Here is a 57,671-nt window from a genome sequence, read left to right as displayed (position 1 = left end):
GGTTGCCGTGGACGGTGACTCCCACTGGCCGCGTATGCGGTACGGGCATGGGAATGGAATGAATCCACGTGACCAGGTTGACGTCGAGCTTCTCCACGATTCCGACGACGGCACGGGAGAACCGCTCCCACTGCAAGTCGGGTTCGAAACCGGCGAGCAGGAGGAACGGTTGGCCCAGCCCGTCCGTGAGCTTGTAGAGCGCCAGCTTGGGTGCCTGATAGTCCTGCAAATGGTCTTCGACGAAGCTGATGTGGGGACGCCGCGAGCGGTAGTCGATGAGCTGGTCGGCGTCGAACATGGCTACCACTTCAGCGTCGAGCTGGTCCAGGAGTTCCGCGTTGATCTGCCTGACCACATGACCGGCATCGGCAAAGCCCGTGAAACCCATGACCATATTCAGCCCCCGCAGTTCCGGCCTGTGGAATATCTCGATGTTGCTCGCGTAGAGCGCCTCGGGGTCCAGGAGGGAGCCGGATATCCGTTCAAACACGGCATGTTCCTTTCGCAGTGGCAAAGTTCGGTGCCCCCATGCGCCACTGGTCATGGCGTCGCTGACTCCATGAATGTGGTGTGGGGACTCTGTGTCTCTTTGTACAACGCTGCACCTCCAGTAGGCATTCCTGCCCTTGGTGTGCCGCAGCTCTCATTTAATTGCTGTCAGCAGCCTGCGAGAGACTACGATCGAAACGGGCCGACGTCCTTTGCGACGCTGGACCTGAAGACCAAGGCCGCCGTCGGTACAGGACGTCGGGCGCGTACCGGGGCAGGCCCGCCAAACATGCGGCCCCGCCATGCAATGCAGAGAGAAGTGAGGAAACATCCTCGTGGTCAAGACTAATGACATCATCCTCGGCGTCATCGCCAAGGACCTGAAAAAGTCACCCAGCGACGCACTTGTGATCGGAGTTGCCCAGGGCTCGGACGGGCCAGTGCTGCTGGAGAACCCGCTGAGTGCCAAGGCCGCCGAATCCGTGCAGGGATCACTGAAACTCCTTGGAGTTTCGGGTGCCCCCGACCAATCGCACCGCCTTCCGGGTCTGCCGGAAACGGGCTCGGGGATCCTGGTCCTGGCAGGGGTGGGCAAACTGTCAGAGGACGGCACTATCCCGGAAGAAGCGCTGCGCCGGGCGGCAGGGTCCGCGGTCAGGCAACTTGCCGGAGTCCCCTCAGCTACCTTGGCGTTTCCGACGGCGTCCGTCACGGACGTCGCTGCAGTCGCCGAAGGTGCGGCCATGGGCGCCTATTCCTACACCGAACACCGTTCCAGCAAGGACGGGCTCAAGGACCCGGTCGCCAAGGTTCTGATCTTCACCGGCGTTGACGCCAAAGCTGCCCAACCTGCACTTGACCGGGCATCAGTACTGGGCAGGGCCGTCAACGCAACGCGTACGCTCGTGAACCAGCCGCCCAGCCATCTGTACCCCGAGTCGTTCGCCGAATCTGCCAAGGAACTCGCAAAGGGTCTTCCCGTAAAGGTGACCGTCTGGGACGAAAAGCGCCTGGAAAAGGAAGGCTTCGGCGGCATCCTCGGCGTTGGAAAGGGTTCAACCCGCCAGCCACGCCTGGTCAAGGTCGAATATGCTCCGGCGAAGGCCACCCGGAAGATCGCGCTCGTTGGCAAGGGCATTACCTTCGACACCGGCGGTATCTCCATTAAGCCCGCCCTCGGCATGGGTGACATGAAGAGCGATATGGCGGGCGCCGCCGTCGTTCTTAATACGGTCCTTGCGATCGCCTCGCTCGGCCTGCCCATCAAGGCGACCGCGTGGCTTTGCATTGCGGAGAACATGCCCTCCGGCGCTGCCCAGCGGCCCGCCGATGTCCTCACCGTTTATGGCGGAAAGACAGTCGAAGTCCTGAACACCGATGCCGAGGGCCGCTTGGTCATGGCCGATGGCCTGGTGGCCGCGAGCCTGGAAATGCCGGACGCAATCATCGACGTCGCAACACTCACAGGTGCCCAGCTCATCGCGCTCGGATTGCGCACGGCAGGAGTGATGGGTTCCGATTCCGTGACATCAGCGTTGAAGTCCGCCGCTGACAGGGCAGGCGAGCTTGTCTGGCCGATGCCGCTGCCCGAGGAACTGCGCCCCAGCCTGGACTCCCAGGTCGCGGACCTTGCCAACATCGGCGAGCGTAACGGCGGAATGATGACGGCCGCCGTCTTCCTGCGTGAATTCGTGGGTAAGAACGGCGACGGCCAGCAGATCCCCTGGGCCCACGTCGATATTGCCGGCCCGTCGTTCAACAACGGCAGCCCCTACGGGTACACCCCGAAGCAAGGAACCGGATGCACAGTCCGTACCTTGGTGGCCTACGCAGAGGATCTGTTGGCAGCCTCCGCGTAAGCAACCCACTCCACTGCGGTTAAGACGGGCAGTGCGGGTGGGGCGGATCGGTCCGCGCAACCCGCACAACCCCGGAATTATGCGGTGTGTAGCGCTGTGTCACAAGTGAACGTGAGTCTGGACACAAGCGCTCCACAAACGCCCGTGGAGGGTGGAGCATGGGTAGGTGGTTCGCTAAGGTGAACACGATAGTCACAAATGCAAGAGAACTTAGGTGCTGGCATAATCACGGCAGAACAAGTTCCAAAGACCCGATGACACGCAGTCCCGTGTCATCATTCACGCGAGGGAGCGTTTTAGTGGCCGATCAGGCAACTGCGCAAGAATTCGACATCCTGGTACTCGGTGGCGGCAGCGGCGGCTACGCCACGGCTTTGCGGGCCGTACAGCTTGGGTTCACCGTTGGCCTTGTGGAAAAGGCAAAACTCGGCGGAACCTGCCTGCACAACGGCTGTATCCCCACCAAGGCACTCCTGCACTCGGCTGAACTGGCCGATCACGCACGCGATTCCGCCAAGTATGGCGTGAACGTCACGCTCGACGGCATCGACATGTCGGCCGTGAACGCGTACAAGGACGGCATTATTGCCGGCAAGTTCAAGGGCCTCCAGGGACTCATCAAGTCCAAGGGCATCACCGTCATCGAGGGTGAAGGCAAGCTCCAGGGCAACAACACCATCGTCGTGAACGGCACCGCGTACACGGGCAAGAACATTGTCCTGGCAACCGGTTCGTACTCACGCTCCCTCCCGGGCCTGGAAATCGGCGGCAGGGTCATTACGTCTGACCAGGCCCTCACCATGGACTACATCCCCAAGAGTGCGATCGTCCTGGGCGGCGGAGTAATCGGCGTCGAATTCGCTTCCGTTTGGAAGTCCTTCGGCGTGGACGTCACCATCATCGAAGGCCTGCCCTCCCTGGTTCCCAACGAGGACGCCTCGATCGTCAAGAACCTCGAACGCGCCTTCAAGAAGCGCGGCATCAAGTTCACCACCGGCATCTTCTTCCAGGGCGTGGAACAGAACGACGACGGCGTCAAGGTCACCCTTGTGGACGGCCAGACGTTCGAAGCCGAACTCCTGCTCGTTGCAGTCGGCCGTGGTCCCGTCACCGCGAACCTTGGTTATGAAGAAGCAGGTCTGACCATCGACCGCGGCTTTGTCATTACCAACGAGCGCCTCCACACAGGCGTAGGCAACATCTATGCAGTCGGCGACATCGTACCCGGCGTCCAGCTCGCACACCGCGGCTACCAGCAGGGCATCTTCGTTGCAGAGGAAATCGCCGGCCTGAACCCCGCGATCGTCGAAGACATCAACATCCCCAAGGTCACCTACTGCGAGCCTGAAATCGCAACGGTCGGCTACACCGAAAAGGGCGCCAAGGAAAAGTTCGGGGACGACCAAGTGGAGACGCAGGAATACAACCTGGCCGGCAACGGCAAGAGCTCCATCCTCGGTACCGGTGGCATCGTCAAGCTCGTCCGCCAGAAGGATGGCCCCGTCGTCGGCATCCACATGATCGGTTCCCGCATGGGTGAGCAGATCGGTGAAGCCCAGCTCATCGTGAACTGGGAAGCCTACCCGGAGGACGTGGCCCAGCTGGTTCACGCCCACCCCACCCAGAACGAAAGCCTGGGCGAAGCCCACCTCGCCCTCGCGGGCAAGCCGCTCCACGGCTAAGTCTTTACCCAAGACAAACGGATAGGGTGCATGCGGCGGAATCTGCCGCATGCACCCTGCCCGGACCAGCAGAATTCATCCGCACAAAAGATCAATAAGGAGAACGGGGACGACATGTCTGAATCCGTTAACTTGCCCGCCCTCGGTGAGAGTGTCACCGAAGGAACCGTCACCCGCTGGCTCAAGCAGGTTGGTGACCGGGTAGAGATCGACGAGCCGTTGCTCGAGGTTTCCACCGACAAAGTAGACACCGAAATCCCTTCTCCGATCGCAGGCGTCATCGAAGAAATCCTCGTCGCTGAAGACGAGACTGCAGAGGTTGGTGCCCCACTGGTACGCATCGGCGACGGCTCCGGCTCCGCCGCACCGGCTGCTGGGGAAGCACCCGCCGCTCAGGAAGCACCCGCTGCTGCCGAGCAGGCTGCCCCCGCCGAAGAGGCTCCGGCTGCGCCGGCTGCTGAGGAGGCCCCTGCTGAAGCTCCTGCCGCCTCCGGTGGCGAAGGCCACGAAGTAACCCTCCCTGCCCTGGGCGAGAGCGTTACCGAAGGCACCGTCACGCGCTGGCTCAAGGCTGTTGGCGACACCGTGGAGGTGGATGAGCCGCTTCTTGAGGTTTCCACTGACAAGGTCGATACCGAGATTCCTTCCCCGGTTGCAGGCACCCTGCAGGAGATCCGCGTCAACGAAGACGAAACCGCCGAAGTGGGATCGGTTCTGGCAGTTATCGGTTCCGGCGCGGCAGCCCCCGCTGCGGCTCCGGCTCCTGCCGCTGAAGCTCCGGCCGCACCTGCCGCCGCACCGGCACCTGCCGCTGCACCCGCTCCGGCTGCTGCACCCGCTCCGGCTGCTGCCCCGGCACCAGCTGCCGCACCCGCTCCCGCCGCCGCACCGGCACCTGCTGCTGCACCGGCAGAAGCAGGCTCGTCCTCCGAGTCCGGTTACGTCACTCCCCTGGTGCGCAAGCTGGCAAACCAGCAGGGCGTGGACATCGCGTCCGTGTCCGGCACCGGCGTCGGTGGCCGCATCCGCAAGCAGGATGTCCTGGCCGCTGCCGAAGCCAAGCAGGCCGCCGCAGCAGCGCCGGCCGCGGCTCCTGCCGCAGCTCCTGCCGCCAAGTCCGCTGCACCCGTTGTTGCTTCCTCCCTGCGAGGCACCACCGAAAAGGCTCCGCGTATCCGTCAGGTCATCGCACGCCGCATGCGCGAGTCGCTGGAAGTCTCCACCCAGCTGACCCAGGTGCACGAGGTCGACATGACCAAGATCGCCAAGCTCCGCCTCAAGGCCAAGAACTCGTTCCAGGCCCAGAACGGCGTGAAGCTGACGTTCCTGCCGTTCATCGCCAAGGCTGTGGCTGAAGCACTGAAGCAGCACCCCAAGCTGAACGCTGCCTACGACGAGTCCAAGCAGGAAATCACCTACCACAACGCCGAACACCTGGCCATTGCGGTAGACACCGACAAGGGCCTGCTGGTTCCGGTCATCTCCGACGCCGGCAACCTCAACCTCGCAGGCCTCGCCGGTAAGATCGCCGACGTCGCAGGACGCACCCGCGACGGCAAGATCGGCCCGGATGAGCTGTCCGGCGGTACGTTCAGCATCACCAACATCGGTTCTGTTGGCGCACTGTTCGACACCCCGATCATCAACCAGCCGCAGGTAGGCATCCTGGGTACGGGCGCAATCGTCAAGCGCGCAGTAGTGGTGGCCGATGAAAACGGCGACGACTCGATTGCCATCCGCTCCATGATGTACCTGTCCCTCACGTACGACCACCGCCTGGTGGACGGCGCGGACGCCGGCCGTTTCCTGCAGACGCTCAAGGCCCGCCTTGAGGAAGGTGCCTTCGAAGCCGATCTTGGCCTCTAGGCCAAAGCGTTAGCAGGCGCCCTCCGTACGGAGGGCGCCCCATCAACCAAGCGGGGCAGGCTCCGGGGAAACCCGGCGGCCTGCCCCGCTTCGTTGTCCGTTGTGTCAGTCGCGCTGTTTGCCCACCTAAGCGTGGCTTTGCTACGGGACGTAGAACCAACTGGATAAGCTGGGGCCATGAGTATTCTCTTCAGCATCCTGGTGTTCCTGCACATCGTCGGCGCAGCCATGATTGTGGGCTACTGGATCGCCACCATCAAGACACCTACCGTCCACCCCCGCCAGCGGGATGGCGCATTCCTTCAGCTGCTCACAGGCATTGCCATGATGGGCCTCCTGCCACTGATGCCGGATGCGGATCCCAACTACTTCAAGCTCGGCATCAAGTTCGCCATCGGCGTGGCTGTTGCTGTTCTTGCCGTGATCGGCTCCCGCAAGGTCAAGAACGGCGAACCCGTCTCCACCGGCTTGGCTCACGGTGTTGGCGGACTGGCCCTGGTGAACATCGCCATCGCAACGCTCTGGAACTGAACCTACGCAGAAGCAGCCTCCCCCCTTTGTCGGGCGGGTAGGCTGCTTTCTTCAAGGCAAGCCAGGGGTCACAATCCACTCTCAGCGGAATGACAGTGCAGCGCAGCCGGCAAATCCATAGGATTGATCCCGGTGGCACCCGGCGATGGCTGGTTGCCGACGCACAAACGACCCCAAGGAGTGGACATGGCAGCAACACGCACCGCACACACGGTTTGGAACGGCAACCTGATCGAGGGTGCTGGAAACACGACGCTGGATAGCTCAGGCCTGGGCACGTTCGATGTCACCTGGAAGGCACGTACCGAGCAGTCCGGCGGCAAGACCAGCCCGGAAGAACTGATCGCTGCAGCGCACTCCGCGTGCTTCTCCATGGCCTTCAGCAACGAGCTTGCACAGGCGGGCTTTACCCCTGAGGAAATCCAGACCAAGGCCGACGTGACTTTCGTCCCCGGCACCGGTATCACCGGCAGCCACCTGACGATGACCGCCAGGATCCCCGGCATTTCCGAAGAGGATTTCCGCCGTATCTCCGAAGCGGCAAAGACCGGTTGCCCGGTTTCCGGTGCGCTGGCCAGCATCGACATCACGCTGGACGCAACGCTCGAAGCATAGCCTCGGGCTTCGCTTCACGGCACAGAGACCCCATTACAAGCAAAGGCCCCGCGGCCTCCCTTCAGGGAAGGCTGCGAGGCCTTTGCTGTTGCCGGCCTGGTGCAAAGCCAACCGGATGTAGCGGCGCGCTGCTAGCCCTCCTGCGGACGGGCGGGCAACGGCGCGGGCCGCACCTGACGATAGCCTTCACGCAGCGGCGGGCGGTCAGTAGGCAGCTCCTGGATCATCTCCTTAAGGGCGCCAATGCCATACTCGAGTTGCGGATCGCTGCCTGCGGCATAGGCGTGCGGCGGGAAGAGCACCTCGATGTCCGGCTCCACACCGCGGTTTTCAACATCCCAGCCGATCCCACCGCCAAACCACGTAGCGTAGCGGGGCTGCGTCACCCCGGTGCCGTCGGCCAGCGCAAAACGGTTGTCAATGCCCACCACGCCACCCCATGTCCGTACCCCAATGACGGGACCGATGCCCCTCAGTTTGGACACTTGGGTGATGATGTCGCCATCTGATCCGGCAAATTCGTCTGCCAGGATAATCACTGGACCCCGCGGAGCATGGTGGGGATAAGTCCGTGGCTTCTCGCCACGCGGCATACTCCACCCAGTGACCTTCCGGCCAATGAGCTCAGCCACGAGCTGCGAGGTGTGGCCCCCACGGTTACGCCGTACGTCGACGATCAACCCGTCCAAGGCCGTTTCGGTGTCGAGGTCACGATGCAACTGTGCCCAACCATTGGCCATCATGTCCGGGATATGCAGGTAGCCGAACTTGTCGCCGGATGCCTCACGCACCGTGCGCCGGTTGGCCCGGACCCAGTCCTGGTAGCGCAACCGCTCCTCGTCCGGGATGGGGATAACGGCAACGCGGCGCTGGGCACCCGCAGCTCCGCCATGTCCTGGCCCATTCAAGAGTGTCAATTCAACAGTTCGCCCTGCTGCCCCCACCAATTGCATGGCAGGCGTCAGCGCCGCGGAAAGCTCGACGCCGTCAATCGCCAGGAGGACGTCGCCCACCTTCGCATCCGCGCCGGGACGCGTCAAGGGCGAGGTTGCGAGGGGATCGGAAGACTCTCCAGCCAGGATCCGGGTTATCTCCCAGCCTTTGCTGCCGAGCTGCAACTCAGCGCCCAGCCTGCCTTGACCATTGCGGCCAGGTTCAGTCACAGCGGCGGGCCGCACATAAGCATGCGAGGTTCCCAGTTCGCCGTGGATCTCCCACAACAGGTCCACGAGGTCGTCGTGGGAACCCAGGCGGTCCACGATCGGACGGTAGCGTTTGTAGACGGAATCCCAATCCTGGCCAGCCATGTCCGGAGCCCAGAAAAAGTCCCGCTGCAGGCGCCATGCTTCATCAAAGGCCTGGCCCCAGGCAGCCACGGGATCCAGGATCACGCGGATCCTGTTCAGGTCCACTTTGACCAGTTCCCCGGATTCCTCGTCCACCTTGCTGTCTGAGGGAACTGACATGATTTGCTTATCAAGGACGTAGACAACCCTCTTGCGATCACCCGACAAGCGGTAGCTGTCCACAGCAGGGACGAGGGTGGTCTCCTTGCGCTTGGCAAGGTCAAAACGCACCAGCGACGGGGCTGTCTTCTTATCCTGCAGACTGCCCTTTCCTTCACCGGTGACACCGGATAGCTCAGTATCAAGCCACAGCAACGCTCCGTCGGCGGCAGCGAGCCCGGAGTAGTTTCCCTGCGGCACTGGAACCGTAATGACCCGGTGTGCAAGGCCTTCCGCGTCGACCCGCACAACTGGCGCGTCGTCGCCGTCGTGCTTTGCTGTTGTAGCCTGCGCGTCCTCAAGGGTGTCCACGGACGGCCCGAAAGGAGACGGTGTATCAGCGGCCAGAGCCAGCAGGTACGGCTTGATCGGGCTCGGGAAGGAAAGGTCGAACGAATGGCCGTCATAGACGGGGTCGAAGCTCCTGTTGGACAGGAACGCAAGGAACTTCCCGTCGGGGGTGAACCGGGGTGATTCATCGCAGAAGCGCCCGTCGGTGGCATCGATGATTCCGGCGTCGGATGCCGAGGGCCTTGCCAGGCGAAGTTTGCTGCGGGAACCGAAGGACGTCACAGGCTCAGACCAGGCAAGCCACTGCGAATCAGCAGACCACGAGAATTGATCGACGCTTCCTTCGCCAATACTGACCAAACGAGTCAATGCCCCGGAAGCGGTGTCGGCTACGAAAACGTCGCCGAAAGCCGTGCCGATGGCCAGCCAACGGCCATCGGGGCTGGCCTCCAGTGCGCTCGTCCTTGTAGGTGCGGGGAAGTCCAGCCGGAGATCGCCCGCTTGATCATCTCCGCCCGGTGCGCCAGCTACCGCCGTTCCCCCCACAGTGTCGGGTGAGGGATCTGCGTGGGCGGCTTCGTCGGAGGGTCCGGCCGCCTTGCCCGTTTCAACGGATTGGGTGGCTGGCTGGTTTGCCGGGGAACTTTCCCCCACGACGTTGGATGCAGAGACCGGCTTGGGGAGTCCGTCGGCTTCACCGGAAACAACAGCGGGTTCGGTGGCCTTCGGCACTTCCACAACTCCGGACAAGCGTGCGGCGATGCGCTTGACGTACAGAGCCTCCACTCCCCCATGGTCGGCCACATAGGCGATCCGGCCATCCGTCAAAGGACGCGGAAGGCGGGCCCGGACGCCCGGCGTCGCTTCGACCACCCGCGATGGCCCGTCCTTATGCCGGAGCCAATGGATAGTGCCGTGTGACTCCACGGCGCTGGCTGTTCCTGCAACGTTCGGAAATACATCGCCCAAATGCGCGGATGCTTTCAGCGGGGCGGGACGCCGCGCCGGTGATGCGGAGCCGAGCGTGATCTCCAGCTTCACCGCTTCAGCATCGGCATCAAGCGAGGGCAGAATCCAGAGTTCACCGGCGGATTCGAAGATTATCCGCTGTCCGTCCGTGCTGGCGTGCCGAACATAGAAATCCTCATGGTCCGTGTGGCGGCGCAGTCCTGACCCGTCAGGAAGAACGGAGTAGAGGTTTCCGTAGCCTTCGTGGTCTGAAAGGAAGGCGATGCGCCCCTGGATCCACAACGGGTCCGTCAGGTTGCCCTCAATGTCGGGAATCAAGCGCTCGAACTCACCGTTGCCGTCTGAGTCGATCCACAACTTGCCGCCAGTGCCACCCCGGTAACGCTTCCACCAAGCCGGCTCCCGGGAAAGGACGCTCGCCAGGACGACGGGCTTCTCATCACCGATTTCGGGTCCAAAGGCAACGCCCTCCACCGGTCCGAAGGGAAGTTCGACGGCGGCACCTCCCTCCAGGGGGAGGCTATAGGCGTACGTGTGGCGGCTCTCGGACTGCTGGAACGCGCTGGTCACCAGGACGTTCCCGGCAGGCGTGAAACCCTTGACCCGGGTTGTGGCGTGTCCAAAGTAGCTCAGCTGCTTGTACCCGCCACCGTCGACGTCCGCGGTGACAACCTCCGGTGAGGTACCAACAACAGCAGTCCACACCAGCCGCTTGCCATCAGGAGTGAAGCGGGGGTTCCTTGCCGGCATTTGCTGGGACGAGACACGCCAGGCGCGGCCACCTGAGACGGGGGCGATCCAGATGTCGTCTTCGGCCACGAACGTGACCAATTCGCCATGCACATGCGGGAAACGGAGGTAGCTGGAGGAGGTCATTGTTCGATCATAGTCAAGAGGCGCCGTGGCAAGAGGCACCCGCCCCGCGCTTCGCACGCCGTTTCTGCCTCATGCTTGGGTCGTGATGAGATGAGTCATGCGAATCGTAATGTCCGGAGCCTCGGGGATGATCGGGACGGCAGTGTCCGAGCATCTGAAAAGTACAGGTGACGACGTCATCCGGCTGGTGCGCCGGCCTGCAAAGACTGAGGACGAAAGGACATGGGATCCAGCCACGGGAGACTTGGACGAGGCCGTCCTGGAAGGCGCGGATGCTGTGATCAACTTGTCGGGCGCCGGAATAGGGGACCGACCCTGGACCAGGCACCGGATTGCTGTCATTCGTGACTCGCGCCTTCAGGCCACCCGGACACTGACGGCGGCCATGCGTCGCCTTGGCCAGCCGGAGTTGTCCTTCGTCAGCCAGTCAGCGTCCGGCTACTACGGCGCCTCCCGGCAAGGCCTGCTCCGTGAGGACTCGGGTCCAGGTCAAGGAGTGCTGGGCGCGCTATGTGTCGAATGGGAGCAAACCGCCAGAACCGCTCCCTCCAGCGTGAGGGTAGTGACACCCCGGACCGGAGTGGTGTTGAGCACTTCCGGCGGCGCGCTCGGACCGATGCTTCCCCTGCTCAGGCTTGGGCTTGGTGGACCCTTCGGAAATGGGCGACAATTCTGGCCGTGGATCACCCTTGCCGACGAAGCCGCTGCACTGGCCTTCCTCCTCAAGTCCGATCTGGAAAGTGCGGTTAATGTGTGCGCCCCGGAAAGCGCAGACGTCAACACCATCGTCGGGCGGCTTGCGAAAGCCTTCCACCGCCCGGCCTTCGTGCGCGTCCCCCGGCCCGCCCTCCGGCTCGTCCTTGGCCGGCTTGCTGACGAACTCGTCCTGGCGAACCAAAGAATGGAGCCGGCAAAGCTTGCCGCCGCCGGTTTTCACTGGAAACACCCCGGGCTCGATGAAGCCATGGAGTGGCTGACGGGTAACCCTTCCAGCTAAACCATTCCGAACCCAGGACGGCAACACCCACGTCAACGAACATCCTTGGCAATGCCGCTAAGCAGGACCGAGAATCTCCGAGATGCTCCACTGCCCAGCCAATCTGACAAGGACCAGGCGTAACTGCTGGGGCTCCCTGGCGGGCCGGGACTTCACCAGGCGATCCGACCGGTCGCGCTCCTCGTAGCCGGAGGTCGTGGCGGTCAGGGCAACGACGGCGCGATCAACCTCCTGTGGGCCCAGCACCGATACATTGCTCAAGCTGGTGGTGAGTCCGGCAAAGTGGATACCGTCAGCCCTTAGCTGCTCCCCCAACGTCTCATCTGCCGCTTGGGCAGGTGAGCCTGCTGCGTTAACGCTTGCGAGCAATTCAAGACGATCCAGTCCCAGCGCCATGTCGCGCACGGCCGATAACGCGTGCACGGCGATTGTCGGATCCTCGGAGCGGAGCGCATCCAAACGCGCTGCCGGAATGGGCTGGTTGGTTTGGGTGGTTTGCGTGGCCTGGGTCGTTGTCCCTGGATTTACCAAGGACGTCGAACCCGACGCGGGCTCCTGGATCCCCAGCCAGAAGGCCCACCCCACCGCACCAACCGACACCACGCCAGCCACCAGCAAGCCGACCCGGATAGTTAAACGTGGCCCTCGCTGCGGTTGCCTTCTCCGCTGCGGTTGCCCTTTTCGCTTTCGGCGTTCAGGGCGCGGTGTCATTGCTGTCCGCACGGGCCAAAGCCGCGACACAGCGTCCGTCTGTGGAATCCTGCCCAGTGAAATCCTGCTCAGTGGATTCCTCCGCTGGGGTCGGCCCCCGGCCTGCCGCCGCGTGAGCAGCTCCGGAATCACGGAGGAATGGACGGAACCAGCCAGGTCCACGGGCTGCGCCGCAGCGCTGCGATATATAGCTGTTCCCAGTTCCCGGGCGGTGGGACGCGCCCGGGGATCGGGGTCCAGTCCCGCTTCAAGGGCAGCGGCGAGCCCTTTGGGGACCTCGGGGACCAAGAGAGGCAGTGGTGGGCGGTGCTTGGCGATTTCCGGCGCCCTGCCGGTCAAGCAATACCACCCAAGTGCCGCCAGCGAATACACATCCCGTTCCGGCTGCAAGGCTTCTCTGGCACCATTACCAGGGGCGCCCCGGGCGCTGACAGACGTATCAACGAAGCCGTCCGTGCCGACGTCGAGGCTTTGATTTTCCTCACCCACGACGCCGGCCACGCCAAGGTCTGCCACAAGGGGCTTCCCTTGTGCCGTAAACAGCACGTTGCCAGGGGAAATATCCCCGTGGGCCGTTCCCTGGGCATGCAGGTAAGCCAGGACCTGGGCAACAGGGGTCAGAATCGTCACCACTTCTCCGAGCTCAAGCTTGCGCCGGCCGCCCACCAGATTCGCAAGGGAACCTCCTGCCGCAAAGTCCATGACCAGGCCAACGCTGCCCGTACCCACGCCGGGCAGCTTCACGACGTCGTGAAGGCGGATAAGGTGCTCATGCTGGAGCTTGGACAGGATCCGGCCCTCACGGAAGCCATGTTCGGAATCTGGTCCCGTCGAACCACCGGAACCCTTGCCGGGACCGCCAGTGACGCATTTGATGGCGAATCGAGCGCCGTCCTTGTCCCTGCTGGCAAGCCAGACTGTCGAAGAGCAACCGCTGCCCAGTGGGCGTAATGGCGTGTATCCCGGTATGTGCGGGATCAAGGGGGCGGGAACATCCGTAGTTTCCATATCCAAGGTCTACCGGATGATCCGATTTCCCGCAGAAGTTATCCACAGGCAGGTCCAGGTTCCGGGGCAAAGGGCTACGCCGACGGATGCGACTGAGAGGTTCACCACAAAATCATGGTGAGTGACTTGCTGGGTCTAAGCTTGAACCCATGACTCTTGAGTTTTCACAACTGGGTCTTGCCCCGGATTTCGTTGATTACGTGCAGGGCTGGGACCTACAGCGCGAGATCCACAACAAAGTTGTTGCCGGCGAGAAAAACAGCACCGTCCTGCTCCTTGAGCACTCCGCCGTCTACACGGCGGGCAAGCTCACTGAAGACCATGAACGCCCCTTTGACGGCACCCCCGTGGTCCCCGTGGATCGTGGTGGCAAGTTAACGTGGCACGGGCCGGGCCAACTTATCGCCTATCCGATCCTCAAACTCAAGAACCGCGCGGGAATCCGGGACTATGTCGAGCGGCTCGAAGCCACCATGATCGCCGTCATGACGGACTACGGAATCCCGGCAGTCACCGTGAAGGGCCGGGCGGGCGTATGGATCCTCGCGGATGACAAGGGCCCGGACCGCAAGATTGCCGCGATCGGCATCCGCGTCCTTGACGGCGTCACCATGCATGGTGTCGCCATCAACTGCAGCAACGACCTCGCGCCGTATGCGCAGATTATCGCGTGCGGAATCACCGACGCCAGCGTCACCACCATGTCGCTGGAGACTGGCCGGACCATCAACCCGGCAGACATCGTTGACCGCTTCGTGGAAGAGTTCCGCAAGCATGAAGAAGCACTCGTTTCCACCCCAGAAGGAGCACTCCAGTGACCCTGGCACCTGAAGGCCGTAAGTTGCTGCGCGTTGAGCAGCGCAATTCGGCTGTCCCGGTTGAACGCAAGCCCGAGTGGATCAAGGCCAAGGTCCAGATGGGGCCCGAGTTCGTCGGTCTGAAGAACCTGGTGAAGAAGGAAGGCCTGCACACCGTGTGTGAGGAGGCCGGCTGCCCGAACATTTTCGAGTGCTGGGAAGACAAGGAAGCGACGTTCCTGATCGGCGGGTCCGAATGCACCCGGCGCTGTGATTTCTGCCAGATCGATACCGGCAAACCCTCCCCGGTGGATATGTTCGAACCCACCAAGGTGGCCCGGTCCGTGCAGGCCATGCAGCTGCGCTACGCCACCGTCACCGGGGTGGCCCGTGACGACCTCGCCGACGAAGGCGTCTGGCTGTACGCCGAAACGGTCCGCAAGATCCACGAACTGAACCCCGGCACCGGGGTGGAGCTGCTCATCCCGGACTTCTCCGGCAAACCCGAACACATCAAGGCGATCTGCGATTCCAAGCCCGAGGTGTTCGCGCACAACGTCGAAACCGTGCCCCGGATCTTCAAGCGGATCCGCCCGGCGTTCCGGTACGAACGCTCCCTGGATGTCATCACCCAGGGCCGGGACCTTGGCATGGTGACCAAGTCCAACCTGATCCTGGGCATGGGCGAAACCCGCGAGGAAATCTCCGAAGCGCTCCGGGACCTGCACGCCGCCGGGTGTGACCTGATCACGATCACCCAGTACCTGCGCCCGTCCGAACGGCACCTGCCCGTGGACCGCTGGGTCAAGCCGCAGGAGTTCGTGGACCTCCAGCACGAGGCCGAGGAAATCGGGTTCCTCGGTGTCATGTCCGGGCCGCTGGTCCGCTCCTCCTACCGGGCCGGGCGTTTGTGGGCCACCGCGATGCGCAAGAAGGGCTGGGAAATCCCCGCCGCCCTGGCCCACATCGAGTCCTCCGGCACCACCCGCCAGGAAGCCTCCACCATCCTCGCCGCCCACGCCTAAGCCCGGGTCGGCAAACACTTCACCAGCAACACCATGAAGCAGTATCGAAGGGCCGGATGCCAAGCGTAATGGCGTCCGGTCCTTCGACGTCCATCACGTAGAATTAAGGCACTATGGCGAATTCCTCTGATTCCAGCAAATCGACCCCCTCGGCCGACGCCCCCAAGCGTGGGCTGTTCCAGCGCAAGCCCAAGGAAGCCAAGGCCAAGAAGCCGAGCCAGCTGAAGCAGATCGCTGAAGTCTTCAAGATGACGCGGCGCAATGATCCCCAAGTCGTGTGGATCATGCTGCTGGCATTCCTGGCGGTAGTTGCCGTGGCCTTCCTCATCGGCTACCTCCTGGAAAACTGGGTTACCGGTCTCATCATCGGTATTCCGTTGGGTCTCCTGGCCGCCGTTTTCATCCTCTCCCGTCGCGCAGAGAAGGCTGCCTTCGCGCAGATCGAGAACCAGCCCGGTGCGTCCGGAGCGGCCTTGGGTACTCTACGTCGCGGCTGGGTCACCCAGGACCAGCCTGTCGCGGTTAACCCCCGCACTCAGGACGCCGTGTTCATGGCAATTGGTCGTCCCGGCGTCGTTTTGGTTACCGAAGGACCCACGCATCGCGTCAAGCCGTTGGTGGAAGCGGAGCGCAAGCGCCTCACGCGCATCCTGCCCAACGTCACCATCCACGTGCTGGAATCCGGTCGCGGCGAGGGCCAGGTGCCTCTGAACAAACTCGCCAAGACCATGGGCAAGATGAAGAACGAACTCACCAAGGTTGAGGTCAACGCTGTGTCCAAGCGCATCAACTCCCTTGGTACCCGCCTGCCGATCCCCAAGGGCATCGATCCCTACAAGGCCCGCCCGGACCGCAAGGCTGCACGCGGACGCTGATTGTCCGTAGGTGCTTGTTTGGCCCTATAAAAACCGCCCCTGTCTCAAAGGAGACAGGGGCGGTTTTTATTGGTGCTTGCTTGCTCTGGACTTGGTTCCAACCGGTGAGGACTGAAGACGCTACATCCGAATGAGGATGGTGTTCATGGCTTTATCGTGAAGTCCACGCTGGTCCGGATCAAAGATGACTGCCGGGATAACCAGGCATAGGAGCAAGGTGCGCACAACAGCGGCCAGAGGGCCTGCGGGACCTCCCCCTAAGCGGACCACATGAATGCCCGCTATCCTGTGGCCGATGCTGTAGCCGAGGGTGCCGATCAGGAGAATCTGCTCAGCCGCAAAAACTGCGAGCGTTGCCCACTGGTTGCCCCCAAATGCGAAGTTGCTAATGACGAGTGCAATCGTCCAGTCGATCACGATGCCCAGAATTCGTCGCCCGGCCCGTGCCATGGAGCCTGGTCCGGATTCAGGAAGTCCGAGTCTCTCGCCCGGATATTTGGAAATGCCGGAGGTGTCCGGCCCGCTCAACCAGGAGCCTATGTCTTTTCGATCAACCACTCTCCAAGCCTAACGGCTGGCGGACTGACAGTCCGACGACGACGGCCGCCTTTCGTGCCCGCCTGTGCGCCTGTATGGCGCCAAAGTGTTCGCCCACTGGACCCGCATGGACCTGACACCGGAAAGCCGACTACCGTTTACACAACAGATCATTCTGTAACCTGCCCGAAACAATACTGACACTCCCGGGAAATCCCATCTCCCTATGGTGGTATGAGTTGCCAGCCACCGCGGCAAGGGGAATTTTTTGTGTCTCCGGGCCTCCGGCATGGGCTGGCTCACGCGGCCTTCCGGGCCTGTTACTTGATATGCATAAGGAGCATAGATGTTCAAGACTGCGGACGAAGTCCTCAAGTTCATCAAAGACGAAGACGTCAAATTCGTCGATATCCGCTTCACCGACCTTCCGGGCGTCCAGCAGCACTTCAACGTGCCGGCGAAGAGCGTAGACCTCGACTTCTTCGTGAACGGTCAGCTCTTCGACGGATCTTCCATCCGCGGCTTCCAGGGCATCGCTGAGTCCGACATGCAGCTCATCCCGGATGTGACCTCGGCTTTCATCGACACATTCCGCATTGAGAAGACGCTTGCGCTGAACTTCTCCATCGTGAACCCCCGCACTGGCGACCCCTACCACCGCGACCCCCGTGGCGTAGCTGAGAAGGCTGAAGCGTACCTGGCCTCCACCGGTATCGCGGACACGGCATTCTTTGCTCCCGAGGCCGAGTTCTTCGTCTTCGACAACATCCAGTACCAGTCCTCCCCGCAGGGCAGCTTCTACAAGATCGACTCCGAAGAAGCCCACTGGAACACCGGCCGCAAGGAAGAAGGCGGAAACCTCGGCTACAAGACCCCCGTCAAGGGCGGTTACTTCCCGGTTTCCCCCACCGACAAGCAGGCTGACCTCCGCGACGCCATGTGCGTTGAACTGGACAAGGCCGGCCTCGAGGTCGAGCGCTCCCACCACGAAGTTGGCTCCGCCGGCCAGGCAGAGATCAACTACAAGTTCACCACGCTGACTGCAGCTGCTGACGACCTCCAGAAGTTCAAGTACGTCATCAAGAACACTGCAGACGCATGGGGCAAGTCCGTAACCTTCATGCCGAAGCCTGTCTTCGGTGACAACGGCTCGGGCATGCACTGCCACCAGTCGCTGTGGAGCAACGGCGACCCGCTGTTCTACGACGAAAAGGGCTACGCTGGCCTCTCCGACACCGCCCGCTGGTACATCGGCGGCCTGCTGAAGCACTCTTCGGCAGTGCTCGCATTCACCAACCCGACGGTCAACTCGTACCGCCGCCTGGTCAAGGGCTTCGAAGCTCCGGTCAACATGGTCTACTCGCAGGGCAACCGCTCTGCTGGTATCCGCATCCCCATCACTGGCTCCAACCCGAAGGCCAAGCGCATCGAATTCCGCGCTCCGGACCCTTCGTCCAACCCGTACCTGGCCTTCGCTGCCCAGCTGATGGCCGGCATTGACGGCATCCGCAACCGCATCGAGCCCCCGGCTCCCATCGACAAGGACCTCTACGAGCTCCCGGCCGAGGAAGCCAAGGACATCCCCAAGGCTCCGGGTTCCCTGGAAGAAGCCCTCGAGGCCCTGCGCGAGGACAACGAGTTCCTGCAGGCCGGCGGTGTCTTCACCCAGGACCTGATCGATACTTGGATCGAATACAAGTACGAGAATGAGATTCGCCCGCTGTCGCTGCGCCCGAACCCGTACGAGTTCGAGCTCTACTACGGCGTCTAGCAACACCGGCGGCTAAACCACGTTTAGTCCGCACGGAACCCATCGAGGTTCCCGGTTAAGAAAGGCCGGCAACAGGTTTGTACCTGTTGCCGGCCTTCTTTTTGCTCCCGCTGCCGCCCGGGTCGGCAAGATCCCCAGGCTCTGGCGAACTGGGCCCTATTCGGATTCCTTGCCCTGATCACGGTCCCGGATGTTTTTCCCGAACTCGTCCAGCTTCTCCCTGACAGCCTTCGCGGCATCCGCAAGACCCTTTTCCGCAGTGCTCAGGGGATCGAGTTGAAGGTAGACGTGCTGATCGATCGGGAGGTCGTACTCGTCCTTCAGATGCGTGCCGCCGGAAACGCCATCGAGCGACAAATATACGAGCGCCTCAGTTCTTGCGATGCCAGCGATCGTCCCGAAGACAACCGTGAAATCATTGGGCTGAAAGCTAATGGATTGACCCACGTGGCGGCGATCCAACTCTCCGGCGGGAATAGCCTTCTCAAACGAACTTCCGTTGTATTCCATGTACTTCTCCTAAGCATCGAGAGTAGTTACGGAACCGAGTCTATAAGGCTCTTCAACGGATGAACCAGCATCTCGCCTTTGGTCTAGTGCCTGGTTTTCGGGACTTCCCCAGGTTGCTGCGGGGCTGCGCAGTGCGCACAAAACACCCGATCAGTTTCCTCACCGCAGCACTGACAGCGGTGAATCAATGCCGCTTGTTCAATCACATAGGTTGTCATAGCAGATATGGTGCCTACCGGCCGCAAGTCAGCGCACGAGTAGTGTGTACTCGTTTTTTACCCTTCCGGCACAGCAAACTACTTGGTTTCGAAAACGCCCAGCACCTCCGGGGCAGCGACCTCCCCGGCGGCAGAGCCAGAAGCAGGGGCGCCAGCAGACATGAGTGAAAGGCCCTGCGCTCCCCCGTCATCCTGCCGCCATTCGGCGTCAGCAAAAGTGGCGAAACAGCGCCGGCACGCATAGACGTCGCCACTGCCGTGCCGGGAAGCCCAGTGCGGTCCCGCCTGTTCACACCGGAAGCACGTCGCATCTGAGAAGGGCGCCCCCTCCGAATCCCGCTTGACTGTCACGCGAGAATCCTAAGGGACAGCAGGCCCGGACGAACAGACCCAGGCCGGGTTCCTGTCGCCCGGAATAGTGCTAATGCTTCCCGTACTTCTTATGTACCGCCTGCTTGGTGACCCCGAGGCAAAGTGCGATTGCCTCCCACGACAAACCGGCCTGCCTGGCTGCACGTACAAGGGAAGCCTCGGCCCTGCCAACCTCCTTGTGAAGTTCAGCTACGGCATGCAGCGCTTCTGCAGGACCCATGCCGTCCATCGATCCAACAAGTGTTTTCATTCTGTCCACCTCCATGACGTCAACCATAGTTGACATCCAGGATCGTCGTCAACGTACGTTGACGCCAGCGCCCCGGGGACAAAACGTGGGCATCCTCAAAAAGCCTTATACATGATGCGCTGCGGGCCCGAGTTGCCGCCGAGGTACCGTCCGCAGTCAACGAAGCCGGCCTTTGCATAAGCTGCAAGACCCGCAGGGTTGCGCTCGTTAACAGAAAGCACGACGCCGGCCTGGCCGCCACCCTGCCTCGCCGTCAACTTGCGAGCCTCCTCCACGGCAGCCTTGGCCGCCAGCACACCGAGGCCGCGGCCCTGGCTTTTCGAGTCGATGAGGAAACCCCTGAGAAGCCATGCGGAGTCGTCGTCCGGCCATCCTGCAAGGCGCGCCGCTCCCCATTGGAGTGTCAGGACGCCCACACCCTCTCCGTTGGCCTCGATCACATAGGGAGAGCGGGATTCTTCTTCAAGACTGATCAGCATCATACGGAGCGGGTCGCCGACGAAGTCAGTTTGATCAGCCGCCAAGGCCATTTCCGCCACCGTGCCCAATTGGATGGCGCGCGCGTCATCGTCCAGCATTTTGAGCGGTATAAGCCAAACGCTCGCCAACGCAGGACGATCCCGAGGGAAGACGTCCAGCTCCGGGTCATCATCGGGCATTCCAGGCCTCAATTACCGTAGAACTCTTTTTCGAAGACAGCGCGGGCACGCCGGCTCAGGCGCAGGTAGTCCTCCTCGAACTGTCCTGCGGCTCCAGGCGCGTAACCACACCAGCGCGCCACAGCTTCAAGGTCCCTCCGCGACGATGGAAGTACATCCGAGGCCCGGCCTGTCACGATGACGTTTGCCGAGCGGATGCGGCTGGCGAGCTTCCACGCCTCCCGTAGGAGCCCGGCGTCGTCCTTGCCAAGAAGGCCAAGGTTCTCGGCCGCGGCAAGTGCCTCCAACGTAGACGTGGTGCGCAACGCAGGCTGCTTGCCCGCATGCTGCAACTGGATGAGCTGGACAAGCCATTCGACATCGCTCAATCCACCGCGGCCAAGCTTCACGTGGCGGGCCGGATCAGCCCCACGAGGCAGCCGCTCCGATTCCACGCGGGCCTTGATGCGCCGGATTTCCCTGACATCCTGTTCGGAGAGCTCAGCCGGGTAGCGTATGGGATCAATAAGCCGAAGGAAGTCCACTGCCAAATCGTCTGAACCGGCCATGGGACGCGCCCGCAGCAACGCCTGCGCTTCCCATATCAATGACCACCGGCGGTAGTACTCGGCATAGGACTCCAAGGACCTGACCATGGCGCCGTTCTTGCCTTCGGGCCGCAGGTCCGCATCCACCATCAACACCCGCTCGGCCATGATTGCGGGCTTGAGCGGCTGGGTAAGAAGGCTGGAGACTTTGGCGACGATCGCCGTCGCCTGCTCCTGCGCTTCCTCGTCACTGAATCCAGGCCGGGCGCGGTGAACGTACATGACGTCAGCGTCAGAGCCGTAGCCGATTTCGCGGCCACCCTGCCGGCCCATTGCTACCACCAGAACCTCGGTTTTCAGAGGCTCGGACTGGGTAGCTATGGCTTCTGCCACATGCAGGGCTCCGAGCACGGCCGCCCGGTCTGTTTCGGCCAACGCCAGTCCCACTGCGTCCTGGTCAAGCAAACCCGCACTATCGGCAATCGCGGTCCGCAGAATCTCCCGCCGACGGATCAACCGGATGAGGCGCATGGCACTCTCCGGATCCGGATGCCGGGACAATTTGGACTGGATTTCCTGCCATTGTGCCTCAAAGGAGATGGGAGCCAGGTCCTTGTCGCTGCCAAGCCATGCCACGGACTCCGGTGAAACTTCCAGGAGGTCCGAAATGAGCCGGGAATTGGCAAGTACCTGGCAGAGACGTTCGGCTGCCGCCTGGGAATCACGAAGCATCCCCAGATACCAGTGCGTGGTGCCCAACGCTTCGCTGACCCTTCGGAATGCAAGGAGCCCGGCGTCGGGGTCCACGCCTTCGGCGAGCCAGCCAAGAAGAATGGGCAACAGTTGCCGCTGCAGTGCCGCACGACGGCTGACACCGGCAGTCAGCGCCTCAATGTGACGCATTGCGCCCTTGGGATCGAGGTAACCGAGGGCGGCAAGACGGCCCTGGGCTGCTTCCGGGCTCAGTTTGGCGTCTTCGCTGCTGAGTTTAGCGGCGGTATTGAGCAGCGGCCGGTAGAAAATACGCTCGTGCAGTTCCCGAACAGACCGCTTGGTCTTCTGCCAGGTCGCCATCAGCTGGTCAGGATGGGGGCGTTCGAGCGAGAAGGGCCCCAGGACAGCCTTTGCCAACACCCGCTGGGCATCTTCCGCCGTTGGCATGAGGTGCGTCCGGCGCAACTGGAACAATTGAATCCTGTGCTCCAGAAGCCGGAGATAGCGGTACGCGTTATCGAAACCGGCGGCGTCGGCACGTCCGATGTAGCCGCCGGCGGACAATGCCGCGATGGCCGAAGTGGTGTCGCGGCAGCGAAGAGACTCGTCCGATTTGCCGTGAACCAGCTGCAACAACTGCACGGTGAATTCGACGTCGCGCAGTCCGCCGCGGCCAAGTTTGATCTGCCGCTGTTCCTCGGCGGCCGGAATGTAGTCCGTGACCCGGCGCCTCATGGCCTGGACGGACTCGACGAAGCCATCACGGCCGGCGGAAGCCCACACGAGCGGCTCAACGGCCTTTTCATAGCGCTGGCCCAGTTCCCTGTCGCCGGCAATCGTGCGGGCCTTCAGCAACGCCTGGAATTCCCAGCTCTCAGCCCATCGGGCGTAGTAGCTCAGATGCGAAGGGAGGGTCCGCACCAACGGTCCGGATTTTCCTTCAGGGCGGAGGTTCGGGTCCACTTCCCACAAACCCGGCTCGGGTGCGGAGGAGGAAATCGCCCGCGAGATGCCCGATGCCAGGGCGGTCCCGATAGTCGCGGCGCGGGCGTCGTCAAGCTCCTCTGCCTCGATGACGTAAATGACATCGACGTCGGAAATGTAGTTCAGCTCGCGGGCGCCACATTTGCCCATGCCAATGACAGCGAGTCCGACGTCGGCGACCTCCGAGGCGTCGAACTGGGCCGCCGCCTCGGCCCGGGAAACGGCAAGGGCGGCTTCAATGGCCGCACCAGCGAGGTCTGCAAGCTCTGCACCTACGGCGGGCATGAAGTCTTGCGGCGACGCAGCGCAGAGGTCCTTGATGGCAAGCTCCGTGAGGCCGCGGCGGTACGCCGTCCGCAAGGCCGCGTACGCCGGAAGCCCCGTCAACCCGGCCACCGGGCGCTGCGCACCTGGCTCGGCCTTGACCGAACGAAGCAGCAGGGACCTGAGTTGTTCGCTTGCTGCCGGGAGTGGCTCCGGGCTTACCCGGGCGTCGAAAACGTCCAGGTGCTCCGGCCTGCGCATGAGGAACTCACCCAGCGCCTCGGATGCCCCCAACAGCCGGTACAGGGATTCGCTCGTGTCGGGGTCAGCGCCCGCCAACTTCTTGAGGCCGGGGTTCTTCTCAATCAGCCGGACGAGTGACTGCAACGCTGTATCCGGGCTCGCCGCCAAGGAGAGCCCGGCGAACAGGGCATCCTGTTCGATGCCTTCCAGTTCGGGGGCAGCAAGAAAGCGCTCGCCCTTTTCCAGGTCGCTGAATCCGGCTGAGATGAGCCGACGTGCAAGGCTCATTGGCCCTGCCTACAGAATGCCGAGGTTGCGCTGCAGCTCGTACGGCGTGACCTGGAGGCGGTAGTCCTGCCATTCCGCGCGCTTGTTGCGCAGGAAGTGTTCGAAGACCTGCTCACCCAGGATCTGGGCCACCAGCTCCGATTCCTCCATGGCACGGATGGCATCGTGGAGGCTGGCCGGCAGCGGAGCGTGGCCCATGGCTTTGCGCTCCGCGGTGGTCAGCGACCAAACGTCATCTTCGGCAGCTGCCGGAAGTTCGTAGCCTTCCTCGATACCCTTCAAACCGGCTCCCAGAAGGACGGCGTAGGCCAGGTACGGGTTGGTTGCGGAGTCGATGCCGCGGTACTCGATGCGCGCCGACTGGCCCTTGCCGGGCTTGTACAACGGCACGCGCACCAACGCGGAGCGGTTGTTGTGGCCCCAGCTCAGATAGCTCGGTGCCTCACCGCCGCCCCAGAGCCGCTTATAGGAGTTCACGAACTGATTCGTAACCGCGGTGAATTCGGGTGCGTGCTTGAGGATACCGGCAATGAACTGGCGGGCAGTCTTGGACAGCTGGAACTCCGCACCGGCTTCAAAGAATGCGTTGGTGTCCCCCTCGAAGAGCGAGAAGTGTGTGTGCATTCCGGAGCCGGGGTGGTCCGTAAACGGCTTGGGCATGAACGTTGCGTAGGTACCCTGCTGCAGGGCAACTTCCTTGATGACCGTGCGGAAGGTCATGATGTTGTCCGCGGTCTGCAGGGCATCCGCGTAGCGCAGGTCAATCTCGTTCTGGCCTGGACCGCCCTCGTGGTGGCTGAACTCCACCGAGATACCCACGGATTCCAGCATGGTCACGGCGGTACGCCGGAAGTCCTGCGCAACACCACCCGGGACGTGGTCGAAGTAGCCGCCTTCGTCAACAGGGACCGGCGCACCGTTGGGGCCAAGCTCCTTTGACTTGAGCAGGTAGAACTCGATTTCAGGGTGCGTGTAGCAGGTGAAACCCATGTCCGCGGCCTTGGCAAGGGTCCGCTTGAGGACGTTCCGGGGGTCTGCTGCCGAGGGTTCCCCGTCCGGCGTCAGGACGTCGCAGAACATCCTGGACGTTTGTTCGGTCTCACCGCGCCAAGGCAGGATCTGGAAGGTTGAGGGGTCAGGCTGTGCCAGCATGTCGGATTCAAAAACCCGCGCAAGGCCTTCGATCGCTGAACCATCGAATCCCAGGCCCTCTTCGAAGGCACCTTCAACTTCTGCCGGCGCAAGAGCCACCGACTTCAGTGAACCCACGACGTCGGTGAACCACAAGCGTACGAAGCGCACGTCACGCTCTTCGATCGTTCGCAGAACGAACTCTTGCTGGCGGTCCATAGGGCCTCTTTTCCGGTTCGGTGTCCATGCCGCAGTTCCCATCATTGAAGCCACGGCAGCTCAGACTTCACTCTACTAAGCATTCGGTGCGAATGCCGCCGCAGTAGCTGCGCGTAACACAGCGTTTACAAACAGTGACCCTTGACACTCTGCTGGCAGGCGTCGCCGGCACGGCTTAGGCTCTATCCATGGCCCCAAGCAACCTCCCTGAGTCCACCACGCCCGCCGAAGTCCCCGCGCCCTATGGCAACGGTCCCGCGGCTGCAGTCCAGGCACCGTCAACGGGCGCCAAGAAGCAACTGAGCAGGGTGCGCATCCATCACCTTCAGCAGGCCAAGGACAACGGCGAGCACTTCGCTATGCTCACCGCCTACGAGCAATACACCGCTGAGATCTTCGACCAAGCCGGGATCGAAGTCCTCCTGGTGGGTGACTCCGCCTCAAACAACGTCTTCGGCAACGAGACCAGCCTTCCCGTCACTGTGGACGAGCTGCTGCCGCTGTGCCGGGCGGTAAGCCGTTCAGCCAAGCGCTCCCTGGTCCTGGCTGACCTGCCGTTTGGCAGCTACGAGGTTTCAACCGAGCAGGCAGTCGCCACCGGCGTGCGTTTCCTCAAGGAAGGATTGGCCCACGCGGTCAAAATCGAAGGCTCTGCCTACTATGCGGAGACTGTGAAGGCCATGGTCCAGGCAGGTATTCCTGTCATGGCCCACATTGGATTCACTCCCCAAAGTGAACACTCCCTGGGTGGCTACCGGGTCCAAGGCAGGGGCGATGACGCCCAACGGCTGATCGAGGACGCAGTGGCGTTGCAGGACGCAGGCGCCTTCAGCGTCCTCATGGAAATGGTGCCCGCGGATACTGCTGCTGCCGTCGATGCCGCGTTGCGCGTACCGACGGTAGGCATCGGAGCCGGCAAGAGCACCACCGGCCAAGTGCTCGTCTGGCAGGACATGGCCGGACTGCGAGGGGGCAAGATGGCGAAGTTCGTCAAGCAGTATGCAGACCTTCGCACGACGCTCACGGATGCCGCCGCAGCCTTTGGAGAGGACGTCAGGTCCGGAGGATTCCCCGGACCTGAGCATTCCTTCTAAAGTGTTCCGGGCCTTCTAAGATGTCCCGGGCGCCCTAGTCATCGTCCTGGGCGTCCCAGGCATCGTTGCGTTGCTTGACCTTTTCCAGCGCGTGCTCCGCTTCTTCCCGGGTCTTGTAAGGACCAATCAGCTGTGTCCAATCGGACATGGCGTCCTCTTCGATCTCATGCGTCTTGACGTTGTACCAGTACTCCGTCACGTCTCCTCCTCGTCCCGTTTGCCCTCAAACGCGTAACGTTGGCGGAGTCACGTGGGCCCAGCCGCGCTTTGTTACTTGCGTCTCTTGTGTGCCTTATATGATCAATCTATGCCTTCTCTTGCTTCGACCGCACCCATCGGCACGCTCACTCCGGGAATCATCAGCCCCGAACGGCCCGTCCCGGCGTCGATCCCCCGCCCCGAGTACGTCGGCAAGAAGGCACCCAGCAAGTTCACCGGCTCCGAAGTGAAGTCTGCGGAGACCATCGAGAAGATCCGTATCGCCAGCAGGATTGCTGCCCAGGCCATCGTTGAAGTTGGCAAGCACATCCAGCCCGGCGTGACGACGGACCAGTTGGACAAGATTGGGCACGAGTTCCTTGTGGACCACAATGCCTACCCGTCCACGCTGGGCTACCGGGGCTTCCCGAAGTCTCTCTGCTCTTCCCTCAATGAAGTTATCTGCCACGGCATCCCCGATTCCACGGTGGTTCAGGATGGGGACATCCTGAACATTGACATCACCGCATTCATCGGTGGAGTGCATGGAGATACCAATTACACTTTCCTGGTTGGCGACGTGGACGAGGAATCCCGTTTGCTGGTTGAGCGTACGCAGGAGTCGCTCAACCGCGCCATCAAGGCCGTGGCCCCCGGCCGCGAAATCAACGTAATCGGCCGCGCGATCCAGTCCTACGCCAAGCGCTTCGGCTATGGCGTGGTACGGGATTTCACTGGCCACGGTGTTGGTGAGGCGTTCCACACGGGCCTCATCATTCCGCATTACGACGCAGCCCCGGCGTACAACACCGTGATCGAGGCAGGCATGGTCTTCACCATCGAACCCATGCTGACCCTTGGCACGATCGAATGGGATATGTGGTCCGACGACTGGACCGTCGTTACCAGGGACCACAAGCGCACGGCCCAATTCGAGCACACCCTGCTGGTCACCGAGACCGGCGCGGAAATCCTGACCCTTCCCTAGCTTTCCGGAAGGTCCATCGCAGCCCCGGGCGGCTGCGCCATGCCCACCCCTCCTGCCATGATCGGAATTGCATTGTCCAAGAAGGATGAGAAGACCCACAAGAACGCTCCGCTGATCGGAATCGACATCGGCGGCACGGGTATCAAAGGCGGCATCGTCGACCTCAAGAAGGGCAAGCTGATCGGCGAACGCTTCCGGGTTCCCACGCCGCAGCCAGCCACCCCCGAAGCAGTTGCCGAAGTCGTGGCAGAAATCGTCGAAGAACTTTCCAGCCGCCCTGACGCTCCTGCCGCGGATTCCCCTGTGGGTGTCACCTTCCCGGGCATCATCCAGCACGGTGTGGTCAACTCTGCCGCAAATGTGGACAAGTCCTGGCTTGGCACCGACATCGACAAGAAGTTTACTGAGCGACTGGGCCGACCCGTCGAAGTCATCAACGATGCCGACGCCGCCGGTCTCGCAGAGGCCCGCTACGGCGCGGGTGAGGGCGTGGACGGCACCGTCCTGGTCATCACGCTCGGCACCGGAATCGGCTCCGCCTTCATCTTCAACGGTCAGTTGGTTCCCAACGCCGAGCTCGGCCACCTTGAGGTGGACGGATTCGACGCCGAAACCAAGGCATCAGCCGTGGCGCGCGAACGCGATGGCTTGAGCTGGGACGAGTACGGCGTCCTGCTTAACCGCTACCTGCAGCACGTCGAGTTCCTGTTCTCCCCCGAACTTTTCATCATCGGCGGCGGCATCTCCAAGCGTTCGGATGAATACTTCCCGCACCTGCAATTGCGCACCAACATTGTCACCGCCAAATTGAAGAACGACGCCGGCATTGTCGGCGCCGCCCTTGAAGTCGCCTTGCACCACAAGCTGGCAAAGTAACCGGTACCTCGTGATCGACAACGACGCCGTACGTGAAACCGCAATCGTCACCGGCGCCAGCCGGGGCATTGGAGCAGCCGTAGCGCTTGCTGCCGCCCGGAAAGGGTACGGCGTCGTCGTCAACTACTCCTCGGACGCCCCCGGCGCCGATGACGTTGTGGGGAAGATCCTCGCCGAAGGGGGTCAGGCCCTGGCCGTGCAGGCCGACGTCAGCCGTCCCGCCGACGTCGGGCGTTTGTTCGACACAGCCGCCGCATGGGGTCCCGTTACAGCAGTCATCAACAATGCGGCCATCACGGGCAACCTGATTGGAACACTGGCGGAGGTCCCTGCCGCGACCGTGCAGCGCGTCATGGACGTGAACGTCTCCGGCATGATCTTCATGTGCCAGGAAGCTGTCCGCAGACTCTCTACCGACCACGGCGGTCCGGGTGGTTCCATCATCAACATTTCATCGACAGCAACAAAGGCCGGTTCCCCCGGCACCTGGGTTCACTACGCGGCGTCGAAAGGTGCCGTGGACGTTCTGACGGTTGGCCTGGCAGCGGAAGTGGCCAAGCAGGGCATTCGCGTCAATGCCGTCGCTCCCGGCAGCACCAACACCGGACTCCACGCAGCTGCAGGAATGCCCGACCGCGTGGAGAGGCTCAACCCAACCATTCCCATGGGCCGGGGCGCTGAACCTGAAGAGGTGGCCGCGGCTGTGATGTGGTTAATGTCCGGCGAGGCCGGCTACATTACTGGAGCAGTCCTCCCAGTATCCGGCGGCCGCTAGAGCTGGCTTTTCCCGGAGCCTTTGGCTTCCTTGGCGCCGGCTTTCGCGTGGGCCTCGGCCTCATGCCGGAGCAAGGATATGGCGGATTCGAAGTCTTCGAGCGACTCGAATGCCTGATAAACGCTGGCGAACCGCAGGTACGCCACCTCATCCAGTTTCCGCAGTGGACCGAGAATGGCCAGGCCTACTTCGTGGGCGTCGATTTCGGCGGCACCCGAGGAGCGGATGTTCTCCTCGACTTCCTGCGCCAGCATGGCGAGATCGTCTTCGGTGACAGGGCGGCCCTGGCACGCTTTGCGGACGCCGCTGATGACTTTGATGCGGCTGAACGGCTCCCCGACTCCTGAACGCTTGATGACGGACAGGCTGGTGGTTTCCACCGTGGTGAAGCGTCGCCCGCATTCAGGGCATTGCCGGCGGCGCCGGATGGAAGTTCCGTCGTCAGCCATGCGGCTGTCGACGACGCGCGAGTCAGGATTCCGGCAGAACGGACAGTACACGCTGGGCCTCCCTGATCAGCTCCGGCCCACGTCCGACCGGCAGGGTGCCGGAAACGCAAAGGTGCCGGAAGATTCTCTTCCGGCACCAGTTTACGTTCGATGACACCCTAATGACAAGCTTGTAATTACTACATGTAGTGGTGTTGACCCGTACATGTTGTGGTCAGGTCGCCTCGGGCACCTGCGGTCTTCGACGTCAGCTTCGACCGCTGAAGCGGATCCTGACCGCATCCCCATGGCCCGGAAGATCCTCCGCGCCGGCCAAACTCACGATGTGGCCACTGACCTGCTCCAGAGCCGCACGGCTGTAGTTGATGACCTGCACTGCGCGCAGGAAGGTGGTGACGTTCAGCCCCGAGGAGAAGGCAGCCGTACCGCTCGTGGGCAGGACGTGATTGGACCCGGCACAATAGTCGCCGAGGCTCACCGGGCTGTAGTCCCCCACGAAAATGGCGCCCGCGTTGCGGATCCGCGCCGCCATGGCCGGTGCATCCGCCGTCATGATTTCAAGGTGCTCAGCGGCATAGGCGTTGCACACCGCAATCCCCTGTTCCAGGTCATCCACCAGCACTACACCCGATTGTGGACCGGAAAGTGCCTCAAGGACACGTGCGCTGTGCTTCGTGGCCGCTGCCTGCCGTGCCAATTCACCCACGACGGCGTCCACCAGGTCTGCGGAGTCCGTCACCAGGACAGAAGCAGCTTTAGGATCGTGCTCGGCCTGGCTGATGAGATCGGCAGCCACCAGCGCGGGGTGGGCAGTGGAATCGGCCAGGATAGCGATCTCGGTAGTTCCTGCCTCGGAATCGATGCCAACGACTCCCTTCACCAGCCTCTTGGCAGTGGCGACGAAGATATTGCCGGGCCCCGTGACGAGATCCACGGGCTCGATGGGAGGTACTCCCTCCGAACCGGGGATGCCGTAGGCAAACGAAATGACTGCCTGGGCACCGCCAATTGCATAGACCTCATCGATTCCCAGCAGCGCTGCCGCGGCAAGGATGGTGGGGTGCGGGAGTCCGCCGAAGTCCTTTTGAGGCGGCGACGCCAGGGCGATGGATTCGACACCTGCAGCAACGGCGGGAACAACGTTCATGATCACCGAGGAGGCCAGGGGCGCCAGACCACCGGGGACATACAGTCCAACACGCCCCACGGGAATCCAGTTCTGGCTGACAACCGCGCCATCGGCCAAAGCGACGTCAACATTGGCTGGACGCTGCTGGTCGGCGAATTGCCTTGCCCGGCTGATCGACTCTTCCAGCGCGGCACGGACAGTGGGATCAATGTCGGCCAGGGCCTTGGCAAGTGCCTCCGCCGGTACACGCGGGTGGGACTGTTCAACGCCGTCGAAATTCCTTGCAAGTTCCGCCAGAGCGGCAAAACCGCGACTGCGGACGGCTCCCATAATGTCCAGGACCTTCTGCTCCGCGTCCGCCATCGTCTGATGCTTCGCCCTGGGTACCGCAGCGCGCAGCTCAGCCAGCGAGAGGTGGCGGCCGCGGAAATCGATACTGCGGAAATTCAAGGAGGCAGCGGCAGGGGCGGAAGTATCCGAAGAAGTGGTCACCCGGCTATTTTACGGGCTTCCTGGAAAGAACCCCGAACAGCGCAAGTACGAACGTCACGAAGGCGACAGCACCGGGCCACAGGAAGAGGACGGCGTAGGAACGAAGGGTGAAACCGTAGTCCGCGCCCAGGGAAGGGTCCGGAGCCGGGCCCCATAGTTGCGCCGCAAGCAAGCCGACCACCCAGGCAATCGCTGCGCCTGCAGCGCCCCCTGCCAGCGCCAGCGCCAACCGCCGGCCGGCCCCGCTCCCCTGGAGCTTTCCGTCGAGAATGAGGCCCATGACACACCCTGCCACCAGCATCAGCCCGGCAAGGACCAGGTCGCGCGGCAACCACGAATCAGGGCTGGCAGGATTTGCCAGTTCGGGGTTACCCGATACCAGGTTTCCCCCGCCCGGCGCCAGGATCCACCAGAGAACGCCTACGGCTACCCCCGCCGCCGCAGGTAGGACAAGCCACAGGGCGTCCCGCGAACGCCAGGGAGTTGCGGCGTCGGGTTGGGTTTCCGCGGGAACGTGCACAGTGGGCTGAGTCATGGAACTCACATTAACAAAGGTTCACGTGTGCTCATTAAAATGGGGAAGTGGGGCACAGGGAGGAATACCCTGAGAGAAAGACGCCCCCGACCCAAGTTCCAGGAGATTCATCAACGTGGCAAGCGAACTATCCGGCTTCGAAAAGACGTTCAGGGAAATGTTTCGCCGCCATGCCGCCGGGGTGGCCATCATCACAGCAAACCTGAATGGCAAGCCCTTCGGCTTCACCGCCACCTCCGTTGCGTCCCTGTCCGCCGAACCGCCGCGTTTCACCTTCAACATGGCCCGAAGCTCAAGCTCCTGGCCGGCCATCGCCAATGCCAGCTACATTGGCGTGCACATGCTCGGACTGGAGAACCAGGCGCTGGCAGATCGTTTCGCCAAGACGCGGGACCGCTTCGAGGGAGACCACTGGGAGCCAGGTCCGTACGAAGTCCCCATTCTCAAGGACGTCGCAGGTTGGCTGGTGGGAAAGATCCAAATGCGGTTGTCGTTTGAGAACAACGCTGTTGTGGTCGTGGAGGTCGTGGACGGCCAGGTTGGCGACGACGGCGCTCCCCTGCTCTATCACGGTGGCGGCTACAGCCAGCCGAGGCCGCTGGACTACGAAATCTAGCCTCCTCCAGGATTCCGGCCATCCGGTGCGCTAATTGTCCAGGCAGGCCGGACCCAACAGGACTTTCAGGTCGCCAAAGAGCGATGGGCTGGGGTTGACCCGCATGTGCACGGGAAGCCCCATGACCTCAACCTTGGTGTCCCCCATGAGCTTGAGCCGGACCTCTGAGTTGCCCCGATGTGTCCGCAGCACATCCCGAAGGTCAGTAACCACCGCCTCGGTGGCCTTGAACGTCGGAATCGTGATCACCACCGGTCCGTTCACGCTCTCACTGAGGTCCGGCACGGAGAGTTCCATGCAGTTCAGCGTCACGGCGCCATCGTCCCTGCGCTGCAGGCGCCCCTTGACCACCACGATCAGGTCTTCAGCCAGGACGGAGGCGATCGGCCCGTACACCTGGCCGAAGAACATGACCTCCATGGAGCCGCCCAGGTCTTCAATCTCGGCACGGGCGTAGGCGTTGCCACTGGCTTTGGCGATCCTGCGGCTCAACGAGGTGATCATGCCCGCGATGGTGACTATCGCGCCGTCGTGCGGTCCGTCCTCGGCGATGATCGAGGTAATGGACTGCTCCGCATGCTGGCTGAGGACGCCTTCCAAGCCCTGCAAGGGGTGATCCGAAACATAGAGACCGAGCATGTCGCGCTCGAAGGACAGCTTGTCCTTCTTCTCCCATTCGGGAAGGTCCGGAATTTCCGTAGTCAGCGAAGCTTCAGGTTCCTGGTCCTCGAAGCCGGCGAAGAGATCGAACTGGCCGATTGCCTCATTGCGCTTGAGGGTGATGACGGAGTCGATGGCTTCTTCGTGGATCATGGCCAAAGCACGGCGATGGTGTCCAAGCGAGTCGAAGGCACCGGCCTTGATCAAGGATTCGATCGTGCGCTTGTTGCAGACAACGGCAGGCACCTTCATCAGGAAGTCCTTGAACGATGTGTAGCTGCCTTCCGTGGCCCGTGCGGAGACCATGGCTTCCACCACGTTCACGCCGACGTTTCGGATGGCCCCCATGCCGAAGCGGATGTCCGTTCCCACAGGGGTGAAGTTCAACGAGGATTCATTGACGTCCGGAGGAAGAACGGTAATGCCCATCCGGCGGCACTCGTTGAGATAGATCGCAGACTTGTCCTTGTCATCACCGACGGACGTCAGCAGGGCAGCCATGTACTCGGGCGCATAATGTGCCTTCAAGTAGGCAGTCCAGTAAGAAATGACCCCATAAGCGGCCGAGTGCGCTTTATTGAAGGCGTAGTCGGAGAACGGAAGCAGAATGTCCCAGAGCGTCTTGACGGCGGCCATGGAGTAGCCGTTGTCCTGCATACCTTGGGAGAAGCCGGCGAACTGCTTGTCCAGCTCCGACTTCTTCTTCTTGCCCATGGCACGGCGCAGGATGTCGGCTTGGCCCAGCGAGTAGCCGGCAAGCTTCTGCGCCACCGCCATAACCTGTTCCTGGTACACGATCAGGCCGAATGTCCCACCCAGGATTTCCTTGAGCGGTTCTTCCAACTCCGGGTGGATGGGAATTACTTCCTGGATCCCGTTTTTACGCAGGGCGTAGTCGGTGTGGGCGTTGGCGCCCATGGGTCCAGGCCGGTACAGCGCAAGGACAGCGGAGATGTCTTCGAAGTTGTCAGGCTTCATGAGCTTGAGCAGGGACCGCATGGGCCCGCCGTCGAGCTGGAACACGCCCAAGGTGTCACCGCGCGCCAGGAGCTCGTAGGAGGCAGCGTCATCCAGTGCGAGGTTTTCCAGGTCCAGGTCGACACCGCGGTTCATCTTGATGTTTTCCAGGGCGTCGGAAATGATCGTGAGGTTCCGGAGGCCCAGGAAGTCCATCTTGATCAGGCCGAGGCCCTCGGACGTTGGGTAGTCGAACTGGGTAATGACCTGGCCGTCCTGGAAGCGGCGCATGATCGGAATGACATCGATGATTGGGTCCGAGGACATGATGACGCCGGCGGCATGGACACCCCATTGGCGTTTCAGGCCCTCAATGCCCAGCGCAGTCTCAAAGACCTTGGCAGCCTCGGGATCCGTGGCGATCAGCTGGCGGAAATCACCTGCTTCGCTGTAGCGCTTGGACTCCGGGTTCTGGATGTCGGCCAGTGGGATGTCCTTGGCCATGACGGCAGGCGGCAGGGCCTTGGTCAACTGCTCGCCCATGCTGAACGGGTAGCCAAGCACACGGGAAGAGTCCTTGAGCGCCTGCTTGGTCTTGATGGTTCCATACGTGACGATCATCGCCACGCGCTCGTCGCCGTACTTCTTCGTGACGTAGTCGATCACCTCGGAGCGGCGGCGATCATCGAAGTCGACGTCGAAGTCAGGCATCGAGACACGGTCCGGGTTGAGGAAGCGCTCGAAGATCAGGCCGTGCTGGAGCGGATCAAGGTCGGTAATACGCATGGCGTAGGCCACCATGGAGCCTGCACCGGAACCACGCCCCGGACCAACGCGGATCCCGTTGTTCTTGGCCCAGTTGATGAAGTCGGCCACCACGAGGAAGTACCCGGGGAAGCCCATCGAGGTGATGACCCCGAGTTCGTAGTCAGCCTGCTTGCGCACCTTGTCCGGCACGCCCTGCGGATAGCGGTAGGCCAGCCCCTTGTCCACTTCCTTGACCAGCCAGGAGGTTTCGTCCTCGCCCGGCGGGCAAGGAAAGCGCGGCATGTAGTTGGCGTCGGTGTTGAAGGACACCTCGCAACGTTCGGCAATGAGCAGCGTGTTATCGCAGGCATCCGGGTGATCACGGAAAAGCTCACGCATTTCCTGCGGGGATTTCAGGTAGTAGCCGCTGCCGGAGAAGGCAAACCTGGATCCGCCGTTGTCGTACGTGGGCTCAAGAAGCGTGGAACCGGACTGAATGGCCAGCAGTGCCTCGTGCGCCTTCGCATCGTGCTCGTGCGTGTAGTGGAGGTCGTTCGTGGCCACCAGGGGAAGGTTCAGGTCCTTGGCCAGGCGCAGGAGGTCCCCGGTGACGCGGCGTTCAATGTCCAGGCCATGGTCCATCAGCTCGCAGAAATAGTTCTCCGCGCCAAAGATGTCCCTGAACTCTGCCGCGGCCTCCAGCGCCTCGCGGTACTGGCCAAGCCGAAGGCGGGTCTGGACTTCGCCGGACGGGCATCCGGTAGTGGCAATAAGCCCCTCGGAGTACGTATTGAGCAATTCCCGGTCCAGGCGGGGCCACTTGCCAAAGACGGAATCCAATGAAGCAATGGACGAAGCCCGGAACAGGTTCCGCATGCCAACGTTGTTGTAGCTCAGAAGCGTCATGTGGGTGTAGGAACCACCACCGGAGACGTCGTCCTTGCGCTGGCTCTCATCCCCCCACCGGACACGTTCTTTGTCCCCCCGGGCCGTACCAGGGGTTACGTAGGCTTCTACACCGATGATCGGCTTGATGCCCTTGTCGGTGGCCTTGCGCCAAAAATCGAAGGCACCAAAGAGGTAGCCGTGATCAGTGGTGGCCAGGGCGGGCATCCCCAGGCGTTCGGTTTCATCGAACAGCTCACCCAGTCGGGCCGCTCCATCCAGCATGGAGTATTCGGTGTGGGTGTGCAGGTGGACGAACGAATCATTGCTGGAAGTCACCACGACAGTCTACCGTCCCGCCCCCGACAAAATGCGGAGCCCTTGGACCGGGCAGGCCCGGAACGGTTGCCTAGGCTGAGCCCGTGGCCAGCAGGTCCAAGGCGTACTGAAGGTCCGCCGGGTAGTCGCTGGTGACTTCCACCCACTCGCCGGTCCGCGGGTGTGTGAAACCCAGTTGCCGGGCATGAAGCCACTGCCGGGTCAGTCCCAGGTTTGCTGCGAGACGGGGATCAGCACCATAGGTGAGATCGCCGGCGCAAGGGTGCCGCAACGCAGAGAAGTGGACCCTGATCTGGTGCGTGCGGCCCGTTTCCAGGTGCACCTCCACCAACGTAGCTTTACCAAAGGCTTCCAGGACCTCGTAGTGGGTCACTGAGGGCCGGCCGTCTTCGATCACCGCGAAGCGCCAGTCGTGGCCGGGGTGGCGGCCGATCGGGGCATCAATTGTGCCCTCAAGCGGATCCGGAAGTCCTTGGACAACCGCGTGGTAGACCTTGTCCACCGTGCGTTCCTTGAAAGCCCTTTTGAGGACCGTGTAGGCATGCTCGGTCTTGGCCACAACCATCACGCCGGAAGTGCCGACGTCGAGCCTGTGGACAATGCCCGCACGCTCCGGTGCTCCCGACGTCGAAATCCGGTAGCCGGCTCCAGCCAGGCCTCCGACCACCGTGGGCCCCACCCAACCAGGCGATGGATGCGCCGCCACTCCCACGGGTTTGTCGATGACAACGAATTCCTCGTCATCCAGCAGGATCTTCAGGCCTTCCACAACTTCCTCCACGACTTCCAAGGGATCCGGCCGCTCGGGAACCGTGACGTCCAGCACCGCGCCCGCAATGAGCTTTGCTGACTTGCCGAGAGCCGCACCGCCGCTGGTGACGTTTCCTTCGGCGATAAGCAGCGCCGCAGCAGAACGCGAAATGTCCAGCAACCTTGCAAGGCCGGCGTCAGCCCGCGCTCCTGCAAGGTCCTCAGGTACTACAACCGACTCACTCACCGACAGTCTCCCCGCTGGAGCCCGGAGCCGGATTGGCTGGCTTCGCTGACTTCGGTGCGGCCACTTGCCGGGTGCCATCCATGCCCACCCCGCGCAGGGTCAGCAGGCAAATGATGACAACGCCCGACACCACAGCGGAGTCGGCGATGTTGAAGATCGCAAAGTTTGGTACCTGGATGAAATCCACAACATGGCCCATGGCGAAGGACGGTTCACGGAACAAGCGGTCGGTCAGGTTTCCCAATGCACCGCCAAGCAGCAGCCCAAGCGACAATGCCCACCAGGCGGAGCCGAGCCGTCGCAACTGCAAAAGGATGGCTACAGACACCCCGGCCATGACGATCGTGAATATCCAAGTGACGTTCTCACCGATGGAAAAAGCTGCCCCTGAATTCCGGATGTAGTACCAGTGCAGCAGTGGTGGCAGCACTGGAATGCGCTCACCTTCTGTCATGGTGCTGGTCACCCAGAGCTTGGTGAGCTGGTCAAAGACATAGGCAAAAACCGCAAAGCCGGCAAAGAGCCAGAGCATTGCAGGACGCCATTTCCGGACGGGAAGTTCCGGCCGGGATGCGTCGTCGGTGAGGTCGTCGGTCATAGTGCTTTCGTTCGTGGAGCGTTGGGGGCTGCTGTCAGGGTGTTAACAGCAAAAGCCGGTGGCAGAGGAGACCCCAGCCACCGGCTTTCAGAATACTTGCTAAACGTCAGCGGTTGCTTCGCCGACCTCAGGGGCAGCGACGGAACCACGGGCGTCGAGGTCGCGCAGCTGGCCCTCGATGTATGCCTTCAGGCGTGAGCGGTAGTCACGTTCGAAACCACGGAGCTGCTCAACCTTGCGCTCCAGGACCGAACGCTGCTGCTCAAGGGCGCCAAGGATCTTCCGGGACTTCTCCTGGGCGTCGTTGACCAGGCTGGAAGCCTCGATCTGCGCCTCAGCGATAATCTTTTCCTTCTGCTGTGCACCGTCGGCAACGTGCTTGTCGTGCATCTGCTGCGCCATGGCCAGCAGGCCTGCAGCGGACTCAGCGGTCGGCGTAACACCGTTGCTGGGAGCCGGTGCCTTGGCGGCGGCAGCCGCAGCGGCCTGCTCGGCTTCCTTCTTCTTGGCAGCCTCAGCAGCCTTCGCTTCGGCTTCCGCCTTGGCCTCGGCTTCCTTGTCCACCTTGGCCGGGGCAGGAACCTTCTCGACGACCGGAGCCGCAGCAGTTGCCGCGGGCACAGCCGAGCCAGCTTCGCCGAGCTTCTTGCGAAGTTCGTCGTTCTCCTGGTTCAGGCGGCGCAGCTCAACCACGATTTCGTCGAGGAAGTCATCTACCTCGTCCTGGTCGTAGCCTTCGCGGAACTTGGTCGGCTGAAAGCGCTTGTTGACAACGTCTTCTGGCGTCAAAGCCATCTGGTCACCTCGTTGGTCTAGTTAGTCAGTAGGCCTTCCGGCCGTTCAAAACTACGGTACCTAAATATCATCTGGTTCCTCCAATTCAACACCATCGTGTTGAATTGGAGAATTTGCGGCCTTCAGACCCATCGCGAGCCCCCGGTTCCGCGGTACAGCATCACTGCGCAGCTACGCCAGGCTGCTGCTCACCGCCATGGCAATGCTCACGGCGATAATCAGGATCAGGAAGCCCAGGTCCAGGGAGATTCCACCCAGCTGCAGTGGAGGTATCAACTTGCGAAGCCTCCTCAGTGGTGGGTCTGTCACCGAGTAGACAACATGGGCTGTTACCAACGCCACACCGCGGGGACGCCATTGACGGGCGAACATCTGAACCCATTCGAAGATCAGCCTGATGATAAGGGCAATGAAAAACAGCAACAACACAATATAGATAAGGCCGAAAACAATGCCCACGAGTTAGCTCAGATCTCCCACTTGTTCCGGAACGCCGATCGGTCCTTACTATTGCAACACAGATGCCAGGCAGGTTGACCCGCCTGGCATCATCGTAGCGATCGTTCTTAGCTCTGGTTGAAGAAGCTGGCCTGCGTTTCGCTGGCCTTCTTGTCGTCCCCGATGACTTCAACATAGGACGGCGACAACAGGAAGACCTTGTTGGTCACCCTCTCGATGCTGCCATGGAGGCCAAAGACCAAACCGGCCGAGAAATCCACCAAACGCTTGGCATCTGCCTCGCCCATATCAGTGACGTTCATGATCACGGGAATGCCATCCCGGAAGCTTTCGCCAATAATCTTGGCGTCGTTATAAGAACGCGGATGGACTGTGGTGATCTGCCTCAAACCCGAGGCATCTTCGCGGCTCGACGCCGCACGCTTAATGGGTGTCACGGGTGCGCGGTATTCCTCTTCGGCGTCAACAGTGGGCATTTCACGGACAACTTCCCGGACGGGTGCAGGCGCTCGGCGCTCTTCCCGGTCCTGTGCCTGGGGGCGTTCTTCGTCGTGGTGCGCGACGGCCTGCTCAGATTCGTAGTGTTCATCGCCGTCGGCGAGCCCAAGATAGATCATTGTCTTGCGCAGAGCGCCAGCCATGGTGCACTCCTATCGTTTCTGCAGTAGGCGGGCCGCCATGACTTGACATATTGGAACCCCGGCCCGTCATTCCAATACTTTGACGCTACCCCACGGCCGGACGCGAACCGAGAATATCGGAGCCAATTCTCAGGTGTGTCGCCCCAAACTTGATAGCGGCCTCAAGGTCCTGGCTCATCCCCGCTGATATCCCTGAAGCAGCCGGATGATTGGTCCGAAGTCCTGCGGAAACACCCGCAAGCCGCTCAAAGGCCGCTTCAGGATCTGCATCCAGCGGGGCCACAGCCATCACCCCGGCGAGCCTCAGTCCTGGCGCGGAAGCGATCATTGCCGCCAGGGATTCCACGTCCGAGGGCCGCGCCCCACCACGGTGCGCCCCGGCGTCGTCATCCAAACTGACTTGGATGTAGCACTCAAGGTCATTCCGGCCTGTGGCGTCCTGTTCGCGGGCGACTGCCTTTTCAAGTGCCTCAATCACCTGGGGACGATCCACAGACTGCACCGAGTAGGCGTATTTAGCCACTGATTTCGCTTTTTTGCTCTGTAATTGGCCAATGAAATGCCATCGGACGTCCAGGTCCGTGAGTTCGGCGCTTTTGCCTGCAGCCTCCTGGTCCCGGTTCTCGCCGAAATCCCGGACACCCAGCGTGGATAGTCGCCGGACATCAGCTGCCGGGTGGAACTTGGTCACGACGATCAGCCCTGGCAGATCCACGCGTCCCGCCGCAGCCGTCGCCGCGGAAATCCGCGTCTGAACAATCTCAAGCCGCCGGGCGAGTTCAGTGGTGCGGGCATCAGAACCTGCAACGCCGGACACCGCGTTATCTTGCCCAAGGCTAGTCATGAGTCCACACCAAACCTGCGAATCGCCCGGTACGGGAATCCCGCCGGTAGGAAAAAAGGGAGTCATTTTCCAGGGTGCATTCCCCCGAGTACTCAACGGTGACGCCATCTTCGGCCAGCTGGGCGCGAACACCGGCGGGAAGGTCCAAAGCCGGCGTTCCCCACGATGTGCTCGACCAGGCGGCAGGTGCCACCTCGGCAACTTCTTCGCGAAGCTGCTCGGGAACCTCATAGCAGGAGCCGCAAATAGAAGGCCCCAGCCAGGCACTGATGTTCAGGGCACCGAGCATGCGCATCTCGTTGACGGTTGCCGGGACAACAGCGGAGGCTACGCCCGGCCGGCCTGCATGCGCGACAGCGATGACGGGACCGCGATCGCCTGCATCTCCAATGAGGACCACAGGAACACAGTCAGCCACCATGACCGACAATGGCTGGGCAGCCTGGCCACCCGAAGGCACTGAGACCATTGCATCCGCGGTGGGACCGGGACCGTAGCTCGAAATAAGCGCGACCTCATTGCCATGGACCTGGTCCATGTACTGAAAGCTACGGTTGCCCAGGCCTGCGGCATCGTCCAACCGGGAACGACGCGCAGTCACATCCCCGGGGTTGTCCCCCACATGGAGGGCCAGGTTCCCGGCGCCTGTGTCCGTGAAGGCAACAGAAACGCCGGGCCGTACTTCATTGCGCCACCAAAACACGGGATATCGACTCTCGAAGCCCGCTTACTTCAGGAAATCGGGAACGTCGAGGTCATCCGAGCGGCTACCCGACAGGTCCGGCTCCACAACGGCCGGAAGGTCGACGTCGAAGCCGGAGTCCGCGGGGAGCGCCGACGGACGCTGCTGGCCCCAGTTGCTCAGGCCGGCGGCGCCGATACCTGCAGTTGCATGCTGCGGTGCATTCGCGTTGGACGGAGCGGTACTCGGCGCGGCAGGACGCTCTGCAGGCACGGGGTTCTGCGCGGGACGCGACTGGTCCATGGACGGAGAGGTTGCCTTGACGTCGTCGAACCCGGCGGCAATGACCGTGACACGGGCTTCGTCGCCGAGGGCGTCGTCGATGACCGCACCGAAGATGATGTTCGCTTCCGGGTGCGCGACTTCCTGCACCAGGCGGGCTGCCTCGTTGATTTCGAACAGGCCGAGGTCTGAACCACCCTGGATGGACAGCAGCACGCCATGCGCGCCATCAATGGAGGCTTCCAGGAGTGGCGAGGCGATGGCCAGCTCGGCAGCTTTCACGGCGCGGTCTTCGCCACGTGCGGATCCGATACCCATGAGCGCGGAGCCCGCACCCTGCATGACAGATTTGACGTCGGCGAAGTCGAGGTTGATGAGGCCCGGGGTGGTGATGAGGTCCGTAATGCCCTGGACACCGGAGAGCAGTACCTGGTCAGCTGAGCGGAAAGCGTCCAGGACGGAGACGTTGCGATCGCTGATGGACAAGAGTCGGTCGTTGGGGATCACGATCAGGGTGTCAACTTCGTCACGCAAGGCATCGATACCTGCTTCGGCGGAGCCCGCACGACGGCGGCCCTCGAAAGTGAAGGGGCGGGTCACCACGCCAATGGTCAGCGCACCAAGGGAGCGGGCGATGCGCGCGACTACAGGGGCTCCACCAGTTCCGGTGCCACCACCTTCGCCGGCCGTCACGAAGACCATGTCAGCGCCGCGGAGAACTTCTTCGATCTCGTCAGCGTGGTCTTCGGCGGCCTGCTTGCCGACCTCGGGGTTGGCTCCGGCGCCGAGGCCGCGCGTAAGCTCACGACCGACGTCGAGCTTGACGTCGGCGTCGCTCATGAGGAGCGCTTGCGCGTCAGTGTTGATGGCAATGAACTCGACGCCCCGGAGGCCGACCTCGATCATGCGGTTGACTGCGTTCACGCCACCGCCGCCGATGCCGACGACCTTGATGACGGCCAAGTAATTCTGCGGTGCTGCCACGTTTCGTGCCCCTTGCTTGTGTCCTATAGCGAAACTGATCGAGTCCAACTTGAATCCTTGGACCTTAACCCTCTAGTTGAAGGTTATAGTTATGTCAAGTAACTCTACTGCGACGGTATTTCCTCCGCTTCGCACATGCAATGACCGCTTGCGCGTGTCGCTTGATTGTCGCGAAATAAGGTCACCGAGGCCCGCAGGTTACGTGCTCAATGCTCTTTATTTGGTGAATGGATGCCGGGGCACGCTGACGTCGTAGACGTTCACGGGGACTTTGGGATCCGGCGGCATCTTCAGCAGAGCCTCAAGTGCCTTCGCCTTCAGTTCCTTGTCCTCGGCATTGCCCCACACTACCGTCTTTCCGTCCACCAGTTTTAGCTCGACGGCATCAGGCGACGCAGCAGATGCCGTGGACATCCTGGCCAGCACATCGGCCGGCAAAGTGTTCAGGACAGCCGCAATCGCTTTAAACAGCCCGGTGTTGGTGGCACCTGCACCGGCGTCGATCAGGGGCAGCGCCACCGCGGACTGATCCTGCGTGGCTCCCAGCTGAACACCATCCACATCCACCATCACAAACGTGTCACCCTGCTTCAACAGGGCCACCGGTACGCGCTCATTGACGTGCACCAGCAATTCCGACGGCGGCCTTGCCTCCACGGTTGCCGAACGTACCTGGACCAAGGGCTTCAGGAGCTCATTGACTTCCTGCCCGCTCACCTGCGGCAGCGGCTTGCCCTCCACGGCTGTCAAGGCCTTCTGCACGTCCTCAGGCGTCAGCAGCTTGGTTCCGTCCACCGTGATGGTCCGGACCGCGAGCACGGGTGAATAGATGGCACCCGTTATGAGCACCGCGACGAAAGCCGAAACGATGGCGAAAGTCCACAGCAGGAGCCGGCGCTTGCGTTTGCCCTTCGGCTCGGGAAAAGCAATCACATTGTCCGGGCCGTTTTTTGGAGAAGGCTCAACTGACCTCTGGGCGCTGATGACGCTTGCCGGGGAACCACCCGCCGGACGGCCCTTATTCTCCCGACCGGAATCTGCCGCGGGCTTGAAGGTTGGCTTGCGGGTGCTAGCCACCCAACGCCTCCACAATCACCGGGCCGTAGGCAGTGACATCTCCGGCTCCCACGGTCAGCACTATGTCACCCTCACCAGCGGCCGCCACAATGGCTTCCACAGCTTCGTCGCCGGAGACCAGTCGTCCCTGGGAGAGCCTGTCAGCAATCAGCGAACTAGTGACACCGGGGATGGGGTCTTCACGGGCAGGGTAGATGTCCAGGACCAACGCCGTGTCCGCAGCATCCAGCGCCGATGCAAACTCCGCAGCGAATTCCCGGGTCCGGGAAAACAAATGCGGCTGGAAGAGAACGTGGACTTTGTTGCCGCCAGCCACGGAGCGGGCTGCGGACAGGGCTGCACGCACTTCGGTTGGGTGGTGGGCGTAGTCGTCGTACACACGCACGCCCCTCCCCTGCCCCTTAAGTTCAAAGCGCCGGGACGCACCGGTGAAGTGTCCAAGTGCCGTAGCTGCCGTCTCTGGCGCTACGCCAAGCTCCAAGGCGACGGCGAATGCGGCTGCGGCGTTCAGGGCGTTGTGCCTTCCGGGGACCTGCAGGTTCAAGGTGTAGCTGGCTCCATCCACCGCTACCGACACATCACCCGGACCAGCATCGCCAAGCCGGATATCGGCGTCGTGGCTTGTCCCGTACGTCAGCACACGCGTGGTTCCCTTGGCGGCTGTCCGCTCCGCCAACGCGCGGGCGCCGGGGTCGTCCGCACATGCCAGGAGGACTCCGTGGGGCGGCAGGAGCGCTGCGAAGTTATCGAAGGAGGCGAAAACAGCTTCCGCGGTTCCGTAGTGGTCCAGGTGGTCGGCTTCCACGTTGGTGACGACGGCGATCAGGGGACGGTAGTTGAGGAACGAGCCATCGGACTCGTCCGCTTCAGCCACGAAAATGTCCGAGGAACCGTGGGCCGCGTTGACCCCCAGCGCCGGGACGTTCGCGCCAATGGCAAACGACGGATCCAATCCTGCCTCCTTGAGCAGGACCGCAACCATGGACGTGGTGGTCGACTTGCCGTGGGTGCCGGCGATGGTGACAACCCTGTGGCCGCCCATGGTCGCAGCCAATGCCTCGGAACGATGCAGCACGGGCAATCCGGCCTCGCGGGCCGCCGACAACTCAGGATTGTCAGCACGGATTGCGGAGCCGGCAACAACAGTCTGGGCATCACCCAGATTGCCGGAGTCGTATCCCACTGCTATGCGGGCACCTGCTGCAGCCAGGTCATGCATGACCGGAAGGTCCTTGGCGTCAGTACCACTCACAGGAACACCGCGGGCCACCATGATCCGGGCGATGGCAGACATTCCCACCCCGCCGATGCCGATGAAGTGTACTCGTCCAAGGGACTCAAGTGGTGCAATCGCGTGCGTCATGCGGATACCGCTTCCAAGACAAGATCAGCCATGCGCTGATCGGCGTTTCTGATGCCAAGGGCCTCGGACCTGCGGGCCATTTCGTCCAGCCTCCCGCGATCCGATACGAGCGGAATGAGCTCTTCTTTGAGCCATTCCGGGGTGAAATCTTTGTCCTGGACCATCAGCGCTCCGCCGGCCTCCACCAGCGCGGCTGCATTAAGCGCTTGCTCACCATTGCCGATGGGCAGGGGCACGAACACCGCAGGAACCCCTACTGCTGCCACTTCGCTGACCGTTGCGGCTCCGGCACGGGCGAGCAGGATGTCGGCGGCAGCGTAGACATCCTCCATTCCGTCCACGTACTCCACCTGCCGGTACCCATCGGCGGCGAGGGTTCCGCCGTCGTTATCCAGGACTGCCTTGCCGGCACCGGTGATGTGCAGTGTTTGGATCCCCGCAGCTGCCAGCTCGGGCAAGGCGGCAGCCACAGCACGGTTGATGCTCAGGGCTCCGGAGGACCCACCAGTCACGATCAGGGCAGGACGGTCCGGATTGAGGCCCAGCGAAGCCTTGGCAGCAGGCGCGGCCCCGGAGCGGTCCAGTCCCGAGATTGCCCGGCTCATGGGCATGCCCACATGGCGGGCGCCGCGAAGGCGTGTACCGGCAAACGCCACGGCAACATGGCGGCTGAACCGTGCACCCACGCGATTCGCGAGCCCTGCTTTCATGTTGGCCTCATGGATCACGATGGGCGTACCGCGCCTGCGGGCTGCCAGGTACATGGGAGTGCAAACGTAGCCGCCCACGCCCACCAGGACATCTGCCTGGGCCTCATGGAGGATTCGTTCCGCTTGCTTGACGGCTCCCCGCAACCGTCCCGGAAGCTTCAGGAGATCCAGGGACGGTTTTCGTGGCAACGGGACCCGGTCAATCGTGGCGAGCTTGTACCCGGCCGCTGGGACAAGCCTGGTTTCCAGGCCCGACGGCGTGCCCACAGCCAGGATGGCAGCTTCCGGACGCTTTTCCTTGATTGCGTCAGCGATGGCCAGCAACGGACTGACATGGCCAGCCGTACCACCGCCTGCAAGCACGACGGACAAAGGCTTGGACGCGTGGGAGGAATCTGAAGTCATGAAGTGCTATTTACTCTTTCGTGCGGTCTTGGACAAACGACGCGGCAAGAGCCGGGGACGCTGTTGTGGTGGCAACTGTCCGCGGGCCAAGGACAACACTACGCCCACGCCGCACAGCGACATCACCAAGGCCGAGCCACCTGCAGAAATGAAAGGCAGCGGAACACCGATCACCGGAAGCAGCTGCGTCACCACTGCCATGTTCATGCTTGCCTGTCCCAGGAGCCACACCATGATGCCACCGGCGAGCGTGCGCTGGAACGGATCGGTCTGCCGTACAACGACACGGAAAATGGCGATGCCGAGGATGGCGAACAACACCAGGACCACCAAGGTGCCCACCAGGCCCAGTTCCTCGCCGATGATGGCAAAGATGAAGTCATTGTGGGCCTCTGGAAGCCAGTTGTACTTTTGCCGGCTTTGCCCCAGCCCAAGTCCGGTCCAACTGCCCTGCGCCAATCCATACATGCCGTTGGTGGACTGGTAGGTGAAGTCGGAGTCTGCAGTGCAGGAATCCCCTGCCATGCCCAGCCAGGCCGTCACCCGGCAGATCCGGTTTGGACTGATGATTGTCATGGCTGTAGCGCCAATGGCTCCGGCGACGCCCGCAATTGCCAGCATCTTTGTGGGAACTCCGGCAAAGTACAACCCTGCGGCGACGATGGCCATGACAACGATCGCTGTGCCCAGGTCATTGCCCACGAGGATCAGCCCAAGGACCAGGCCGGCCCCTGGGACCACCGGTATGATCACGTGCATCCAGCGGTGCAGGTATTTCTCCTTGCGTGCCAGGACTGCAGCGATCCAAACACAAAGGACCAGCTTCGAAACTTCCGAGGGCTGGATGCTGATGCCGCCGATGTCGATCCAGTTCTGGTTGCCCAGGGTGCTGCGACCGAAAACCTGGACAAGTATCAGCAGGACCACAACGGCACCGAGGCCCCACCAGGAGAGCCTTTTCATCCAGCTGACGTTGGTCCGCGAGATCAGGTACATCGCCACCAGTCCGACGACGCCAAACATCGCCTGCTTCAATGCATCGGCGTAGGGCGACTTGCCTTCGGAGATCGCTTCCACACTGGATGCGGAGAGCACCATCATCACACCGATGGCGGTCAGGGCCAGGGCGCATCCAAGAATGAGGTAATACGTGGAGCTGTTGGGAGCTTTGCTCTTGCCCTCCAGGCCTTCCCAGAAGGAGCGAACGTGGCCCCGAAGCCGGGCGGGCTTCCTGCGGGCAGCCGACGGAGCCTGGGCCCCGACATCCCCGGAAACCTTGCCGCGGCTGCGGGTGGGCGTGCTGACCATTGTTACTCCTCGGTGGTCTTTGCCTGCCCTTCCACGAGCTCGCGTACTGCCTGGACGAAAGCGTCGCCACGGTGAGCGTAGGAAGAGAACTGATCCATGGATGCAGCCGCCGGAGCCATGAGCACGGTGTCACCTGGCTCCGCCACGCTGGCCGCTGCCCTCACAGCCTGGGCCATGATGGTCTCACCAAAAATCGGCGAGGAGGCGTTACCGTCTGCGGTCTGCACACTTTCAGTGTCGCCCTTGGGCTGGGCTATCACGGGGACATCCGGTGCGTGTCGCTGGAGCGACGCTTCCAAGGCCTCCGTGTCAGTGCCGATGAGCACAACCGACTTCAAACGGGGAGCGTGCTCCTTGACGAGGTCATCGTAATTGACGCCCTTGGAGAGTCCCCCTGCGATCCACACCACATTGTGGAAAGCCGAAAGAGCGGCCGAGGCAGCGTGTGGGTTGGTGGCCTTTGAATCATTGATCCACAGCACGTCGTCGTGTTTGGCCACGAGCTGGATACGGTGTGCACCGGGAAGATAGTTGACCAAGCCCTGCTTCACGGCGGCAGGCTCAACCCCGTAAGCACGGACGAGGGCAGCTGCGGCCAGGGCATTGGCCACCATATGGCGCGGTGCCACTGGCCCAAGATCGGAGATGGACGCGAGTTCGGCGGCTGAGTTTTTCCGCTCTTCGATAAACGCGCGGTCAACCAACAATCCATTCACGACGCCCAGCATGCTGATGCCAGGGGTGTTCGTGGTGAATCCGACCGCGCGGCAGCCTTCCACGACGTCCGCGTTCTCCACCATGCGTTCGGTTTCAATTTGATCGGCGTTGTAGATGGCGGCCTTCTGCGTGTTCTCGTAGACCTTCGCTTTGTCTGCAAGGTACGACGTGTAGGAGCCATGCCAGTCCACGTGGTCCTCGGCGACGTTCAGGCATACGCTGGCCACCGGTGACAGCGAATGGCTCCAATGCAACTGGAAGCTTGAGAGTTCCACCGCAAAAGCGTCGTACTCCACCGGATCCCTGAGCGCGTCAAGGATGGGCGTGCCTACGTTGCCCACCGCAATGGCCTTGAGTCCGGCCGCCTGCAGCATGGACTCTGTCATCCCAACCGTGGTGGTCTTGCCGTTGGTGCCGGTGATGGTGAGCCAATCAGCGGTCTTCCGGCCAGCCCGTTCGCGGACGCGCCACGCCAATTCGACGTCGCCCCACACGGGAATGTGCTTGCGTTTGGCGGCGGCCAGCAAGGCTTGGTCCGGGCGCCATCCCGGCGAGGTCACAATGAGCTCGGGCTTGTTGCCGTCGATGAGGGGAAGGACCTTAACGGCCTCTTCGCCCAGCAGTACATCCACCGCACCCACGATTTTCAGGGTATCGGCCTGCGCCTCTGCTTTCGCCGTGGTCGAGGCATCCACCACCACAACTTTTGCGCCAAGTTCGATGAGGGTATCTGCGGCAGCAAAACCGGACACGCCGATTCCTGTCACCACCACCCGCAAGCCACGCCAATCAGCATCCCAGCTGGTGAGATCCTTGAGGCGGTCATTGGCCGACTGCGAGCTCTCCTGGTTTGCGTTCACAGCAGCACCACCCATTCAGCGTAGAAGATTCCAAGGCCTGCGGCCACGAAGAGCCCGGCAAGAATCCAGAAGCGGACAACAACCGTGACCTCTGCCCAACCCTTCAGTTCGAAGTGATGTTGCAGTGGGGCCATCTTGAAGACGCGTTTACCACCCGACAGCTTGAAGAAGCCAACCTGGATGATGACGGAAAGGGTGATCAGGACGAACAAACCACCGATGAAGGCCAGCAAAAGTTCTGTGCGGGAGAGGATTGCGAAGGCGGCAACAGCGCCTCCGATTGCCAGGGAACCAGTGTCACCCATGAAGATCTTGGCCGGTGATGTATTCCACCAGAGGAAGCCCACCAAAGCGGCGCTCAGGATTGCCGCCAGGAGCGCCAGGTCCATGGGGTCGCGTACTTGGTAACAACCGCTGCCCGCCTCACGGGGCGAACCGCAGGCCTGGTTGTTCTGCCAGATCCCCATGATCGTGTAGGCGCCGAACACCATGATGGACGCTCCCGACGCGAGGCCATCCAGGCCGTCTGTCAGGTTCACGCCATTCGTAGCCGCAGTGATAATGAGGTTGGACCAAATGACAAAGAGAATTGCGCCCAGGATGGTCCCGCCAAAGGCGAGATCCAGCCAGGGGATGTCACGGACGAGGGAAATTTGCGTGGAAGCCGGACGGAGTCCGTCCTCGTTGGGAAACTGCAGCACGAGAACGGCAAAAATGATGCCAACGGCGGCTTGCAGGATCAGCTTGGCACGGGCGTTCAGGCCCAAACTGCGCTTGTTGGAAATTTTGATGTAGTCATCCAGGAAGCCAACGAAGCCCATTCCTACCATGAGGAACAGCAGAAGCAGCCCGGACGCGGAGGGCCCCTCGGACCGTGGATTCATCATCCACATGATCAAGTGGGTCACGAAGTAGCTGATCAGGACCGCCGCAACAACCACGGTCCCGCCCATGGTGGGCGTGCCTCGCTTGGTGTGGTGCGAGGTTGGGCCGTCGTCGCGGATGAACTGGCCATAGCTCTTTGCCACCAGGAACCTGATGAACAGGGGCGTCCCTATCAGGGCCACCAGAAGGGCGACGCCGGCGCCGATCAAAAGTGCAATCACAGCAGCTCGTTCCCTTCGCTTGCGGCATCTTCAGCCGCGCTTTCCCCGGTGGACTCGGCCCGTGGGGGTAATGCTATCCGATCACCCAAATGCCTCAGCCCCACCCCATTGGAGGACTTGAACAAAACCAGGTCCCCGGGTTGCAGCTCCCGTTGCAGGAGTTCGTAAGCTTCTTCGGCAGTCTCCGTGAACGAACATTCGTCTCCCCACGAACCTTCCTGGATGGCCGATATGTAAAGGGCCCGCGCTTCGCGTCCCACCACCACGAGCCTGGAGATGTTCAGGCGAACCACCTGTGTTCCCACGGCGGTGTGCTCGCGGATGGAATCCTCGCCGAGCTCCAGCATGGCCCCAAGCACGGCCCAGGTCCGTCTGCCCTGTCCAAGATCAGCGAGTGTGCGCAGTGCTGCCCGCATCGACTCAGGATTGGCGTTGTATGCGTCGTTGATGATGGTGACACCGTCAGGGCGTTCGGTTCGTTCCATGCGCCAGCGGCTGGCGGCGGACTGGGAACTAAGCGAGGAAGCAATGCCTGCCGCCGGGATGCCCGCGGCAAATGCCGCAGCAGCGGCAGCCAGCAGGTTCGTCACGTGATGGCCGCCGATCAGGCGGCTGTGGACGCGAACGGAAGGGCCGCCGTCGGGCAGTACAAGATCAAACTCGGGGTGGCCCTCTGCATTGACCACAACGTTGCGCGCTTCCACGTCTTCGTTCGTCGCTGGAGAGGCGCTAAAGCCCAGGACTTTGGCCTTGGTGCGGGTCTTCATGGCGGAAACCCGGCCATCGTCCAGGTTCAGGACAGCCGTACCGTGCTCACTGAGCCCTTCAACGAGTTCGCCCTTGGCCGTGGCGATGTTTTCCACACCGCCGAATTCCCCGGCGTGCGCGGTGCCGACCACCAGCACCACACCAATATCGGGCTGCACCATACCAGCGAGGTACTTGATGTGCCCGATGCCGGTGGCTCCCATCTCAATGACGAGGAAGCGAGTGTCCGTATCGGCGGCAAAGACCGTCAACGGGACGCCGACCTCACCGTTGTATGAGCCGCGCGGAGCCACCGTGGGCCCGGCTTGGGACAACACGCCGGCGAGTAGGTCCTTGGTGGTGGTCTTGCCGGCGGACCCGGTAATGCCGATGACCGTAAATTCCTCACCGCGCTGTTCCCGGGCGGAGCGGATGCGGCGGATTGCTTCGGCAGCAAGGGCTCCCATGGCGAGCACGGCGTCATCGACGACGACGGCGGGATACGGCTTGCCGTCGACATCGGTGACCTCGCGTTCGGCCAGCACCAGGACGGCACCCCGCTCGAAGGCAGCGTCGACGAAGTCATGACCGTCCGCGTGTTCGCCGGGCTTCGCCACGTAGAGCGAACCAGGTGTAGCTTCCCGGGAATCAGTGACGACGGAAGTGGGCGCGATGTCCCCGTCTCCCGTTAAACGGCCATGGGTGATGTGGGCGATCTCCGCCGCAGTAAGTGCAATCATCTCGGTTTAGGACTCTATCCGCTGGTCCGTTGAAACGCTGAATCCCCTGGATGTCAAGGCGGCCCGCAATTCCACTCTGTCGTCAAGGGCGAGGTTGACGCCCTTGACCTCTTGCCATACCTCGTGGCCGCGACCTGCGATGAGGATGGTGTCCTTCGGGGTGGCCAACTCCACTGCACGTCTGATGGCGGCATCCCGCGGCGAGGATTCGATGATTTCACTGGTCAGGTTGCCGGCCTCACGGGCAGCATAGGCACCTGCCAGCACCTCTGAACGGATAGCTGCTGCATCCTCATCGTGGGGGTCGTCGTCGCTGACGATGACAATGTCTGCCAAGCGTGCGGCGATCGCACCCATCGTAGGACGCTTGCTTTGGTCCCGTTGCCCGGTGGCCCCGAACACCACGATCACACGGGAGCCTTCTTCGCGGGACCGCACAGCCTGAAGCGCGCGGGCCAGGGCATCCGGGTTGTGGGCAAAGTCCACCACGGAGGCCGGCGCGGTGGAGATGAGCTGCATTCGTCCGGGAACGGCCACGGTAAAGGGATCGTGGGCGTCGAGTGCGCCCTGGAGGGTCTCTGCATCGACGCCTGATGAAAGGACCATGATCGTGGCCAGGGCCGCGTTCGCCACGTTGAAGTCACCCGGCAAGCCAGTGTGTACGCGCAGGGCACGGCCGTCCGTGTGCCGCAGTTCAAAATCGGTGCCGAGTCCACGGGCCGTGGTTGAGGCCACGGACCAATCGGCAGGGCTGCCTCCTGTCGTGGCAGTAAGTGTGGTGACCGGAATGTCCGCTGTTCGCGCCAGGTTGCGGCCCCACTCGTCGTCCACCATCACCACTGCCTGGCGTGCCCGTCCTGTGGTGAACAGCTCAGCTTTGGTGCGGAAATACTCGTCCATGCTGCCGTGCAGGTCCAGGTGGTCCTGGGTGAGGTTCGTGAACCCGGCGACGTCGAACATCACGCCATCCACGCGGTGATAAGCAACGGCGTGGGAGGACACCTCCATGGAGGCCGCCTCCAGCCCACGTTCCCGCATCAAGGCAAGCAGTGCATGGACGTCGGTGGATTCCGGCGTCGTCAACAAGCTCGGAATGGGATCTCCCCCGGCCAGGATTTCGATTGTTCCGATGAGCCCCGGGGTTTTACCCAGGGCACGGAGCAAGGAGTTGATGAAGTACGTTGTGGTCGTTTTACCGTTGGTCCCGGTCACTCCGAACAGCGTCGGGAACCCGCCGTCGTCCGGCTGGCTGCGGTAGATCAGGGCAGCCAAACGCCCGACGACGGTGCGCGGCTCCTCGACGATAAGGACAGGTACGGGCTGCTCGCCTGCCAAGGCAAGCTGCCGTGCCCCGGCGTCGTCCGTGACTACGGCGACCGCGCCGGCGTCGACCGCTTGGGGGACGAAGTCGGCACCATGGCGCGAAGCGCCGGGCAGGGCCATGTAAAGGTCACCGGGTTCAACGGCCCGGGAGTTCAGCGAGATCCCCGTCACTCCCCTGGTTCCGCCGTCCGCCGGGACGGCGACACCCAGGGTTTCTGCAATGGTCGACAAAGGCACTGCAGCCACAGACGCCGGACGAAAGCCGGATGTGCCGGTCTCCGGCGTCTCGGCATGGAAAGCGGCCTCTTTGTGCTCTGACACGTGGTTCTCCGTTGATGCTCGGTGGAACGACCGGCTTGGGGCCAGCGGCGCCCAGCCGGTAGTGATGGATCAAATTCTTTGGCCGAAACAGACGCCCAAGAAGCTTACTTGACGAACTGCGGCAGGCGCGCGGGGGTCCCGGTGGATGGCGCCACGTTGTAGGTCCTGAGGACCTGCGACATGACCGAACGGAACACGGGCCCATTGGTGATGCCGTAGATATTTCCCCTGGGCCGCTGCAGCACGACTTCGACGATGAACCGGGGGTCATCCATCGGCGCCATGCCCACCATCGAGGCCGTGTACCCGTCAAAGCCGGCGAGCCCATCTTCGCGGGGTGCTTGTGAGGTTCCCGTCTTGGCGCCTACGCGGTAGCCATCAATGGCTGCGTCCTTGATCTGCCCCTCGGTCACTGCGCTTTCCAGGATGTCCCGCATTTGTTGGGCAGTTTCCTTGGACACCACCTGCCGGGACTCCTTGGCGGGAACCTTCTGCTCTTCACCCTCGGGGGTGATGTAACTGTCGATGAGCCTGGGCTGCAACATCACGCCGTCGTTGGCGATCGACTGGAAGGCCCGCACGGTTTGCAGCGTGGACTGCGATACGCCCTGACCGAACAGCACCGTGTATTGCTGGCGTTCATCCCACTGATCGGGCTTTGCGAGGATACCCGTAGCCTCCGCGGGAAGGCCGATGTCCGTTTGCTCGCCCACGCCGAATTTCTTCAGCCATTCATAGCGCTGCTCTTTGGTCAGCCTGCTTCCCGCCATCACGGTCCCGGTGTTCATGGACCAGCCCAGAATTCCGGCCAGCGTGCGTTCTTCGGTGCCGTGCTCGAACGCATCGGTGAACGTCTGGCCGTCAATGGTGTAGGACGGCGGGATAGTGAAATGGTCCAGCGGGAAGGACTTACCCTCCTCGATCACGGCAGAGGCAGTGATCATCTTCTCGACGGATCCGGGCTCGTAGGCGGCCGTTACAGAACGCACACCCCTGTCCTTGGCATCAACTTTCCCGGGGTCGTTGGGGTCCGGGGCATTCGTGTCGGCCAAGGCAATGAGATTGCCTGTCTTGGTGTCGATCACAATGATGGAACCCCACTCGGCGTTCATCTTGTTGACCTGGCTTTGGATGGCCTGCTGTGCGAAGTACTGGATGTCCGTGTTGAGCGTCAGCTTGACGTCGCTTCCATCCACAGCCGGCGTGAGTTCATCAGTTGCCACGGGAATCCTGAGGCCATCGGCGCCAATCTCGAAAACACGCTTGCCCTCGGTACCGCGGAGGACCTGGTCCTGGGTTTGCTCGATGCCTGCCTGGCCTGTGGTGCCGTCCTGGAGGAAACCCACCACCCCGCCTGCCACGCTGCCGTTCGGATAGACGCGCTTACTGACGCCTTCGGCGGCAACACCTGGAATATGCAGCTTGGAAATGCGGTCTTCAAGCTCGGGTTTCACATCCTTGGCCACCGTGAAGTACTTCTTGTCGCCAGTGAGGGACTCCCTGACTTTGGCGGGATCGGCACCGAGGAGCGAAGCCAGTTCGGAGATACCCTGGTCCCGCGGGATGGTCTCTACTTCTTCGGTCTTCTCGTTGTAGCGCTTGAACTCAGCGGTGGCGGTGTTCAGGACCTGATCCACAACAATGTTGTAGCGGATGACACTGCTGGCCAGGACAGTGCCGTTGGCGTCCAGGATCCTGCCGCGTTCGGCCGGCAGTACCTGCGGCGTGAGGCGGTTCGCAAGGGCCGCCTCGGCCATGCCACCGACATCAAGGCCTTGCACCATGAAGAGTTTCCCGCCCACCACCAACAGCAGTGTCAGCATGATGCCAAGACCAACCCGGAGCCGCTTCCTCGCCGCCGGCACCTTCGTCTTTTTTGATTTGCCGGGGTTTTGCGCCACGTGGATTCCTTGCTGCTGGCCTTGCGTCGGTGATCTTGCGGGCTATTGCCCTGGTGCCTTCTGCCGGGGAGCGGGAACGGATCCCCCGTGAAGCTCTGCAGGCGTCTGGGCTGCGGGCTTGGCAGCGGGCGCAGCCGGTGTGGCCGCAGGCGCTACGGGTGTTGCCGGTTTGAGGTTTTCCAACGGATCCTTGGTAGTCACCGAGGGCACCACATCAAGCTGGCCGGCAACGGCGGGAGGGGCGATCACGGCCGCAGGGTTGTCACCCTTTACAGCCGGGGTCGCCTTTCCGGTGACCGTCATGGTGTTCAGATCGATCTGGCCCTTGACGGTGGACTGTACCATTCCCAATTCTGCAGCCTTTGCAGCCAGATTCTGGGGAGCCTCGAAGTTCTGCTTCTTCTGTGTCAGATCCTGGTTTTCCTTGTTCAGGGTGGCTGCTTCTGATTTGAGCTGCACCAACCGGTACTGGGCCGTGGATACAGAAATGTTAAGGACGAGCACTGTCAGCAGGGCGGCCGCCATCACCACGAAGCACAGGACGACAAAGGGAGTGCGCCGCTTCCCTGGGGCGCTGCGCACAAGCGAAAGCGGCGTACGGGCCTTTCGACCGGCGTCGGGCTTGCCGGCTGGAGCCGGAAGTGCCCTGGCCGTGTTGCCTACCACGGAGGGCAGTGTCTTCGCTGCGGCGGTGCTCATGCGACTCTCCTTGGCTTGATGCGCTCCACGGCCCTGAGTCGGGCAGACGCCGCGCGCGGGTTCTCGGCAATTTCTGCGGCCGTAGGCACTTCCGTGCCTTTGGTCAGTGTTTTCAGTTCGGGTTTGTGTTCTTCGAGTTCAACCGGGAATCCGAGCGGTGCTGAGGACTTGGATCCGGCCTGGAAAACGGACTTTACGATCTTGTCCTCCAGGGAGTGGTAGGACATGACGACAATCCGCCCACCCACGGCAGTCGCCGCGACGGCGGCTGGGATAGCCCGTTCCAGGACGTCGAGTTCTTCGTTGACCTCGATACGCAGCGCCTGGAAGGTCCGTTTGGCCGGGTGGCCACCACTCTTGGCGGCAGCAGCAGGTACTACACTGCGGATTTGCTCAACGAGTTCTCCGGTAGTGGCGAAGGGCTTCTCGGCGCGGGCGTTCACAATGCGATTGGCGATCCTGCCGGCAAATTTTTCCTCACCCCACTTGCGGATGATGCGAACCAGGTCTTCTTCGCTGTAGTTGTTGACGACGTCCGCTGCTGTCTGTCCGCGGCTGGTATCCATCCGCATGTCCAGTGGCGCGTCATACGAATAGGCGAAGCCGCGTTCGCGCTCGTCCAACTGCAGGGACGAAACACCCAGGTCCATGAGGATGCCATGGACCTCCGGGATGCCGAGATCTGCAAGGACGTCCTCGATTTCGTCATAGACCGCATGAACCAGGTCCGTGCGGTCGGAGAAGGGCTCCAGCCGCGCGCCAGCCAAGGCCAGCGCTTCCTCATCGCGGTCGATCCCCACGAGGTGCAAGTCCGGGAATCGCTGCAGCATGGCCTCGGAGTGGCCGCCCATGCCCAAGGTGGCATCAATAACAATCGGGGTCTCACCCCTGGACCGGGCTGCTTCGAAGCCCGGGGCGAGCAAGTTGATGCAGCGGTCCTTCAGGACGGGCACGTGGCGCTCAGATGTGGGCTTTGCCGCGTCCTGCTCTTCCACGTTGCCTCCTCTTTCCTCAATCGCTTGCATTCAGTTCCTTGGATCGGATCCCCATCCGCGCCTATCGTTCCGCCGGCCTGGCCCAGGGGAAGTTGAGCCAGGAAGACAGTTCGATGGGCGGCTGGAGATCCCATCCAAGGACCGGGGCCAAGGCCCCATCCCCCGGTTAGATGAACCCGGGCAGATTGTCATCGTCGGTTTCCGAGAAGGCTGCTTCCTTCTCGGCGAGGTATTCATTCCAAGCCTCGGCATCCCAGATCTCCGCGCGGGTACCGGCACCGATAACTGCCAATTCCCGGCCGAGCCCTGCATAGGCCCGGAGCGCCGGCGGAATCGTCACGCGCCCCTGCTTGTCAGGTACCTCGTCAGAGGCCCCAGACAGGAAAACCCGAATGTAATCACGAGCCTGCTTGGAGGACAGTGGTGCCTCCCGCATCGATTCGTGAATGCGCTCGAATTCCCTCTGGCTGAAGACGTAAATGCAGCGTTCCTGACCCCTTGTGAGAACCAGGCCCTCGGCAAGTTCCTCACGGAACTTCGCGGGAAGTATGATCCGGCCCTTTTCATCAAGGCGTGGGGAATGGGTGCCAAGAAACACCGGCCCACCGCCCCTCAGTCAAGGTGCCCGTTCAAACCCAACCCTGCCAATACCCTCTTATGTGCTCCACTTTACTCCACAAAGCCCCACAGTCAACGCACCACGGACCGTTTCTCCACCACTTTGAGTTTCCGAAGGCGCGTGAATGCCCGGATTCAATGGCGTGGTGGGAAGTGGAGGGCAAGTGGAGGGCAGAGGAAGGCCTGGGGCATGCCCCATGCCCCCCGGTCGGAATCGGGTGCAGGGATGGCCGCGCTCCGCGTCCACAGCGGCTTATCAACCTCGAAGGGGTGGAAAGTGGAGGACGGGGGTTAAACGCAAAAAGACCCATAAAGGGTCCTTTGTGTCCCCTGCCACCCAGGGGCATGCACCAGGTATAGGCGCAGGTTATTCAGGAATCGTCGCGTGGAAGGGATCCGGTTCCGGGCTAATGCTTGCGGCCACGCTCAATTGTCGTCGCGGCGGCGCTCGTCCCAGCGCTCCTCTAGATTGCTCATGAACGAACTCTTGGACTTGGACTTTCCGGCTTTCCCTTTCCGGGCCTTGCCGAACGCCGCGCCCCTAAGAGTCGCAAAGTAGACACCTGCGCCCATCACCACAAAGCCGAGGACGCCAACAAAAATTTGTTGAAGCGACACGCCGACCAGCAGCAAAAGGATGCCTGCGATGGCACCAAGGACACCAATTATCACGTGCCGGGTTGACCAGCTGCGGATGGGATCCGAACCCATGGTGTTGGCAAACTTCGGATCGTCCTCATGAAGCTGCTTCTCAAGTTGCTCAAGCAGCTTCTGTTCATGCTCCGAGAGGGGCATCGCGACCTCCTTTAGTCAGCCAGCGTCTGGACGAATCGCGGCCTGTGCGTCTGTTTCCAAAACGATCGGGCCACGAAAAGCGTTCCCCAAAAATTTCCGCCTTGTTAGCGGACATCCTGGGACCGACTGCTCAGGAAACAGCTGTCCAGACGATCTAAATATCTGTACTAATTAGGATAGT

At 62.1% G+C, this 57,671-nt stretch carries 51 protein-coding genes (1 of these 51 cut by a window edge); 15 read left to right on the top strand and 36 right to left on the bottom strand.

Translation table 11 applies throughout. The features are described 5' to 3' along the window. On the bottom strand, positions 1 to 490 hold the 5' portion of the coding sequence (locus J2Y41_RS18560; RefSeq protein ID WP_309930640.1) for a PAC2 family protein. 449 nt of this gene lie to the left of the window's left edge; only the first 490 of its 939 coding nucleotides appear in the window; it begins with the start codon at positions 488 to 490; the stop codon falls past the left edge of the window. A 334-nt stretch (positions 491 to 824) separates the two neighbouring features. On the opposite strand from J2Y41_RS18560, the gene J2Y41_RS18555 reads away from it, so the two are divergent. The 5 genes from J2Y41_RS18555 (at position 825) to J2Y41_RS18535 (ending at position 7,042) form a co-directional block, all read left to right on the top strand. Then, entirely contained in the window at positions 825 to 2,348 is a 1,524-nt protein-coding gene (locus J2Y41_RS18555) for a leucyl aminopeptidase (protein WP_309930638.1), read from the top strand. A gap of 299 nt (positions 2,349 to 2,647) precedes the next feature. Continuing rightward, positions 2,648 to 4,030 carry a dihydrolipoyl dehydrogenase gene (lpdA, locus tag J2Y41_RS18550; RefSeq protein WP_224089588.1) on the top strand — a complete coding sequence of 461 codons (1,383 nt, stop codon included), beginning with the start codon at positions 2,648 to 2,650 and terminating at the stop codon, positions 4,028 to 4,030. A gap of 114 nt (positions 4,031 to 4,144) precedes the next feature. Next, positions 4,145 to 5,896, top strand: coding sequence for a 2-oxoglutarate dehydrogenase, E2 component, dihydrolipoamide succinyltransferase (gene sucB, locus J2Y41_RS18545; RefSeq protein ID WP_309930635.1), 1,752 nt, complete (start codon positions 4,145 to 4,147; stop codon positions 5,894 to 5,896). Between the two features lie 177 nt (positions 5,897 to 6,073). Then, positions 6,074 to 6,427 carry a hypothetical protein gene (locus J2Y41_RS18540; protein ID WP_224089587.1) on the top strand — a complete coding sequence of 118 codons (354 nt, stop codon included), beginning with the start codon at positions 6,074 to 6,076 and terminating at the stop codon, positions 6,425 to 6,427. Between the two features lie 186 nt (positions 6,428 to 6,613). After that, positions 6,614 to 7,042, top strand: a complete 429-nt coding sequence (locus J2Y41_RS18535; RefSeq protein WP_224167073.1) for an OsmC family protein — start codon at positions 6,614 to 6,616, stop codon at positions 7,040 to 7,042. 131 nt (positions 7,043 to 7,173) lie between these two features. On the opposite strand, the gene J2Y41_RS18530 is transcribed toward J2Y41_RS18535, so the two are convergent. Beyond that, positions 7,174 to 10,683 (bottom strand): S41 family peptidase, encoded by a 3,510-nt coding sequence (locus J2Y41_RS18530; protein WP_309930631.1) that lies wholly within the window; start codon positions 10,681 to 10,683, stop codon positions 7,174 to 7,176. A gap of 97 nt (positions 10,684 to 10,780) precedes the next feature. Between J2Y41_RS18530 and J2Y41_RS18525 the strand changes: the two genes are divergently transcribed. Further along, positions 10,781 to 11,680, top strand: coding sequence for a TIGR01777 family oxidoreductase (locus J2Y41_RS18525; RefSeq protein ID WP_224167071.1), 900 nt, complete (start codon positions 10,781 to 10,783; stop codon positions 11,678 to 11,680). 57 nt (positions 11,681 to 11,737) lie between these two features. Here the strand turns inward: J2Y41_RS18525 and J2Y41_RS18520 are convergent, their stop codons facing one another. Continuing rightward, positions 11,738 to 13,399, bottom strand: a complete 1,662-nt coding sequence (locus J2Y41_RS18520) for a serine/threonine-protein kinase (protein ID WP_309930628.1) — start codon at positions 13,397 to 13,399, stop codon at positions 11,738 to 11,740. Positions 13,400 to 13,548: 149 nt separating this feature from the next. Between J2Y41_RS18520 and lipB the strand changes: the two genes are divergently transcribed. From lipB to J2Y41_RS18505, 3 genes are all read left to right on the top strand, one after another. Next, positions 13,549 to 14,217 (top strand): lipoyl(octanoyl) transferase LipB, encoded by a 669-nt coding sequence (lipB, locus tag J2Y41_RS18515; protein ID WP_224089582.1) that lies wholly within the window; start codon positions 13,549 to 13,551, stop codon positions 14,215 to 14,217. Next, on the top strand, positions 14,214 to 15,221 hold the full coding sequence (gene lipA, locus J2Y41_RS18510) for a lipoyl synthase (RefSeq protein ID WP_223936751.1): 1,008 nt from the start codon (positions 14,214 to 14,216) through the stop codon (positions 15,219 to 15,221). The genes lipB and lipA overlap by 4 nt, the downstream gene beginning before the upstream one ends. A 113-nt stretch (positions 15,222 to 15,334) precedes the next feature. Then, positions 15,335 to 16,096: a DUF4191 domain-containing protein gene (locus tag J2Y41_RS18505; RefSeq protein WP_224089580.1), complete on the top strand. Its 762-nt coding sequence runs from the start codon at positions 15,335 to 15,337 to the stop codon at positions 16,094 to 16,096. 120 nt (positions 16,097 to 16,216) lie between these two features. Here J2Y41_RS18505 and J2Y41_RS18500 read toward each other — a convergent pair whose 3' ends face one another. Next, the gene (locus J2Y41_RS18500; RefSeq protein ID WP_224089578.1) at positions 16,217 to 16,654 is read right to left on the bottom strand and encodes an RDD family protein; all 438 of its coding nucleotides are present in this window, start codon (positions 16,652 to 16,654) and stop codon (positions 16,217 to 16,219) included. A gap of 325 nt (positions 16,655 to 16,979) precedes the next feature. On the opposite strand from J2Y41_RS18500, the gene glnA reads away from it, so the two are divergent. Continuing rightward, on the top strand, positions 16,980 to 18,404 hold the full coding sequence (gene glnA / locus J2Y41_RS18495) for a type I glutamate--ammonia ligase (RefSeq protein ID WP_216923010.1): 1,425 nt from the start codon (positions 16,980 to 16,982) through the stop codon (positions 18,402 to 18,404). Between the two features lie 156 nt (positions 18,405 to 18,560). On the opposite strand, the gene J2Y41_RS18490 is transcribed toward glnA, so the two are convergent. The 6 genes from J2Y41_RS18490 to J2Y41_RS18465 form a co-directional block, all read right to left on the bottom strand. Further along, the gene (locus J2Y41_RS18490) at positions 18,561 to 18,914 is read right to left on the bottom strand and encodes a hypothetical protein (RefSeq protein WP_224089577.1); all 354 of its coding nucleotides are present in this window, start codon (positions 18,912 to 18,914) and stop codon (positions 18,561 to 18,563) included. Positions 18,915 to 19,210: 296 nt separating this feature from the next. Further along, entirely contained in the window at positions 19,211 to 19,483 is a 273-nt protein-coding gene (locus J2Y41_RS18485; protein WP_309930623.1) for a hypothetical protein, read from the bottom strand. Between the two features lie 70 nt (positions 19,484 to 19,553). Next, entirely contained in the window at positions 19,554 to 19,769 is a 216-nt protein-coding gene (locus J2Y41_RS18480; RefSeq protein ID WP_309930722.1) for an AsnC family protein, read from the bottom strand. 80 nt (positions 19,770 to 19,849) lie between these two features. Further along, positions 19,850 to 20,332, bottom strand: a complete 483-nt coding sequence (locus J2Y41_RS18475; RefSeq protein ID WP_396133566.1) for a GNAT family N-acetyltransferase — start codon at positions 20,330 to 20,332, stop codon at positions 19,850 to 19,852. 89 nt (positions 20,333 to 20,421) lie between these two features. Continuing rightward, a complete protein-coding gene (locus tag J2Y41_RS18470) occupies positions 20,422 to 23,433 on the bottom strand; it encodes a bifunctional [glutamine synthetase] adenylyltransferase/[glutamine synthetase]-adenylyl-L-tyrosine phosphorylase (protein WP_309930619.1) in 3,012 nt (1,003 codons plus the stop codon). A gap of 9 nt (positions 23,434 to 23,442) precedes the next feature. Beyond that, on the bottom strand, positions 23,443 to 24,783 hold the full coding sequence (locus J2Y41_RS18465; protein ID WP_224089573.1) for a glutamine synthetase family protein: 1,341 nt from the start codon (positions 24,781 to 24,783) through the stop codon (positions 23,443 to 23,445). A 188-nt stretch (positions 24,784 to 24,971) separates the two neighbouring features. On the opposite strand from J2Y41_RS18465, the gene panB reads away from it, so the two are divergent. After that, a complete protein-coding gene (gene panB, locus J2Y41_RS18460; protein WP_309930613.1) occupies positions 24,972 to 25,877 on the top strand; it encodes a 3-methyl-2-oxobutanoate hydroxymethyltransferase in 906 nt (301 codons plus the stop codon). Positions 25,878 to 25,911: 34 nt separating this feature from the next. Here panB and J2Y41_RS18455 read toward each other — a convergent pair whose 3' ends face one another. Next, entirely contained in the window at positions 25,912 to 26,076 is a 165-nt protein-coding gene (locus tag J2Y41_RS18455) for an SPOR domain-containing protein (protein WP_216922998.1), read from the bottom strand. A gap of 108 nt (positions 26,077 to 26,184) precedes the next feature. Here J2Y41_RS18455 and map point away from each other — a divergent pair, with 108 nt between their 5' ends. The 3 genes from map to J2Y41_RS18440 all read left to right on the top strand — a co-directional run bounded on the left by map (position 26,185) and on the right by J2Y41_RS18440 (position 28,714). Beyond that, complete coding sequence (gene map, locus J2Y41_RS18450; protein WP_216922995.1) at positions 26,185 to 27,063, top strand: type I methionyl aminopeptidase; 879 nt, start codon at positions 26,185 to 26,187, stop codon at positions 27,061 to 27,063. 72 nt (positions 27,064 to 27,135) lie between these two features. Further along, positions 27,136 to 27,939, top strand: coding sequence for a polyphosphate--glucose phosphotransferase (ppgK, locus tag J2Y41_RS18445; protein WP_275959816.1), 804 nt, complete (start codon positions 27,136 to 27,138; stop codon positions 27,937 to 27,939). A gap of 10 nt (positions 27,940 to 27,949) precedes the next feature. Beyond that, positions 27,950 to 28,714 (top strand): SDR family oxidoreductase, encoded by a 765-nt coding sequence (locus J2Y41_RS18440; protein ID WP_309930610.1) that lies wholly within the window; start codon positions 27,950 to 27,952, stop codon positions 28,712 to 28,714. Here J2Y41_RS18440 and nrdR read toward each other — a convergent pair. The 3 genes from nrdR to J2Y41_RS18425 all read right to left on the bottom strand — a co-directional run bounded on the left by nrdR (position 28,711) and on the right by J2Y41_RS18425 (position 31,319). After that, positions 28,711 to 29,214 (bottom strand): transcriptional regulator NrdR, encoded by a 504-nt coding sequence (nrdR, locus tag J2Y41_RS18435; protein WP_224089570.1) that lies wholly within the window; start codon positions 29,212 to 29,214, stop codon positions 28,711 to 28,713. The genes J2Y41_RS18440 and nrdR overlap by 4 nt on opposite strands. Positions 29,215 to 29,410: 196 nt before the next feature. Next, positions 29,411 to 30,784, bottom strand: coding sequence for a histidinol dehydrogenase (gene hisD / locus J2Y41_RS18430; RefSeq protein ID WP_309930607.1), 1,374 nt, complete (start codon positions 30,782 to 30,784; stop codon positions 29,411 to 29,413). A 4-nt stretch (positions 30,785 to 30,788) separates the two neighbouring features. Further along, positions 30,789 to 31,319, bottom strand: a complete 531-nt coding sequence (locus tag J2Y41_RS18425; protein WP_309930605.1) for a hypothetical protein — start codon at positions 31,317 to 31,319, stop codon at positions 30,789 to 30,791. Positions 31,320 to 31,434: 115 nt separating this feature from the next. Here J2Y41_RS18425 and J2Y41_RS18420 point away from each other — a divergent pair, with 115 nt between their 5' ends. Next, entirely contained in the window at positions 31,435 to 31,935 is a 501-nt protein-coding gene (locus J2Y41_RS18420; RefSeq protein ID WP_309930603.1) for a flavin reductase family protein, read from the top strand. Positions 31,936 to 31,965: 30 nt separating this feature from the next. Here J2Y41_RS18420 and dnaE read toward each other — a convergent pair whose 3' ends face one another. The 22 genes from dnaE to J2Y41_RS18310 all read right to left on the bottom strand — a co-directional run bounded on the left by dnaE (position 31,966) and on the right by J2Y41_RS18310 (position 57,490). After that, complete coding sequence (dnaE, locus tag J2Y41_RS18415) at positions 31,966 to 35,523, bottom strand: DNA polymerase III subunit alpha (protein ID WP_224167062.1); 3,558 nt, start codon at positions 35,521 to 35,523, stop codon at positions 31,966 to 31,968. Between the two features lie 70 nt (positions 35,524 to 35,593). After that, positions 35,594 to 36,520, bottom strand: coding sequence for an RluA family pseudouridine synthase (locus J2Y41_RS18410; protein ID WP_224167061.1), 927 nt, complete (start codon positions 36,518 to 36,520; stop codon positions 35,594 to 35,596). Beyond that, positions 36,513 to 37,118 (bottom strand): signal peptidase II, encoded by a 606-nt coding sequence (gene lspA / locus J2Y41_RS18405; RefSeq protein ID WP_309930599.1) that lies wholly within the window; start codon positions 37,116 to 37,118, stop codon positions 36,513 to 36,515. Before lspA ends, J2Y41_RS18410 begins: the two co-directional genes overlap by 8 nt. A gap of 99 nt (positions 37,119 to 37,217) precedes the next feature. Further along, on the bottom strand, positions 37,218 to 37,913 hold the full coding sequence (locus J2Y41_RS18400; RefSeq protein WP_216922981.1) for a DivIVA domain-containing protein: 696 nt from the start codon (positions 37,911 to 37,913) through the stop codon (positions 37,218 to 37,220). A 171-nt stretch (positions 37,914 to 38,084) separates the two neighbouring features. Further along, on the bottom strand, positions 38,085 to 38,372 hold the full coding sequence (locus J2Y41_RS18395; RefSeq protein ID WP_309930597.1) for a YggT family protein: 288 nt from the start codon (positions 38,370 to 38,372) through the stop codon (positions 38,085 to 38,087). 107 nt (positions 38,373 to 38,479) lie between these two features. Then, positions 38,480 to 39,013 carry a cell division protein SepF gene (locus J2Y41_RS18390; RefSeq protein ID WP_216922977.1) on the bottom strand — a complete coding sequence of 178 codons (534 nt, stop codon included), beginning with the start codon at positions 39,011 to 39,013 and terminating at the stop codon, positions 38,480 to 38,482. A gap of 85 nt (positions 39,014 to 39,098) precedes the next feature. Then, positions 39,099 to 39,857 carry a YggS family pyridoxal phosphate-dependent enzyme gene (locus J2Y41_RS18385; protein ID WP_309930593.1) on the bottom strand — a complete coding sequence of 253 codons (759 nt, stop codon included), beginning with the start codon at positions 39,855 to 39,857 and terminating at the stop codon, positions 39,099 to 39,101. Continuing rightward, positions 39,850 to 40,560, bottom strand: a complete 711-nt coding sequence (locus J2Y41_RS18380) for a polyphenol oxidase family protein (protein WP_309930591.1) — start codon at positions 40,558 to 40,560, stop codon at positions 39,850 to 39,852. The genes J2Y41_RS18385 and J2Y41_RS18380 overlap by 8 nt, the downstream gene beginning before the upstream one ends. Positions 40,561 to 40,584: 24 nt before the next feature. Then, positions 40,585 to 41,805 carry a cell division protein FtsZ gene (ftsZ, locus tag J2Y41_RS18375; RefSeq protein WP_216922971.1) on the bottom strand — a complete coding sequence of 407 codons (1,221 nt, stop codon included), beginning with the start codon at positions 41,803 to 41,805 and terminating at the stop codon, positions 40,585 to 40,587. A 216-nt stretch (positions 41,806 to 42,021) separates the two neighbouring features. Further along, positions 42,022 to 42,882, bottom strand: coding sequence for an FtsQ-type POTRA domain-containing protein (locus tag J2Y41_RS18370; RefSeq protein WP_309930589.1), 861 nt, complete (start codon positions 42,880 to 42,882; stop codon positions 42,022 to 42,024). Then, on the bottom strand, positions 42,875 to 44,245 hold the full coding sequence (gene murC / locus J2Y41_RS18365; protein ID WP_309930587.1) for a UDP-N-acetylmuramate--L-alanine ligase: 1,371 nt from the start codon (positions 44,243 to 44,245) through the stop codon (positions 42,875 to 42,877). The genes J2Y41_RS18370 and murC overlap by 8 nt, the downstream gene beginning before the upstream one ends. Continuing rightward, positions 44,242 to 45,360: an undecaprenyldiphospho-muramoylpentapeptide beta-N-acetylglucosaminyltransferase gene (gene murG / locus J2Y41_RS18360; protein ID WP_309930585.1), complete on the bottom strand. Its 1,119-nt coding sequence runs from the start codon at positions 45,358 to 45,360 to the stop codon at positions 44,242 to 44,244. The genes murC and murG overlap by 4 nt, the downstream gene beginning before the upstream one ends. Positions 45,361 to 45,366: 6 nt before the next feature. Next, positions 45,367 to 46,668: a putative lipid II flippase FtsW gene (gene ftsW, locus J2Y41_RS18355; RefSeq protein WP_309930583.1), complete on the bottom strand. Its 1,302-nt coding sequence runs from the start codon at positions 46,666 to 46,668 to the stop codon at positions 45,367 to 45,369. Positions 46,669 to 46,670: 2 nt separating this feature from the next. Next, positions 46,671 to 48,260: a UDP-N-acetylmuramoyl-L-alanine--D-glutamate ligase gene (gene murD / locus J2Y41_RS18350; protein WP_309930581.1), complete on the bottom strand. Its 1,590-nt coding sequence runs from the start codon at positions 48,258 to 48,260 to the stop codon at positions 46,671 to 46,673. Continuing rightward, complete coding sequence (mraY, locus tag J2Y41_RS18345; protein WP_224089553.1) at positions 48,242 to 49,351, bottom strand: phospho-N-acetylmuramoyl-pentapeptide-transferase; 1,110 nt, start codon at positions 49,349 to 49,351, stop codon at positions 48,242 to 48,244. The genes murD and mraY overlap by 19 nt, the downstream gene beginning before the upstream one ends. Further along, a complete protein-coding gene (gene murF / locus J2Y41_RS18340; protein WP_309930578.1) occupies positions 49,348 to 50,838 on the bottom strand; it encodes a UDP-N-acetylmuramoyl-tripeptide--D-alanyl-D-alanine ligase in 1,491 nt (496 codons plus the stop codon). Before murF ends, mraY begins: the two co-directional genes overlap by 4 nt. A 6-nt stretch (positions 50,839 to 50,844) precedes the next feature. Continuing rightward, positions 50,845 to 52,482, bottom strand: coding sequence for a UDP-N-acetylmuramoyl-L-alanyl-D-glutamate--2,6-diaminopimelate ligase (locus J2Y41_RS18335; RefSeq protein ID WP_309930577.1), 1,638 nt, complete (start codon positions 52,480 to 52,482; stop codon positions 50,845 to 50,847). A 104-nt stretch (positions 52,483 to 52,586) separates the two neighbouring features. Then, positions 52,587 to 54,383, bottom strand: coding sequence for a penicillin-binding protein 2 (locus J2Y41_RS18330; RefSeq protein ID WP_224089548.1), 1,797 nt, complete (start codon positions 54,381 to 54,383; stop codon positions 52,587 to 52,589). 42 nt (positions 54,384 to 54,425) lie between these two features. Continuing rightward, positions 54,426 to 55,082, bottom strand: coding sequence for a hypothetical protein (locus J2Y41_RS18325; RefSeq protein WP_309930574.1), 657 nt, complete (start codon positions 55,080 to 55,082; stop codon positions 54,426 to 54,428). Further along, entirely contained in the window at positions 55,079 to 56,107 is a 1,029-nt protein-coding gene (gene rsmH / locus J2Y41_RS18320; RefSeq protein ID WP_224089544.1) for a 16S rRNA (cytosine(1402)-N(4))-methyltransferase RsmH, read from the bottom strand. The genes J2Y41_RS18325 and rsmH overlap by 4 nt, the downstream gene beginning before the upstream one ends. Positions 56,108 to 56,243: 136 nt before the next feature. Then, a complete protein-coding gene (gene mraZ / locus J2Y41_RS18315; protein ID WP_216922947.1) occupies positions 56,244 to 56,675 on the bottom strand; it encodes a division/cell wall cluster transcriptional repressor MraZ in 432 nt (143 codons plus the stop codon). 446 nt (positions 56,676 to 57,121) lie between these two features. Beyond that, complete coding sequence (locus J2Y41_RS18310) at positions 57,122 to 57,490, bottom strand: DUF3040 domain-containing protein (protein ID WP_224167050.1); 369 nt, start codon at positions 57,488 to 57,490, stop codon at positions 57,122 to 57,124. Positions 57,491 to 57,671: the final 181 nt, after the last annotated feature.

It is taken from the genome of Arthrobacter sp. 1088 (assembly GCF_031455315.1).
Taxonomy (GTDB): Bacteria; Actinomycetota; Actinomycetes; order Actinomycetales; family Micrococcaceae; genus Arthrobacter.
The sequence above is the reverse complement of the archived record's forward strand: the minus strand, read 5'-3'. Positions and strand labels throughout refer to the sequence as shown.

What these genes read in the sequence shown, in the direction of transcription:
- glnA (WP_216923010.1), top strand. Translation starts at nt 16,980, where the DNA reads ATGTTCAAGACTGCGGACGAAGTCCTCAAGTTCATCAAAGACGAAGAC.
- J2Y41_RS18530 (WP_309930631.1), bottom strand. Translation starts at nt 10,683, where the DNA reads ATGACCTCCTCCAGCTACCTCCGTTTCCCGCATGTGCATGGCGAATTG.
- J2Y41_RS18480 (WP_309930722.1), bottom strand. Translation starts at nt 19,769, where the DNA reads ATGGAGGTGGACAGAATGAAAACACTTGTTGGATCGATGGACGGCATG.
- J2Y41_RS18490 (WP_224089577.1), bottom strand. Translation starts at nt 18,914, where the DNA reads ATGGAATACAACGGAAGTTCGTTTGAGAAGGCTATTCCCGCCGGAGAG.
- J2Y41_RS18400 (WP_216922981.1), bottom strand. Translation starts at nt 37,913, where the DNA reads ATGGCTTTGACGCCAGAAGACGTTGTCAACAAGCGCTTTCAGCCGACC.
- panB (WP_309930613.1), top strand. Translation starts at nt 24,972, where the DNA reads ATGGCCCCAAGCAACCTCCCTGAGTCCACCACGCCCGCCGAAGTCCCC.
- J2Y41_RS18465 (WP_224089573.1), bottom strand. Translation starts at nt 24,783, where the DNA reads ATGGACCGCCAGCAAGAGTTCGTTCTGCGAACGATCGAAGAGCGTGAC.
- J2Y41_RS18540 (WP_224089587.1), top strand. Translation starts at nt 6,074, where the DNA reads ATGAGTATTCTCTTCAGCATCCTGGTGTTCCTGCACATCGTCGGCGCA.
- map (WP_216922995.1), top strand. Translation starts at nt 26,185, where the DNA reads ATGCCTTCTCTTGCTTCGACCGCACCCATCGGCACGCTCACTCCGGGA.
- J2Y41_RS18470 (WP_309930619.1), bottom strand. Translation starts at nt 23,433, where the DNA reads ATGAGCCTTGCACGTCGGCTCATCTCAGCCGGATTCAGCGACCTGGAA.
- murF (WP_309930578.1), bottom strand. Translation starts at nt 50,838, where the DNA reads ATGATTGCACTTACTGCGGCGGAGATCGCCCACATCACCCATGGCCGT.
- J2Y41_RS18310 (WP_224167050.1), bottom strand. Translation starts at nt 57,490, where the DNA reads ATGCCCCTCTCGGAGCATGAACAGAAGCTGCTTGAGCAACTTGAGAAG.
- J2Y41_RS18390 (WP_216922977.1), bottom strand. Translation starts at nt 39,013, where the DNA reads ATGGCTGGCGCTCTGCGCAAGACAATGATCTATCTTGGGCTCGCCGAC.
- ftsW (WP_309930583.1), bottom strand. Translation starts at nt 46,668, where the DNA reads ATGGTCAGCACGCCCACCCGCAGCCGCGGCAAGGTTTCCGGGGATGTC.
- J2Y41_RS18520 (WP_309930628.1), bottom strand. Translation starts at nt 13,399, where the DNA reads ATGGAAACTACGGATGTTCCCGCCCCCTTGATCCCGCACATACCGGGA.
- J2Y41_RS18475 (WP_396133566.1), bottom strand. Translation starts at nt 20,332, where the DNA reads ATGCTGGACGATGACGCGCGCGCCATCCAATTGGGCACGGTGGCGGAA.
- murG (WP_309930585.1), bottom strand. Translation starts at nt 45,360, where the DNA reads ATGACTTCAGATTCCTCCCACGCGTCCAAGCCTTTGTCCGTCGTGCTT.
- J2Y41_RS18505 (WP_224089580.1), top strand. Translation starts at nt 15,335, where the DNA reads ATGGCGAATTCCTCTGATTCCAGCAAATCGACCCCCTCGGCCGACGCC.
- lipB (WP_224089582.1), top strand. Translation starts at nt 13,549, where the DNA reads ATGACTCTTGAGTTTTCACAACTGGGTCTTGCCCCGGATTTCGTTGAT.
- murC (WP_309930587.1), bottom strand. Translation starts at nt 44,245, where the DNA reads ATGACGCACGCGATTGCACCACTTGAGTCCCTTGGACGAGTACACTTC.
- sucB (WP_309930635.1), top strand. Translation starts at nt 4,145, where the DNA reads ATGTCTGAATCCGTTAACTTGCCCGCCCTCGGTGAGAGTGTCACCGAA.
- J2Y41_RS18425 (WP_309930605.1), bottom strand. Translation starts at nt 31,319, where the DNA reads ATGACTCAGCCCACTGTGCACGTTCCCGCGGAAACCCAACCCGACGCC.
- rsmH (WP_224089544.1), bottom strand. Translation starts at nt 56,107, where the DNA reads ATGCAAGCGATTGAGGAAAGAGGAGGCAACGTGGAAGAGCAGGACGCG.
- J2Y41_RS18525 (WP_224167071.1), top strand. Translation starts at nt 10,781, where the DNA reads ATGCGAATCGTAATGTCCGGAGCCTCGGGGATGATCGGGACGGCAGTG.
- J2Y41_RS18325 (WP_309930574.1), bottom strand. Translation starts at nt 55,082, where the DNA reads ATGAGCACCGCCGCAGCGAAGACACTGCCCTCCGTGGTAGGCAACACG.
- lspA (WP_309930599.1), bottom strand. Translation starts at nt 37,118, where the DNA reads ATGACCGACGACCTCACCGACGACGCATCCCGGCCGGAACTTCCCGTC.
- J2Y41_RS18385 (WP_309930593.1), bottom strand. Translation starts at nt 39,857, where the DNA reads ATGACTAGCCTTGGGCAAGATAACGCGGTGTCCGGCGTTGCAGGTTCT.
- J2Y41_RS18535 (WP_224167073.1), top strand. Translation starts at nt 6,614, where the DNA reads ATGGCAGCAACACGCACCGCACACACGGTTTGGAACGGCAACCTGATC.
- murD (WP_309930581.1), bottom strand. Translation starts at nt 48,260, where the DNA reads ATGGGTGGTGCTGCTGTGAACGCAAACCAGGAGAGCTCGCAGTCGGCC.